Origin of the sequence: Rhizobium sp. WYCCWR 11146 (assembly GCF_013591995.1) — a bacterium.
Taxonomy (GTDB): Bacteria; Pseudomonadota; Alphaproteobacteria; order Rhizobiales; family Rhizobiaceae; genus Rhizobium; species Rhizobium indicum.
Window position 1 is genome coordinate 1 of sequence record NZ_JACCEY010000001.1, and the last position, 57,671, is coordinate 57,671.

Here is a 57,671-nt window from a genome sequence, read left to right on the forward strand (position 1 = left end):
CCCAGTTCAATTCATTCCGGGCCAGGAATTCTGCTGCCTGTATTGTATCCAGGGCACTCGCTGTCTCCCTGAAGTAAGGCAAGGTTTCCCAGAGGGTGCGGTCGCCGACCCATATAGAGCGGAGAGAGCTTCAGTCGAAGAAGCCCGCATCCTCTTCCCTGAGATATGTCCTGGCCGCTTCGGCGTCGATATCGAGGCCCAGCCCTGGCGCTTCCAGTAGGTCCACCATGCTGTCCTTGACGATCTGCGGCGGCAAGCCGATTACCAGATCCTCCCACCAGGTGTCGGAGGCGCTCGGATATTCGAAGGCGATATAATTTGCCGGCAAGGTGGCGCAGACATTGATCAACGCGCCGAGCCCCAGCAGGCCGTTAGCGGTGCCGTGCGGTGCCATCAGGATCGAGTGCATGTAGGCGTGCTCGGCGACCCATTTGAGCTCGGCAATGCCGCCAATGTCGGCTGGATCGGGGCCGATGATGCGTACCGCCTGCGTCTCGATCAGTTCCTTGAAATTGTGCCGCAGGTAGATCTGCTCACCAGTGTGGATTGGCGTCGAGGTGGAGGTTGTCAGCTCCCGATAGGCCTGCGGATTGACCCACGGCACGTAGTCGCCAGTCAGCATATCCTCGAGCCACATCAAATTGTACTTCTCGACCGCGCGAGCGAACTTGATCGCGTCGGGCAGCATCCAGCCCGGGCCGCAGTCGAGCGCCAGGCTGACTTTGTCGCCCAGCACTTCCTTCATCGCGATCACGCAGTCGAGCATGTGATTGAAACCGCGCTCGCTGATCATGCCCTGATCCATGGCACCGTGATAGCCGGCCTTCTTCTGCTTCACGCCGTAGTGGAAGTCCTCGATGGTGTCCTTCATGTTGGAGTGGAACGAGATTCCTTGCTTGACCATGAAAAAGTTCTGCGGCTGCTCCATCATCCATTTGACGTCAGCGGCGTAATCCTCCGGTCGGTCGCCCGTGCGTTTTTGCCGGATCGAGCCGTTGTAGACGCGCACCTTGTCGCGCACCTTACCGCCGAGCAGTTTATAGACGGGCACGCCCGCGGCCTTGCCGGCAATATCCCATAATGCATGCTCGATAGCGCTTACCGCCGCGCCGTACGGCTTGAAAGAGCCGCGTTGGCGGATCTTCAGCATCACTCTCTCGACGTCAGTAGGGTCCTCGCCGATCAGCGCCTCGCGGAAATGCAGCACAAAGGGCTTGAGGTAGGACTTGGTGAATTCGACTTCGCCCAAGCCATAGAGGCCCTCGTCCGTAACGATGCGGACGATCGGGTGTTTGCCGATAACGGCGCAGCGCAGATCGGTGATCTTCATCTTCGTTCCTTTTCGCCTCAGCTCCAGGTGCGATCCCAGGAATACTCATCGTCCCAGTGATCCGTGGGCTGCCAGATGCCGGTGACACCCGGCTGCAGATGCCGCGAGATCACCTCGTCGACGACGTCGTCAATCCCCAGGCCCGGCTTGTCCGGAACAGTGATGAAGCCGTCCTTCACCAACGGCCTGGGAAGGCCCGTGACGATATCGTCCCACCAGTCGACATCGGCGGAATGGTATTCGAGCGCCATGAAATTTTCGGTCGCGGTCGCGACATGTGCCGCGGCCATTGCGGCGATTGGACTTTCTGCCATGTGGATGGCCATGGCTACACCACTGTCCTGCGCCATATCGCCGATCTTCTTGGTCTCGAGGATGCCCCCACTGGTGAGCAGGTCCGGGTGAATAACGGAGACGCCGCCGCTCTTGAGCAGAGGCTCGAAGCCCTCCTTGAGATATATATCCTCGCCAGTGCAGATCGGTATCGTGGTAGCGTCCTGCAGTTGTCGGTATTGCTCGGTATATTGCCATGGGATCACATCCTCGAGCCAGGCTGGCACGTATTTTTCAATGCGCCTGGCAAGGCGAATGCCGTTCTGCATGGAGATATGGCCGATATGGTCGATCGCAAGCGGCACATCCATGCCGATGACCTCACGAACCTCGGCAATGTATTGCTCAAGCAGATCGAGGCCCTTGTCGGAAAAGTGCAGGCCGGTAAACGGGTGCGGGACGTTATGCAAATCGTATGCAGCGTTGCGCATACGCCGCTCTTCAATGGTCTTCAGTGGTCCGCGACTGGGACCGTCGCGGTATCCTTCCAGTGAGCCGGCAGGAAACACGACCGCACCGGGCACATCCGCGATCTGCATCAATCCCAAATCCATCTTGAGGAAGGTGAATCCGAGCTCCATGCGCTGCTTGAGGCGCTTACCGGTCTCCGTACCGCTTGGCACAGTGGCGTCGGTATCGCAGTAGACACGCACTTTATCCCGAAACCGGCCGCCCAGCATCTGGTAGATAGGGACGCCATAGGCCTTGCCGGCAAGATCCCACAACGCGATTTCAACCGCCGATACGCCGCCGCCTTGCCGGCCATGCCCGCCGAACTGCTTGATCCGGCGAAACAGGCGGTCGATGTCGCAAGGGTTTTCGCCAAGCAATCGGCTCTTCAGCATCAGCGCGTAGGTGGCGCTGGCGCCGTCGCGCACCTCGCCAAGCCCGACGATGCCCTGGTTGGTGTAGATCTTGAGCAGCACCGAGGTGAACGGCGCGCCGACAATCTCGGCCACCCGCATGTCGGTGATGCGGAGGGCGGACGGCTTGGAATGCGTGTTCACCCGATTGAGCGCCTCGTCGGCTCCATGTGCCTCTGGCATGGTTTATCCTCGTTCTGATCGGCGGGGCTCGTCGTCGCGCATGCTTGGGCGGCGTAGAGCGGTGATAGCTAGTCCAGCTCTATCTCGTGATTTTGAAGGTAGTCGCGGTTCATTTCGACGCCGAGACCAGGCTTGGGCGTAAGCTTGAGGCTGCCGTTCGAAACATCGAGTGGTTTGTCGATGAGGTGATCGTATTTGCCCAGATTCCACTCCGACGTTTCGAGTTTGTAGAAGTTAGGAACGGTCATCATCACCTGCGCTCCCGCAACCACGTTGATCGGTCCTGCAGCATCATGCGGCGAGACCGGGATGTAGTAGGCTTCGCATAGCGCAGAAATCTTTTTGAGTTCGGTGATGCCGCCGGTCCAGGTGACATCAGGCATGATGTAGTCGGCAAGCCTGTTTTCGAGCACCGGCACGAAATCCCATTTCGTGTGGCCGCGCTCGCCCCACGAGATAGCGGCACTGACCTTCTCACGGACCTGCTTGAGGGCGTTGAGGCTCTCCGGTGGACACGGCTCCTCGAACCAGTCGATCTGACCAGCTTCCTCGAGGCTCCGACAAAGGCGAATGGCGGTGGGAACGTCGAACCGGCCATGCGCATCGATGAGGATGTCGACATCAGAGCCTGCCGTTTCGCGGATCAGAGCCGTGAGTTCGGCGGCTTCGCGCTCATCCTTGCGGGTCATGCTGCCATCGAGGTAGCCGTCCCGCTGTTCGCGGGCCTGTCCATCGGCGGTGCGGCCCTGGTGGGGGAAAGGATCGAACTTGAGCGCAGTGTGACCGGACTCGACGATGTCTCGAATTTCGCGGACCACAGCCTCCTTGCTGGTGAACTTGGCCTGGTTGGGATGGGTGTAGAGCGCAATTTCATCGCGTACCGGTCCACCCAACAGCTCGTAAATTGGCTTGCCCAAAACTTTGCCTCGGATGTCCCAGAGGGCTATGTCGATGGCGCTCACGCATTCGACTGCGGCGCCGCGACTGCCCATATAGGTGAAGCTGCGGAATATCTTGTGCCACAGATACTCGATACGCGCCGGGTCCTCGCCCGTCACAGCGGCACCAATCTGCCGCAGGATCGTGCAGAGGGCGCGATTGGCGAGCCTCGTCGTGGTGGTGATCTCTCCCCAGCCGCTCACCCCCTCGTCGGTCGTCACTTCGACGAACAGAAACTCTCCCCAATAAGAAGCATCGGATCTGATGAGCCACGGCCGAACGCTGGTGATTTTCATCTCAACTGCCTTTATCTGAAGTGGTCGGGATAACGGTATTCCAGGCCCGGTATTCTATCCTGCCCGAGCGGCGTTACGCGCACGCATGTGTTCGAGGATGTGCCGGCCGGAGCCCTCGACGTGGCGTGCAATGAGTTCGGCTGCCTCGTTCGCATTTCCCGCTTTTACATGCGCAATGAGCTCGCGATGCTCGCTAAGGATCGCGGCACGCCGGGCGAGCGTGAAGTTGAACCGCCGGCTCACGGCTCGAAGCACTTCGCGATGCTTCCACCAAAGCTCGGCGGCATGGCGGTTGTAGTGCTTTTGGTACATGACGGTGTGAAAGGCGGTGTCCAGTTCGCTGTGCCTGAACGTGTCGGCGAAGTCGTTCTCTTCAATCAGGCCTTGGATGCGTTCGAGTTCAGCAATGTCCTCGACGGTGGCCATATTCACGAACCATCGCGTCAGTGCCGGCTCGATCAAGACTCCGATCTCATAGATATCGCGAACAAAATCCTGATCTATGGGCCGTACGCGCGCTCCGCGGTTGGGAACGAAGGTGACAAAGCCCTCCCCGCGCAACAGTTGCAGAGCCTCGCGCACGGGGTTGGTCGAAGTGCCGTGGCGCCGGGCGAGATCGGTGACCACAAGCCGTTCATTGGCAGCGAGCCGCCCTTCGATGATGTCTTCCCTGATCAGTTGATAAAGCGAGGCGCCCTCGCTGGAGGCCCCGATAGCGTCGATCCCTGCGGGTGGCTGTGCTTTAAAATCGCTTGTTTCGGCCAAGGCTGCCCCCAATCAATACATATATTGTTCGGATATCACGCGATGTTTCGATAAACAATGTACGATTTATCTTGTTGACAGGCAATCTACGATCTGAAAACGTATGATCAGGTCGAAGGGATACATTGGGTGGAAAATCCCGCGACCGGGAGGAACGACCGCTCGCCTCGACGCAGAGCGGCATGGGAGAACCTGGAGGATACCCTATGACGAGGATTTCACTCGGCTGTGCCGTCCTGCGCGGCACTGTCTCCACTGCTTTGATGGTATCGTTGATGTCCGCGTCTGCGCTGGGTGCGCCGGTCGACTTGAGCAAGTGGTCGCCGGAATATGTGCGCTCCATTGCCGGCACACAGGACTTTGACACGGCGGCCGATTGCGCCAAGGTCACCCCGCTCGACTACAAGGGGCGACTGACTTTCTGGTATCAGGGCGTGTTCGAGGGCGACCCCGACCTCCTGCGCCAGTATTACAAGGATTTCTTCGAGACCTTCCGCAAAACCTATCCAAACATCCAGCTTGAGGACCAAGCCCTCACCTATAACGACCTGCTGGACAAGTTCCGGACCGCGCTTCTTGGCAATGCAGCGCCCATGGCGGTCCGCCTGCAAATCCTGGGGGGCACCGAGTTCGCCGCAAAGGGCTATCTGGAACCGCTTAAACCCGAGGATGTAGGGTATTCGACCGAGGATTTCTGGCCCGGTGCGATGAAGGCCGTGACCTGGGAGGGGGTGACCTACGGCATCCCAACCAATAACGAGACGATGGCGTTCATCTGGAACGCCGACGTCTTCAAGCGTGCAGGCCTCGATCCTGACAAGGCTCCGGCAACCTGGGACGACGTCGTCAAATATTCCAAGCAGATCCACGACAAGCTCGGCATTGCCGGTTACGGCCTCGTGGCGCGCAAGAATGCCGGCAATACGCCATATCGCTTCATGCCGCAGCTGTGGGCCTATGGCGGCGGCGTCTTCGACGAAGCTACCGCCAACCCGACCTATAAGCAGGTCCAACTCGATAGCCCCCAGAGCAAAGCGGCATTGCAAGCCTCCTACGATATGTATGTTCGCGACAAATCGGTTCCGGTTTCAGCGCTCACCAATCAGCAGGCGGATAACCAGCCCCTCTTCCTCGCTGGCCAGCTCGGCATGATGGTCTCGCACCCGTCCGACTACAACGTCATGCTCGACCTGCAGAAAAAGACGACGGGCAGCGACAAGGACAAAGCGCAGACCGTCATCGACAATATGCGCTACGGCCTGATTCCGACTGGCCCCGACGGCAAGCGTGCCGTCGTGTTTGGCGGCTCGAATATTCACATCCTGAAGCCCGAATATGTCGAGGGCGGCAAGGTCGACGAGCCGGCTGCAAAGGCTATCAGCTGCATGTGGGCGAGCCCCGAATGGTCGCTGAAAATGGCCTATGCAGGCTCGAACCCGGGGAACCTTAACGGCTTCAAGACCAAATGGATGAAGGAACGTCTGGACAGTATCAAGTTCCTTGATGTCACGACTTCGATGCTGCCGTACGGCATCCCGTTCCCGGCACTGCCACAGTCCCCCGAGATCATGAACATCATCGTCCCGGACATGCTGCAGAATGCCCTCACCGGTGCCATGACCGTCGATCAGGCAGCGGACGACGCAGCCAAGAAGGTAAAAGACCTGACGGACGGCGGACTCTAGTCCACACCTGCCGATCTGACCGGCTGCGCCTCGATTGCAGCCGGTTTCTTCCGAAGAATAAGGGCAGGGCACAGTGACCATCTTGACTGGGAAGGCCGAGGCGCGCCGAAAACTGCAACCCGAGGGGTCTGGCGTGCTGCGAAAGATTTGGGAGCATCGCGCTGACTACGCGTACGTGCTTCCCGCGATCGCCGTGATGCTCATCGTCATAGCCTATCCGATCTACTACACGATCGAGCTGTCGTTCTTCAACACACCGCCTGGCCTGCAGCTCCGGGACAAGATTTTTATCGGCCTCGACAACTACACCGCTATCCTCACAAGTCCGGTGTTCTGGACAGTCACCTCGAACACTCTGATCTGGACATTTGGATCCACTTTGATCTCATTTGTCCTGGGGTTTGCCTGCGCCCTGGCGCTTCATCGCGACTTTGTCGGCCGCGGTATCCTGCGGGCCATCCTGATCATTCCCTGGGTCATCAGCGCGGTCGCCGCGTCCTATATCTGGAAGTGGATCTACCATTCGGACTTCGGGATCATTGGCGCGGTGCTGGTCGGCCTCGGATTGGCCGACAGGCCGCCGAATTTCATCGACAGCGTCAGCACGGTGCTGCCCTCCCTGATCGTCGTCAATATCTGGCGGGAGTTTCCGTTTGCCATGATCATGATGATGGCTGGCCTGCAGACGGTTCCCGATCAGTTGCTGCGCGCTGCAAAAGTCGACGGAGCCAATGCATGGCAGCGGTTCTGGCACGTCACCTTCCCGCATTTGAGAAACGTCTCGACCGTGACGATCCTTCTGCTGGCCGTGGCCAACTTCAATTCATTCATCATCCCCTGGATCATGACCGGCGGCGGGCCGTCGAACGCATCGCATATCTGGATCACTCACATTTATGAGCTCGCCTTCGGCCGCCAGCGCTGGGGGGTGGCATCGGCCTATTCGGTGCTGCTGTTCCTGATCCTGATGTCGTTCGGCTACTTTTACGTCCGTGCGCTGAGCGGCAACGAGCGGAAGGATGGGAGCGTATGAGCACGATTGCCGAGACTGCTCTTCGCGGTAAGGCCCGTCGCCGTATGCGCATCGACGGATGGCGGTGGGGCGGACGCATCTTCCTCGTGTTCATGATGCTTTACACCGCGTTGCCGATGATCTGGATGCTGATCACCTCGATCAAGTCCGGCTTCGCGGCCATGCAATTCCCGCCGCAATGGTGGCCCGACCAACCCACCCTTGCCAGCTACGAGAAGCTGCTCGATCCGCAAAACAGCGTCGGCCAGGACTTCCTGCGCTTCTTCTGGAACAGCCTTTTCGTCTCCACTGCCACGACCATCCTTTCGGTCATCGTGGCCGTACCTGCGGCCTACGCGTTTTCGCGCTTCACCTTCCCGGGCCGAAACTTTCTGTTCTTCGCCGTCTTGCTTCGCAACATGTTCCCGGCGGTGATCTTTCTCGTGCCGCTCTTCATCCTGATGCGCGCGATCGGGCTGGTGAACACACACGCGTCGCTCGTCCTCACCTACCTGACATTCGGCCTGCCGCTGGCGATCTGGCTCCTCAAGGGCTTCTACGACAACATCCCGGTGCAGCTCGAGCAGGCGGCGCGCATCGACGGCGCGACGCGGTTCCAGGCCTTTGTCCTGATCGTGATGCCGCTCTCGACGCCAGGAATCATCGCAACGGCGATCTATTCCTTTATCGGCGCGTGGAACGAATATATCTACGCCTACACCTTCCTTTCCAAGAACGAGCAGTTGACACTGCCGGTCGGCATCCAGCGCTTCTTCTCGGAAAATACGACGGACTTTCCGGGCCTGATGGCGGCCAGTTTCATGATGAGCGTGCCCGTCGTGGTCCTGTTCCTCGTCCTGCAACGATACTTCGTACGCGCCCTCACGGAAGGCGCAGTCAAGCACTAGAGGAGTTGCCGGTGGCCCACGTGGTCCTCAAAGATCTGGTCAAGACCTATGGCAGCTTCAAAGCTGTCAACAATGTTTCGCTGACGGTCAACGACGGCGAATTCGTTGCGCTCGTCGGCCCTTCAGGCTGCGGCAAGACAACCACGCTCAATCTTGTGGCGGGTCTGATCCCCATCACATCCGGCGACATCGTCATCGGCGACCGGGTGGTCAACGACCTCGACCCCAAGGACCGGGACATCGCAATGGTGTTCCAGAACTACGCGCTCTATCCGCAGAAATCGGTCTACAAAAACCTGGCGTTTCCGCTGCAGATGCGCAAACTGCCAAGGGACGAGATCGACAGGAAGGTCAAGGAAGCAGCGCGCGTGCTCGACATGACGCAGTTGCTCGAGCGCAAGCCACGCGAACTTTCCGGCGGGCAACAGCAGCGCGTGGCGCTCGGCCGTGCCCTCGTTCGCGATCCGGCGGTATTCCTGATGGATGAACCACTCTCCAACCTCGACGCGAAGCTGCGCGTGCAGATGCGCTCAGAGATCAAGCGTTTCCACCAGGACCTCAAGGCGACGATCATCTACGTGACCCACGACCAGCTCGAAGCGGTAACTATGGCCGACAGGATGGCGGTGATGAACGGCGGCTACCTGCAGCAATACGATTCACCGGCGCAGGTCTTCGCCCATCCGGTGAACATGTTCGTCGCCAGCTTCGTCGGCAGCCCGGCGATGAGCCTTGTTCCGCTGGAGGCATCAACGGCAGGCGGCAACACTGTGTTGACCAGCGCGGAGGGCTGGCACTTCGAGCTCTCGCCACACAACGCCCAGAAGGTCGCGAGGGCAACAACCAAGAAAGTCGTGCTCGGCGCACGTCACTCGGCGATCAAGCTGCACAAGAGTGCGGTGCCAGGAAGCATCCCTGCCAAGGCCTATACGGTGGAGCCGACCGGAGACGTCACCTTCGTACAGGCGTTCCTGTCGGGCGCCATCGTCAACGTCAGCGTGCCGCCGACCATTGCCGTTGCGCCCGACGAGCAGATTTGGCTCGAGTTCGACCAGGAGCGGATGCATCTGTTCGACGGCGAAACAGAAATGGCCCTCAAGGCCAACTGAGACCAAGCGGATGCGTGTGAAACGAGGGCGTGGATGACTACGAAGCTTAAAATCACGGCGATCAAGCCCTATCCAGTATGGGTAGGAACGCGCAACCAGATGCTGGTCAAGGTCGAGACCGACAACGGCATCTTCGGCTGGGGCGAGAGCGGTTTGAGCGGTCGCGAGAAGGCAGTGGCCGGCGCGATCGAGCACTATCGCGAGTTTCTCATCGGCCGCGACGCGATGCAGATTGGTCGGATCTGGCAAGAAGTCTATCGTAGCCAATACTTCGAAGGCGGGCGCGTTCTGCAGGCGGCGATTTCCGCCATCGACATTGCCCTTCATGACATCAAGGGCAAGGCGCTGGGGGTGCCGGCCTACGATCTGTTGGGCGGCAAGCAGCGCGACCGCATTCCTACCTTCGCCTCGACCGGTGACGAGGCCGAGGGCGATGTTGCCATCGAACGAGCCCGCGAACTACGCGCACAGGGGTGGCAGGCGATCCGCTTCTTCCCCATCGGGCAAAACAGCAAGGATATCTTTGAGCCGCGCGAATCGATCGGCGCTACAGCAAGCATGCTAAACAAGGCGCGCGAGGCGCTGGGCGACGACGTCGTCCTCGGCATCGACTATCATCATCGGTTGTCGGTGGCAGAGGCAGCGAGCTTCTGTAACAAGCTCGGCCGCGGCGTGCTTGATTTCCTCGAGGAGCCAATACGCGACGAGACACCGGAGGCCTACGAATCCCTGCGCACGATGACCGACATCCCGTTCGCCATCGGCGAGGAGTTTGCCAGCAAGTGGCAGTTCCTGCCCTACATCGAGCGTGGCATCCATCAGTTCAACCGGCTCGATGTCTGCAATGTTGGCGGGCTCACTGAAGCGATGAAGGTGGCTGGCTGGAGCGAGGCACACTATGTGGACCTGATGCCGCACAATCCCCTCGGCCCAGTCTGCACGGCCGCGACCATCCATCTCGCCGCCGCGGTGCCGAATTTCGCCTGGCTCGAGACCAGGGCGCCCGAAGCAAAGCTCGGCTTCGACAATTCCGACTTCTTCCCCGTGCAACCACGGCTCGACGGACCCAACTATCCGGTCAACGATCTGCCGGGGCTCGGCGTCGAGGTCAACGAAGAGGCGGTCAAGGCGGAGAGCTTTCGTTTCTGGGAAGCGCCTCACCTGAAGCGCCGCGACGGTTCTGTCACAAACTGGTAGTTTCATCCACCGGAGCCTAAAATGACGCATATATCCGACATTACGCGACCGCCCAAAGACCTGATCGACGCACTGAATGAAATCGGCGCCGCGACGGTTGCCGGCACGCTTGGCCACATGGGCTTCCGCAATCCGCACATGGTCGGTCCCGTGCCGCAGAACCGCGGGAAGTCGATCGTCGGGCCGGCCCTGACGCTCCAGTTCATGCCGCAGCGGCCGGACCTCTTCACCGAGGGAGAATATGCCGATCCGGAGACGCAGTTGCACCGCCATGTGCTTTATCACGCCCAGGAGGGCGATGTAGTCGTGGTCGACGCGCGCGGCGATATGAGTTCGGGCGTCTTCGGCGATATGATGTCGACCTATTTCAAAGGCAGAGGCGGCGCTGGCATCGTGATCGATGGCTGCATGCGCGATCGGCCCAATGTCGAGAAGCTGGATCTCCCCCTTTGGCTGCGCGGCTGGACGCCCAACTACCATGTGCAGACCAGCATCTACCCCAATGCCGTCAACGTTCCGATTGCCTGCGGCGGTGTCACGGTAATCCCCGGCGACATCATCGTCGCCGACGACGACGGGGTGGTGGTGCTTCCGGTCGCAATGGCCTCGAAGGTAATCGAAGAGTCGCAAAAGCATCACGATTGGGAAGAGTTCTCGCGAGTGAAGCTTATGGAGGGCGGGTCGTTGCAGCGCTACTATCCGTTGCATGACGATGCCCGCGGAGAGTACGAAGAGTGGCGCAAAACAAACCGCTTGGAGAACCGAAGTTAGCCTATTGATTACCCTCGGCGGGCCGCGAACCTTCTGAGGTATCGCCGACGTCTACGCAAAAAATAGGGAGACGAATTTCGCCGCAGCGCGATCAACGGTTTGCTCCCGCCGTCTCCCGCCGTCCTGAGTATTTGCCACGCGAAACTCTGTTTCCAGACAATGTATTCGGTTCCACATTGCACTTTACAACTATATAACATAGTTGCTACGTTACTAGCGATGGTGAAGTGGGCCTGCTGACTGGTTGTTGGGCTGCCCTTAATGAAGGACGCTGCGACGATGTCTGGGATCTATGCCACTTTTTCCGATGATAGTTTTGCGGGCCGAACGGTCCTTATCACGGGCGCCGCGAGCGGGATGGGTCTAGAAACTGCAAGGGTCTTCGCCAGCAAGGGCGCGGAAGTCGTCATGGCCGATCGTGATGAGGCGGGGCTGAAGCGCTACGGTGCGGAGCTGCGCAATGGCGGCGCGGTTGTTCATACCGTGACGGTGGATGTCAGCAATCAGGAGAGCATCGACAAGGCCTTCGATTATTGTGACGCCAATCTCGCGCGTCTCGATAACGTCGTGACGTGTGCGGCGATCATCACAGCCAAGCGTATATTCGAGCAGGATCGGGCGCATTGGCACCGCGTGCTCGATGTCAATCTGCTCGGCACGTTCTTCATCGTGCAGGGCGCAGTCAAACGCATGCTCGACAACCCCGATGGCGGCAACATCGTCTGTATCGCCTCGGATGCCGGCGTGCATGGGGGCGGCGGGCTGATTGCCGATACCGCCTATGCGGCATCGAAGGCCGGGACCTTGTCGATGGTCAAGTCGGTGGCGCGTGAACTTGCGGGCAAGAAGATCCGCATCAACGCGCTGAACCCCGGGCCGACGGATTCCCCGATGCACTCCCATATCGACCAGTCGCTGAAGGACCGCATCGCCGGCAATCTGCCGATGCGGCGCATGGGGCGGCCGGAGGACATGGCGGCGGCAATCATGTTCCTGTGCTCGGATGCAGCCAGCTTTACCTACGGTGCCGCGCTCGATGTCGATGGCGGATCGATGTTCCGCTAGGCCGGGGAGGGGATAAAACTATGCATCAGACAGCTCGCCGTTACGCCTATTCGGCCGATATTCCCGAACTCGATGATGTCGATGTGCTCGTCATCGGGGGCGGACCATCGGGATTATCGGCCGCGGTGGCGGCTGCACGTCTTGGCGTGCGGGTACGCCTTGTGGAGCGCTACGGCTTCCTTGGTGGCAATCTCACGGCGGGCCTCGTCGGCCCCTGCATGACCTCCTATTCGCTCGACGGCAGCCAGCAACTGATCCGCGGCATCTACGAAGAATTCGTTCAGCGGATGATCGCGCTCGGCGGCGCGTTGCATCCGAGTACGATCCCGGCAGGTTCGGCCTATTGCGGCTTCATCGTCTACGGCCACGACAAGGTGACCCCTTTCCAGCCTGAGGCGGCGAAGGTCGCGGCGCAGCGCATGTGCGTCGAGGCGGGCGTGGAATTGTTGCTGCACACCATGGTCGTTGATGCCATCGTCGATGACCATGATGCGGACAATCCCCGGGTGCTCGGTGTTGTTTGCGCCGGCAAGGGTGGGCTGAGGAGCGTTCGTGCCAAGGTCGTCGTCGATTGCTCGGCTGACGGCGATGTCGCCCATTATGCCGGCGTCCATACCCGTCAGGGGCGGGAAAGCGACGGCCTTTCCCAGCCGCAGACGCTGTTCTTCCGCGTGCAGAACGTCGATGACCAGGTGGTGGAGGATTATATTCGCGCGCATCCGCAGGATTTTCGGCCTTTCGCCTCGATCGTCGCCAAGGCGACGGCAGAGGGCCGCTTTCCCGCGCCTCGCCGCGGCATCGGCCTTTACAGGACCATGGAACCGGGCGTCTGGCGCATCAATACCGGCCGCGTGTTGCGCCGCAATGGGGCTGACGCCCTTGAGCTCTCGCTTGCCGAGGTCGAAGGCCGGGAGCAGACCGTGGCGCTGCTCGATTTCTTTCGCGGCAATCTGCCCGGCTTCGAACAGGTGGAACTGCGGGACACGGCAACCCAGATCGGCGTGCGGGAAACCCGACGGATCGACGGCGCCTACGAATTGACGCTGCAAGATTTGCATTCCGGCCGCGCCTTCGAAGATGTCGTGGCGTTGTGCGGCTATCCGCTCGATATTCACGACCCCACAGGCTCGGGCGGTGGTACCGGTGGCGCGGGGCTCGATGCCGCCAATATCTACCAGATACCTTACCGGGTCATGCTGCCGCGCGTTCATGAGGGCCTGTTGGTGTCCGGCCGCGCGGTCTCGGCGACGCATGAGGCGCTCAGCGCCATTCGCGTCATGCCGCCCTGTTTTGCGCTCGGCCAGGCGGCCGGTGTTGCCGCAGCACTTTCGGTCGGCAACAGGGCCAGCCCGCGGCATGTCGACTATGCGGATTTGCGTAGGGAACTTTTGGCCCAGGGTGCCTATCTTGGTTGACGGAAGGAGAAAGCGGGGAAGCGATACCCGCGTTTCTCAAATCAAGCCTTCAGATGAAGGGTCACCAGCACGGTGCATTCGGCGCCATCGGCAAAGTGGGTTGCAACGCGCAGCCAATTGCCGAAGGCGTTGAGCCGGGCCACGGCAACGCCGTCCTGTTCGCCGGGCATGGCGAATTCCGTTCCTTCTCGAACCCAGTGCATGCCGTCAGGCGAGATTTCCACCCAGCCCTTGGGTGCAGCGCCGACGGGGGGCTTCAATGCCCGAATAAAGAACACGGCTTCATGCGCCCAGCCGGCCTCATAGGGTTCGCTCGCGGCGTCGCCGCTCCAGCACTCATTGCGGGTTATCACCGCCGTGATGTTTTCGGGAAGCATCAAAAATCCCCTGAAATACAGATGGAATCGACGTAGAGAAACGCGCGCTTGGCGACATCTGTCTCGGCGAACAGGCAGAAGTTCAGCATGCACCAGAGATTTTTCATCGCCGGAATCCGGATCGACTCGAAGCCGGATACGTCGAAATTCCGGTCGTTGCACTGCAAGCCGGTGGCCTTCATGGAGGCGAGGTCGAAATCGAAACGCATATAGCTCCAGTTCACCTTCGTCGGGATCTCATTGTAGCAGAGCCGTTGTTCACCATCCGGCAGGTCCAGCCAGCCCTCGGGCGCCAGGTGATAGTGGCTTACGGTCTTGTCTTCCCGGCCAATGGCGGTGAAGACCGTGGTCTCACGTTTGTACTGCCATTTCTGCAGGTGCTTGCCGTCGAGTGCATTGAGAAAGCGCAGATGTGGCATAACCCGCTCGCCTTCTCCGTCCCGATCGCCGCATTGCAGGTCGAACAGGAAGCCGATCGAACGCACGTCGGTTTCCGATAGTTTCAGTTCCGTCGCCTCCGGCTTAAACGTGAAAAAAATCTCGAAACGGATCGGCCCGCGCTTGCGGAAGGTGTGACGCTTGATTGCAACGTTCTGGGCACCCGGTTTTGCCTTCGTGGCGATCTTTAGCGCATAGGACGAATCCATGCCGCCGTGGGATCCTGCATCCCAATGTCCGAGCGTTGAGAGCATGGCGCTCGAGTGCTGGGCAAAGCCCGGCAGCATGACGTCGAGGCTGTCCTCGTAATTGCCGACCAACTGTGACCAGCCGCAATGCCCGCGCGAAAAATCGTCAAAGGACAGGATACGCGGCAGAGGATCGAAACGGCTGAGCGCCGGATCCGCGCGAAGCATGCCGAGCCTCATGGCTTCCATCATGTCGGCTGTGGAAGAGGGGGCTGATGTCGTCATTGTGGCGTTGACCTCACTGTATGCGGAGCCGTTTGACGGCTTCCCAATCGATTTCGATGCCGAGACCCGGCCGTGTCGGCACGTCGAGCTGGCCATTCTTCTGGCGCAGGCAGCCTGGCGCCAGATCGGCCAGGTCGCGCTTGAAGGGGCTAAGATCGCATTCGCATTCCATCACCCGGAAATTCGGAAGGGCGGCCGCAAGATGCGCGCTGGCCGTCTCGCAGATAATGCCGGACATGCCGATATGCGGGGCGTAGGCCACATCATGAAGGGCGGCATAGTCGGCCATGCGCCGTGTTTCGGATATGCCGCCGGCACGGGCGACATCTGGCTGCAGGATTGAAAGTGTGCGGTTGGCGACGAGACGCTGCGCCTGATCGGCGGTAAAGTTGCTCTCTCCGGCTGCGAGCGGCACGTCGCAGCGTTTGCGCAGTTCTTGGTAGCCTTGCTCGTTTTCCGGCGCCAGCGGCTCCTCGAACCAGAAGTAACCGTTGGCCGAAAGCGCCCTGCCGACTTCGATCGCCTGGTCCAGATCATAGGCCCAGTTGGCGTCGACACAGAGCTCGATATCGTCGCCTGCGCGCTTGCGCAGCCGTTCGATGCGCCGGCAGGCTTCCTTGACCGGATTGGCCATCTTGACTTTGATGCGCGGGAATCCCTCGCCGATATAACGCTCCAGTTCCCGATCCGCCTCAGCATCGTCGACCCAGTTTACGGCGGCGGCATAGACCTCGATCGTTTCCCGGCCGATGCCGCCAAGCAGCTTGGCGATCGGCATGCCTGCGGCCTTGCCCATGATGTCCCACAGCGCAATGTCGACGCCAGCGATCGCCTCGATCAGCATGCCGCCGGCCCGGCCTGACAGCGAGCGCCGCATGGATTGCCAGAGCGCGCCGATATTGCGTGCGTCCTGTCCGATCAGCCGTGGTTTTAACGAGGTTTCGATCAGTTCCGCATAGGCCTTGGGCGAAAACCGGGCCAGAACCTCACCGACGCCGACGATGCCGGCATCGGTGCGCACCTCGACGAGAAGCATCGAGACCTTGTGATAGGTACCCCAGGACGTGACGGTCGGTTTGGGCAGCGTCTGGCTGAGCGGATGAGCGACGACATCTGAAATGAGGATCGCCGGTCCGGTCGAACGTTGCACTGAATCCATCGGCTCTTTCGTTCCCAATGTTTTACTCGCTGCTCTTGGTTTTGCTCGCTGCTTTGGGGCGTGTCTGTTATTTCTAGCTAGATGTTGGCGACTTGGCAACTGATAAACCTAGTTGCTAAGTTGGAGACTGCATGTTAGCTTTGTGAATATGAGGATCGAAATGACTGAAATTCCCGACAGGAAACCCATTTTCGCCGCCAAGCCGCCGAACCCTTCGCGGTTGGCGGATGGGGTGTCCGATGCGATTGCCGCCGCGCTCTTTGATGGGCGCATCTCGCCTGGCGAGCCGTTGCCGCCCGAAGGGGAGATCGCCAGGGAGTTCGGTGTCTCGAAGCCGATTGCCCGTGAGGCGCTTCGCCAGCTGACGGCAGCCGGGTTGATCTTCACCCAACAAGGCAAGGTTGCCCGCGCCAAGGCGCTTAGCGGCGACTCGATGGACAAAATCTACGGCTACGCGGTGCGTTCCAGTCTCAAGCGGCTGCGCGAAGCCAATGAAATGCGCCGCGTCGTCGAGACGGGAATTGCCCGGCTCGCCGCCGAACGTCGCGATCCGGAAGGTCTGGAGATCATGCGGCAGGGCTTGGCAGGCATGCTGGCTTCCGTGCAGGAGCCTTCCGGCTTTACCGCCGCCGATATCCTGTTTCACCTTGGCCTTGCCGTGACGACTGGCAATTACATGATCCGCGTGCACATGGAGAGCATGCGTTCCGTGCAGCGCGAGGTGTCGGAATTGTTTTCACGTCGCGCCAATCGCAGTGACGCTGACTGGCGGGCAACGATTGACCGGCATCAGGCGATCTACGACGCAATTGCAGTTGGTAATGCCGACCTCGCCGAGCAAAAAATCCGGGAGCATTTCGAAGCTGCCGACATTGCCTCGCTCGAGGTGGCCGACAAGTTGAAAGATGCCGAGCGATGAGCGCCGCGCGCTTCTCACTGAAAGGCCGGCGCGTGCTGGTAACCGGTGCCAGTTCCGGCATCGGCCGGGCTGTTGCGCTTGGCCTTGCGGAGCATGGAGCGGAACTGATCCTGCATCATTTCGGTAATGAGACGGGCGCGAGCGAGGTCGTCCGGGCGACAGGCGGCACAGCGCCGGTACTGGAAGCAGACTTCACCGACGGGCGTGCGACGCGGGCTTTTGCCGATGAAGTGCTCAAAACATACGGCCCGATCGATATCCTCATTGCCAATGCCGCCATCGAACATCGGCGGCCCTGGCAGGAATTGGATGAGGCGCATGTCAACGCCCATGTGGCATCGAATTTCTCGGCGCTACTGACGCTGACGGCAAAGCTGGTTCCACCGATGGCCGAGCGGGGCTGGGGCAGGGTCGTCGCCACAGGCAGTGTCATGGCGGTGCGGCCGCGGGCGGAAACGGTTGTTTATGCGTCGCTCAAGGCGGCGCAGTTGACTGCGATCAGGTCGATTGCACGCGAAACCGGCCATCGCGGCGTCACGCTGAATGTGGTTTCGCCGGGTGCGATCGAGATCGAAGCCAATGCCGCGCGCTACGGCGACCCGGCGTTCCGCGAAGCGGTTGCCGCCAAGATCCCTGTGGGCAGGCCGGGCCAGCCGCAGGACCTGGTTGGGGCGTTTGTTTTTTTGTGCAGCGATGCTGCCAGCTACATTACGGGTGCAAATATCCCAGTCGACGGAGGATGGTCGATCGGAGACGCGCCCGGGAGCCTTCCGCACGCTGCCGGGTGAGCGGCCTGCGGCAAGGTTTTCGAGATCATGCGGCGGAACCATCCGCCGCAGCTTGCAGCCAAACCCCGGGCGAATGCCGTTTGCATTCATTCGGTGAAGGCTGATTGCCCAACGACCAAAAGGGAGGAAACCATGAAGGCCGCATTAGCAGGTATCGCAGCATCCGCGTTGACATTGTGCATATCGACGTCTGCCGTCTTCGCGACGGATCTCCGCATGACGGTCTGGACCGGGAGCGAGGCTCATCTGAAGATGCTGAATGGCATTGCGGAGAGCTTCAAAGCCACACATCCCGACGTCAATGTGAAGTTCGAGACCGTGCCGGTCAACGACTACACGCAGAAACTGACCTTCCAGATCGCCGGCGGCAATGCTCCCGACATAGCCTGGATGATGGAGGATGCCGCGCCGGCTTTCGAAAACGCCAATCTTCTGAAGGATCTCGGCCCGACGCTCAAGGCGGCGGAAGGCTATGATTTCGACGATTTCTCGAAGCCGGCCATGGGCCTCTGGCAGAAGGACGAAACGGTGTACGGCATTCCGTTCTCCACCTCGCCTTTCATGATCTACTACAACAAGGACATGTTCGACAAAGCTGGGCTCGAAGACCCGCTGACGCTTGCCGCCAAGGGCGAATGGAACATGGACAAGTTCCAGGAAGTCTCCAAGAAGCTCGCGCAAGCCAATCCCGGCAAATGGGGCTTCGAGTTCAAGGATGGCGAAGGTTATGCCTCTCGCATGACCCATGCCCTTCTGCCGCCAATCCGCGCCTATGGTGGCGATATCTGGTCGAACAAGGAATGCGGCTTCGACAAGCCCGAAGCGGTCAAGGCGGTCAAGCAGCTGCATGACATGGTCTTCAAGGACAAGTCCATCGTTCCGCCGGGCGAACAGGGCGATTACTTCTCCGGCAATTCGGCGATGACGGTCAACCAGATTTCCCGTGCTTCGAAGATGGCGGAAGCCGGCTTCAAGTGGGGCATCGCACCATTGCCCACCGGCCCCGGTGGTGAGTCACCCGTTATCGGCCAGGCCGGTCTTGTTGTGTTCGCCCAAGGCAAGAATACGGAAATCGCCGCGGAATTCGTAGCGCATATGACCAACAAGGAAAATGTCGCCACCATGGCGCAGTTCTTCCCGCCGGCCCGCAAGAGCGTTCTGCAGGCCGATGCCTTCATCAACGGCAACAAGCTCGTGCCGCCCGAGATGATGAAGAATGTGGCTGCCGCGATAGAAAAGGGCCGGGTGGTCTCGGCCAACGAAAAAGCGCCCCAGATCCTTGCCGCCATGGCGCCTCGCGTCGATGCCCTGTGGAAGCCGGATGCCGATGTCGATGCCGCCATCAAGGGCATCTGCGCGGCAATCCAGCCGCTGCTTTGATCAGAACGAAGATGGCCGATACCGTTCATAACTCCATTCGAACCGGCCATAAGACCTGGCTGACGTTGAAGATGAGAGAGATGATGGAGGCGTGGCTGTTCGTCAGTCCCACCTTCATCGGCTTCCTTCTCTTCTTCCTCGGTCCGCTCTGCGCAGTGGTCTATTATTCAATGACCGAATGGAACCTGCTCAGCCAGCAGGCCACCTTCGTAGGCCTTGCCAATTTTCAGAATGCGCTGCTCGAAAACCCTGACTTTTGGCTTGTGGTACGCAATTCGGTTATTTTCGCGATCGGTCTCGTGCCGCTCAACATGGCGCTCGCGCTCGCCTTGGCGCTCGCCCTTTCCCGGCCGTTCTTCGGGGTCGTGTTCTTTCGCACGGTATTTTTCGCCCCTGTCATCACCTCGGCCATCGCCTGGGCGATCGTATGGAAATTTCTGCTGCAGGGGGAAGGCGGTTTCATCAACCAGGTGCTGGCGCTGGTCGGGATCACCGGTCCAAACTGGCTGCGTGAACCGAGCTGGGCCATGGCGGCGGTCATCGTCACCCGCGTCATCAAGATGGTCGGCCTCAACATGATCCTCTACATTGCGGCGCTGCAGGCGATCCCGCGGGACTATGAAGAGGCAGCGCGCTTGGAGGGCGCCTCACGCCGGCAGATCTTCAGCATGATCACCTGGCCGTTGCTGGCGCCGACCACGCTCGTCATCATGGTCATCACGACAATCGGCTCTTTCAAGGTCTTCGATCACATATACCAGATGACCGGCGGCGGCCCGGAAAACGGCACGCTGGTGCTTGCCTTCTACATTTACCAGCAGGGCTTCAAGTTCTTCAATGTCGGCTATGCCTCGGCGCTCGCGATGATCATGTTCGTGATGATCATGGCGCTGACCCTGGTACAGGTGATGCTGCGGAGAAAGGGATCGGAGTGACCCAGCGCCAAGTCCAGATCCTCTACCGCACGTGCTGGACGATCGCACTCTTGATCGCCGCCATTCCTTTTGTTTTCCCATTCGTTTGGATGGTGTCTGCGGGCTTCAAGAGCGTGACCGAGATATTCGGCGCGCCGACGCTTATTCCGCGCGTCTGGCGCTGGCAGAATTTCGTCGAAGTGTTCACATACCAGCCGTTCGCGCGGCAGTATTTCAACTCGCTTTACATCGCGATCGTGGTGACGGCGCTCACCCTCGTCATCTCGTCCCTGGCCGGCTATGCGCTGGCGCGCATGCGGTTTGCCGGTGCCGGGCTGCTGATGCTTTTTCTGATCTCGGCGCTCATGGTGCCGGAGGAGGTGACGATCATTCCGAACTTCTTCCTGATGCGTTGGTTTGGATTGGTGGATACTCACTGGCCGCTGATCCTGCTGCCCACCTTCGGCCCTCATGGGGTGATGGCAACGTTCCTGATGCGCCAGTATTTCCTGGCCCTGCCCAAGGAACTGGAAGAAGCCGGCAAGATGGACGGGCTCTCACGCTTCGGCGTTTGGTGGAAGATAGCGCTGCCGATGGCGCGTCCGGCCCTGGCTGCGGTTTCCATCATCACCTTTCTGTTCTCGTGGAACCTGTTCCTGGAGCCGCTAATCTTTCTGAGCTCGCTCGACATGTTCACGCTGCCTTTGGCCTTGTCGAACTTCAACGACAGCTACGGCTTACCGCTGTGGAACCTCCAGCTTGCCGCTACCAGCCTTGCCGTGGTGCCGATCCTGATCGTCTATCTGATCGCCCAGCGGCAGATCATCGAAAGTTTTGCGCTATCGGGCGTGAAGGGATGAGGAATTTTCGTTCATGAGCAGTGTATCGCTTAAAGGCATCGAGAAACGCTTCGGCGCCGTCGAGGTCATCCGCGGCGTCGATCTCAGGATCGATCCGGGCGAGTTCGTCGTATTCGTCGGTCCGTCAGGCTGTGGCAAGTCCACCTTGCTGCGGCTGATTTCGGGGCTGGAATATCTCAGCGGCGGCGAACTTGCGATCGGCGGCCGGGTGGTCAACGAAGTGCCGGCTTCGAGGCGCGGCGTGGCCATGGTCTTCCAATCCTATGCCCTCTATCCGCATCTGACCGTCCGGGACAATATGGGTTTCGGCCTGAAGGTCCGCAAAGTCCCGGCACAGGAGCGTCAGAAGCGCGTCGATGAAGCAAGCGCCACGCTGAAGCTCGAAGCATTGCTCGATCGCTACCCCCGCGAGCTTTCCGGCGGTCAGCGGCAGCGCGTCGCTATCGGCCGGGCCATCGTCGGAAATCCTGATGTCTTCCTTTTCGACGAACCGCTGTCGAACCTCGATGCAGAATTGCGCGTGCACATGCGCTCTGAAATCGCCGCACTGCATAAGCGGCTCTCCACGACGATGATCTATGTAACGCACGACCAGATCGAAGCGATGACGCTCGCTGACAAGATCGTGGTTCTGCGCGACGGCCGTGTCGAGCAGGTCGGCTCCCCTCGGGAACTATACGAGCGGCCGGCAAATACCTTCGTGGCGCAATTCATCGGAAGCCCAAAAATGAATCTGCTCCCAGCAGATATCGCGCCTTTGCTGACAGGCGCAACGGCAGCGGATGCCGCCGCCGAGACCATCGGGATAAGGCCGGAGCATCTGACGGTCGTTGAGCCTCGAGACGGGACGCTGCGCGGAACCGTCGGGCTTTGTGAATATACTGGGGCGGTAACACTGCTTCACGTCAAGCTGCCGGCTGGGCATGATTGCCTCGTCCTGCACGACGGTGGTGACATGAAGGCGGGAATCCAAATAGGGCTCACCGCCGATGGCTCGAAGGTGCACTTTTTCAATGGCAACGGGCAAACAATAAAGCGGACTGAACAAGGCCGGACTGCTTGAACGTACGGCCGCTCCTGGCGAGGGCGCGAGCCGCAGAAATCTCTTAAGAGCGGGTTCGTCTACTCGCCCTGCCGCAAGTTGCGAAGTCGGTCGAAAAGGACGGCGAGCACGATTGCCCCACCGATAAAGCAGCCCTGCCAGAACGCGTTGATGCCAAGCAGGCCAAGACTGTTGCGGATGATTTCGATGAGTGCGGCGCCGACCAAGGCTCCAAAGGCGGTGCCGACGCCGCCGGCCAGATTGGCGCCGCCGATAACCGCAGCGGCAATGACCTGAAGTTCCATCCCGGCGCCGATATTTGTGGTGACGGCGCCGAGCCAACCGGTTTGAATGATGCCGGCAACCCCCGCCGAGAGGGCAGAAATCATATAGACGATGACCTTGATCCTCGGCACGGGAACGCCTGTCAGTGTCGCGGCGTGCTCATTGCCGCCGATCGCAAAGACATAGCGGCCGAACTTGGTCCAGCGCAGCACGAAACCGGTAATAAGTGCCAGCACGACCATGTAAAGCACTGGATTGGCGATGCCAAAAACCCAGGCGCCGCCACCCAGCGCCAATAGTTTGTCGTGATCAGGTCCGAACTCAAAAACCACAGTGTTGTTGGATGCAACCATCGCAAGGCTGCGCGCAATCGACAGCATCCCGAGCGTGACGACGAAAGGTGGGAAGCCGAGATAGGCAATCAAGACGCCGTTGAAAGCTCCGACCAACAGAGCCGTACCGATCGAGGCGGCGATGCCGACTTCAATACTGTATCCCGCATGCATGACGACCGCCAGCACCATGCTGCACAGGCAAAGTACGGAGCCAACGGACAAATCAATGCCGCCGGTGATGATGACCAGCGTCATGCCCAGCGCGATAATTGCGACGAAGGTGACGTTGCGGGTGATGTTGTAGATGTTCTTCGCCGTCGCAAAGGAGTCCGTTGCCATCGACAGAAAAATGCAGGCTAGAATGACTGCAATCAGCACCCAGAATGTCTGGCCGCTCATGATCGTTGCAAGCCAGCTCCGTTGCTTCTGTCCGATCGTTTGGTCAAGTGTAATCGCCATCGTCGACCTTCTTCCTTCCTGTTGCAACGGATAGCATCGATCACACCTGTTCGATGGCGCCGGTAATCAGTCCCGTCACTTCCTCCGGCGAACTTGCCGCAATCTGCTTGTCGGCTACTTTTCTGCCTCGCCGCATCACGATCACACGGTCGGCGACCGAAAAGACGTCGGGCATGCGGTGGCTGATCAGGACAACGACAATGCCCCGGTCCCGCAATTGGCGGATAAGATTCAGAACCTCAGCGACCTGGCGCACGGAAATGGCTGCGGTCGGCTCGTCCATCAATACGATTTTCGCTTCAGACAGCATCGTGCGGCCGATCGCGACCGCTTGGCGCTGGCCACCTGACATTTGCTTGACGAGATCGCGCGCCCGCGTCTCGGATTTGAGCTCGCGAAATATCTCGCCGGCGCGCTTGTACATGGCCTTGTGGTCGAGGATGCGAAGAGGCCATACGCCGCGGCGCAATTCTCGTCCGAGGAACACGTTCGCTGCCGCCGTCAGATTGTTGCAGAGCGCCAAGTCCTGGTGAACGATCTCAATGCCATGCTGGCGCGCTTCCTTCGGCCGATGAAGCACGAGATCGGCGCCGTCGAGGCGCATGGTTCCATGGCTCGGCCGGAAGTTGCCGGCAATCATCTTCACCAGGGTGGACTTGCCAGCGCCGTTATCGCCCATCAGGCCGACAACCTGCCCGGCTTCGAGCGAAAACGAAACATCGTTGACTGCCTGGATGGCACCGAAATGTTTGGAAATATTGCTGAGCTCAAGAACCGCCACCAGCCTCCTCGCCTCCCAAAACCTGCGGGCTATCCATCGCACCGCACCCTGCATGTCTTCGATGCAAGGCTCCGGCGAATTCGCTTTTCCAATACCCTCCCAGGAAAAGCGATTGGGAGCATTTACGCAAAACCCTGCGACAGCGTCAACTCATTGTCCCGGCCATTGACCTTATTGTCGCAAAAATCTGTTTTGTCAGACAAATATCATTTGACGAAAGTGGCGCCCGGATATTAGCTATCAATGGGGGAGAAAGAGCATGCTGATCCTTGTGACCGGTGCTACGGGCAAGGTCGGGCGGCGCTTCATTGCTGGGCTGCTTGACGATCCGAGATTTTCCAAAGCCCGTATTCGTGCGCTTTGTCATAATCGTTTGTACGAGGCGACCGACCGTGTCGATGTCTTCCAAGGCTCGATCGCCGATCGCGATGTCGTGGCAAAGGCGCTGGATGACGTTACCCATGTCGTGCATCTCGCCACATGCAAGGAAACGCCTGAAGACATCATGGATGTCACGGTCAAAGGTCTCTTTTGGCTGCTCGAGGAGTTCCGTACGAGCGTCACCGCACGCCAGTTCATCCTGATCGGTGGTGATGCGGGTGTGGGACATTTCCACTATCGCCACGACGGCCCGATCACCGAGAACGCCCGCCATTGTGCCTATCCGGGAAGCTATGCGCTCTCCAAAGTCCTGGAAGAGGTCATGCTGGAGCAGTTTGGCATTCAGTATGGCCTCAATGGCTGTTGTCTGCGCGCGCCCTGGATCATGGAAAAGGACGATTTCAAGTATTCGCTGTCTTTTGGAGACGACGTCTTTGGCGGTCCGGACTGGAAGACGCTCGTTCCGGAAGACGCGGCGCGTCGTTATGCGGCGATGGGTACGGTGCCGCTGCTGCTCGATGCTGACGGTCGTGCGTTGAAACGCAACTTCGTTCATGTCGACGACCTTGTTTCGGCAATACTGGCAGCGATCGACAACCCGCGGGCGGAGCGGCAGCTCTTCAATATCTGCATGGATCGCCCCGTCGACTATGCTGAAGTCGCCGCCTATCTCTTGCGCACGCGCAATTTCGGCTCTGTCGACATACCGAGCCGCTTCCATTCCAATTGGATGGACAACAGCAAGGCCAAATACCTGCTGGATTGGCAGCCAAACTACGATCTCGAAATGCTTATCAACTCGGCCTGGCAATACGAGCGTTCAAAGGAGGAGCCTCGCATCGTCTGGTATCCGGGTTGATTTCGTATGGCGGGCACGCGGTGTCCGTCTGTTTCAAGGGAGGAAACTATGAGGAAGGCATTACTACTTACAGCCGCAGTTTTAGCACTGACCGCCGGGCAGGCCTTGGCCAAGAAGCAACTCGTCATCGTCGTCAAGGGCCTCGACAATCCGTTCTTCGAAGCAATCAATCAAGGTTGCCAGAAATGGAACAAGGAGAACCCCACGGCGGAATACGAATGCTTCTACACCGGTCCGGCATCGACATCCGATGAAGCCGGCGAAGCGCAGATCGTTCAGGATATGTTGGGCAAGGCAGACACGGCTGCAATCGCAATCTCGCCGTCAAATGCAAAGCTCATTGCCCAGACCCTGAAGACGGCCAATCCGACGGTTCCGGTGATGACGCTTGATGCCGATCTTGCCGCCGAGGATGCAGCGTTGCGCAAGACCTATCTCGGCACCGACAACTATCTGATGGGCGCCCGCATCGGCGAATACATCAAGAAGGGCAAGCCGAAGGGCGGCAAGATCTGCACGATCGAAGGCAATCCGGGAGCGGACAATATTCTACGCCGCGCACAAGGAATGCGCGACACGCTTACTGGCCAGAAAGGCTTGACCGAGCTGAAAGGCGAGGGTGGCTGGACCGAGGTCGCCGGTTGCCCGGTGTTCACCAATGACGACGGTGCCAAGGGCGTTCAGGCAATGACCGATATCCTCGCGGCCAATCCCGATTTGGACGCATTCGGCATTATGGGTGGCTGGCCATTGTTCGGTGCACCGCAACCCTATCGCGACCTGTTCAAGCCGCTGGCCGACAAGATCGCCAGCAACGATTTCGTCATTGGTGCCGCCGACACGATCGGCGACGAGGTCGCCATTGCGAAGGAAGGACTGGTGACGGCGCTCGTTGGCCAACGACCGTTCGAGATGGGCTACAAGGCACCGTCGGTGATGATGGATCTGATTGCCGGCAAGCCGGTTGAAGATCCGGTCTTCACCGGGCTCGATGAGTGCACAAAGGATACAGTCGACACCTGCATTCAAAAGTAGGTTCACGGTTTGGCGCACCCGGTTCAAGGGTGCGCCGACTGTCCTTAAGAGACGGATCGAGAGATCCGCTGGGCTTGACGCGCCCTGAATTCCGCGCTTTGTGCCGGCGTCAATCGCAGGCGACTTCCTCGTTATTACGATTGTTTTGATCATACGTGCAGACAGTCGAAAGAATGCTGAGGCAGTAGAAATAAATGCCTGACAAAAAATCGGGAAAGCCAACGGCTGCGGTCGAGGTGGTGACGGTTGACCGCTCGGCCACCATAAGGCGCCCAAATTCTCCCCGCATGACTGGGGCGAGTGTTCATGTGTCTTTAGCAGGCGAGATCGGTCTGCGAATCGTGCGCGGCGACTATCCGCCGGGCACGATTCTGCCAAATGAGGCAAAATGGTCGGAAGTCTTTGACGTCAGCCGATCGGCGGTGCGCGAAGCGATCAAGATGCTGATGGCCAAGGGCCTGCTTTCTTCTCGCCCCAAAATCGGCAGTTGGGTCGAACCCAGGGAGCGTTGGAACCTGCTGGATCGAGATGTCTTGGGCTGGTACGCCGCATCTCCCGATCGCGAGTCGTTTCTGAGGGCCGTGCAAGAACTCAGACATATGATCGAGCCGGAAGCGACGGCACTTGCTGCGGAGCGCCGGACTGAGGAGCAGATGGATGAGATCAGTCAGGCCCTGCATGACATGGATCAGGCGACATCGCTCCAACAGCGAACAGAATCCGATACGCGATTTCACATCGCGATCTTGCGCGCCTCGGGAAATGATCTGCTGGTACCGCTCGGCGTCTTGATCGAATCGGCGCTGAACCACCTCTTCGCCCATGTGACGCGGGAGGAAGACAATTTGCGGTACGCGCTGAAACTTCATGAAAATATTGAGAAAAGCATTCGACTGCAGCGACCGAACATGGCGCGCAACGCAGTCCGCAAGGCGCTGGCAAATACCGACGAAATCATCGCCCGGTGGTCACGATAGATTTTTGCATCCTGTCCGGCTGGCGCGTTGCCGATAGCTTGATGCAGGGGAATTCAACCTCCTACAGTCCTCGATGCCTACCCAAAACCCGCGGCTTGTGCTACTTTCCTTGGCAACCTTCGGGAGCTGGGCCATGCGTGGGCTGCTTGCATCGATGGCGTTGATTTTCACAGCGACGGTGGCCGCTGCGGGGAGCCCCTTGTTCGATGCCGTTGCCACTGGAAACATCGCCGTCGTCGAGCAGGTTCTGGCTACCGGTGCCGAAGTCGACAGCCGGACACGCGATCAGGCAACACCTCTCATCAATGCCGCGCTCGGAGCCCAGCTCGCCATAGCCGAATTGCTGATCGGCAAAGGCGCCGATGTCATGGCTCGGAATTCAGGCGGCTTTACGCCGCTTCATGCCGCGGCCTTTTCCGGCAGCTTGCCGATCAGCAAACTGCTTCTCCACCATGGCGCGACGCTCGACGACGCGGCCAATAAAGCGGGCGTGACACCGCTGATGGTCGCCGGTGAGGAAAACCACGTCGCTCTCGCCACGTTTCTTCTCGCTGAGGGGGCTGACGTCGGTCGTGCGGAGGTTCACGGCTACACGCCAATCACGCGAGCGATCTGGAAGGGCAACTCGGACATCGTGCGACTGTTCAAGCGGCATGGTGCGCCTTGCCCTCCGGCCAGCCGCATCGGCGAGAAAGAATACGCGAAGTGCATGGAAATCCACGATTGAATAGGAGGCACAGATGCATGCAGGGACCAGAAGCGGTGCGCGAGGAATTGGTCGCTCTGTGGCGGTGTTCGTTGTGGCTTTGGCAGCTGTCGGTGGATCGCGGGCTTTCGCCGACGACTCGGTTAACACGGGGTACTTCGGCGGGGTGGCAATCATGGGATATGACCCCGTCGCCTATTTCACCGAAGGCAAAGCGGTGAAGGGCTCCGAGGAATTCTCCCACGAATGGCTGGGGACGCCGTGGCTTTTTGCCAATGCTAAACACCGTGAAATGTTCATCAGCGAGCCGATCAAATATGCGCCTCAGTATGGCGGCTACTGCGCGGGCGAGGTGGCTCTCGGATCGGTGACGATCAACGTCGATCCAGAGGCATTCAAGATCATCGACGGCAAGCTTTACCTGATCTACGACAAGGGATCGGCGGAAGGGTTTGCCGCTCATGTGGCCGAAGCAGTACCGAAAGCCGATAGAAACTGGCCGAAGGTCGCAGCCGATCTCGAACGGGATCGGTATCACTGATCGCGGGTGGAGCGCGGCTATTTGACGGGCGAAAAATAGAAGACCTTGGTGGAGTTCACGTAAGCATAGCTGGTTTCAGCGGGCGAGTTTGCAGGTCTGTAGACCGGTCCGCAATCGGCTCGTCCAAAAGCGTTTTCGCTTTGCTCGCAGAGCATGTCGCCATTGACGAAAACCGTTCCGGTGATCATCTGCGTCGCCGAGCGGAAGGCCGCCTTGCCGTCACGTTCGATTTGCATGAGTGCAGGGCTTCCCGAGGGTTCGGTCTTGCCCCGGAGGAGTTTGCCCATGACGGCGCTTGCGATTTCGTCACCGTGCAGCCGTTCCTGCTCATTGCCCTTGAAACCGAACGGCCATTCCGGCAGGCCGGCCTCGCGTAGGGCATCGAGGATAAACGCCAAATCCTGCTCGTTGCGGAAATGGGCATTGCTGATATGCCAGCCCGCCAGGGAATCGCGCCCAGCCAGAAAGCGAAGTCCTTCGGCGACAGTCGCACGGGCGGCGTCGAGGCGACCGGCACGGGCATAGGCCATAGCGAGTGGGGTAACGAAATCGCCGTTTCCCGGAGAACCATCGCGCGCGCGTTCGAAGCTGTCGATGGCCTTCGTGTAGTCGCGCTGCAAATAAAACACCAGGCCAGCCGTGTATCGATTGATGGCGGAGAGATTCGGATCGTGCCTGAGCGCCGTCTCGACGGCCGCGCCGGCCTCGGCATGATTACCGGAGAACAGTTGAACGTATGCCAACGCCATATGAGCTTCGGCATCGGCAGACCCAAGCGACACTGCCTGCTGCGCCGAGGCAACCGCCTGCTCGTAGCGGCGGTCCACGACTTGCATGACGGCAAGAACGGCGTATGGCGATGAAAGAACCGGGTCGAGCGCCAGCGCGCGACTTGCCTTCTCGTAGGCCCTTTTTCGCGCCAACGCGCTCTGGAGAACGTCATCGTAGGCGCTTCGCCAGACATAAGCGGTCGCGTGCGCGTCGGCTGCGAAGGCCTCTGCAAAACCGGGGTCGAGCGCCTCCGCCTTGTCAAAGAGCGCCAGTGCCTCGAGCAGCCGGGAACGGCGGCCGGTGCGTGTCGCCTGCTCGGCACGAAGGTAGTAGTCGTAGGCCTCGAGATTGGCGGTCGGCGGACGGGTAATCCGTTCCGCCTCGGATTGAGTGAGTTTCAAGCCGAGCGCTTCGGCGATCTGCCGACTGAGCTCATCCTGCACAGCCATGACATCTGCCGCGGCGCGGTTAAATCGATTGGCCCACAAGTGGTCGCCGCTTGCGGCATCGCTCAATTGCGCATTGACGCGGATTTGATCGCCGATCCGTTGCACGCTGCCCTCAACGACAAAACGCACGCCGAGATCGCGTCCGATGTCGGCCAAAACGAGGGGCTTGCCTTTGTATGCAAACACCGAATTATGACCGATGACGTCAAGGTCCGAAAGCATGGTCAGATCGGCAATCAGGCTGTCGGTAATGCCATCGGTGAAATAATCCTGGCCGGCGTCGCTACTCAAATTGGCGAAAGGAAGCACCGCGACAGATGGACGTTGGGGCACAAACGGCCATTGCCATGCGAAGACAATCGCAGTGGCCGCGATCAACAGCGCTGCAAGCGTGGCCAGGATGATCGCCCGGCGGCGCGGCCGACGGGAGGCAACGACCTTGCCTGCCTCAGAGGGATCTAACAGAACACGATAGACGCGAACCGGATCGGCTATGTTCTTCAGTTGCTGCTCGCCGAGAGAGGAAAAACCGACTTCAGCCTTGTGTACCGTGTGATCGAATGCGGTGCCGGATATGCAAATCCCGCCGGGCTGGGCAAGGCTCTCCAGCCGCGCCGCTATGTTGACGCCGTCTCCATGAATGTCCTCTCCTTCGACAATGACATCGCCGAGATTGACGCCGATGCGAAAAAGCATCCGCTGCTCGGGCCGCAGGGCCGCATTGCGTTCCGCCTTCTGTTGCTGGATTTTGACGGCGCAACGCAAAGCATCCACCACGCTATGGAACTCAACCAGGATCCCGTCACCCATGGTCTTGATCAGGCGGCCGTGGTGCGTGGCGATTTTCGGTTCGAAGAGCTCGTGGAGGTCGGTGTGGAAGCGGATACGCGTTCCCTCTTCGTCGATCTCGCTCAGGCGGCTGTAACCGACCACATCCGCAATCAGGACTGCTGCAAGACGGCGCTCCATAACAGCTCTTTCCGGGTGTCCGCTCCCCTACCTATATCTTACAGCAGGTGCCGTGCCGTTGCCATTAAAGTTGCCCAAAGCGGCATCACGTTTGCCGGTCAAAAGCTCCAGTGGAGAGGGCGTGATCTGAGAGGCTTGTCGCGCGTCCGCCCATAGAATGCGCTGTCGCCCGTATCGGCTCGATGGCAGTTTCCATCAGCATGGACCAAGATCTGCCACGGTAAGTCCTGCCTTACGTAGTCCTTCCACGCGGCGGTTAAAGTCCTCGGGGTGTCGGAATGGAAGAACCCGCCGGCGGCGCTCGACAGAAAAATCAGGATTGATCCTGAGTGCCTTTTTCCAGGCCTGCCGGCTCTCCTCCGGCCGGTCGAGGTGCCCATAGCATGAGGCAAGCAGGGCGTAGGCGGTCTCCGACTGGGAGTTTTGTTGGAGCCGCTGCTCGATGGCTGCAATCGCTTGTTCATACTCGCCGAGAGAAAAGTGCGCATCGGCGCGAAATTGGAAGAGAATTTCCGGATGGTGCGGGTCAAACCGCATCGATGCATCGAGTGTTTCCAGGGCGCCGGCGGGATCGCCGGAGAATATCTGGATATGGGCCATCAGCAACAGGAGCTCGGCGGAGTTGGGCTGTAGCGCGAGGCCCTGCTGCACCTCCGCCTGCGCCCGGTCCAGTTCCCGGTTCCACATGCAAGCCATGCCCAGTGCGAAGCGGCCGTTGGGCTGTTCCTCGGCCATTTCCACGGCCTGCTGCGCGAGATCCATCCCGATCCGCAGCGAGCCTTCCGGATCGGTGCTCCAGGCGTTGACGTAGTCCAGCACGTGGGTGAAGGAAATGAGTGCCTGGGCGGCCGCATATTGCGGATCGATGGCAATGGCGTCGGCCGCCAGGCTGCGCGCGGCTCTGTTTCCGGTTCGGGTGTGGGCCGACGCCTGCTCGCGGCCACGTAACAACAACTCGTAAGCGTCGACATTGAGTGCGCGCCCTTGGGCCAATCGATCCTGGTCGCCATGCGTGAGGTTCAGCCTGAGCGCCGCCACGATCTCCTGCGTCAATTCATCCTGAACCGCAAAAATGTCGGTGAGGTCGCGATCGAAGCGGCTGGCCCAGATATGTCCGCCGTTGCTGGCGTCGATCAATTGGGCCGTGACACGCACGCGGTTGCCAGCCTTGCGAACGCTGCCCTCGAGGACATAGCGGACGCCGAGCGCCTTGGCCATCTCAGGCACGGAGGCTGTTACATTCTTGTAGACGAAGGATGAGTTGCGGGCGATCACGTGCAATTCGGACAGCTTCGAGAGATCGGTGATGATGTCCTCGCTGATACCGTCGGAGAAATACTCCTGTTCGGCATCGCCGCTCATGTTGTTGAACGCCAGTACGGCGATGGACGGCTTGTCGGGAACGGCCGGAACTGACGGCATGTCGATTGCGGGCCGCACCTGTGGTACCGGGTTCGGCCGCGGAGTTCCGATCTGAAGCGAATAGACCTGCATCGGTTCAGCGATATTCTTGAGCTCAATTTTGCCGAGATCGGTGACGGCAAGATCGAGCCGCGCTTTCACCTGGCGGTAGGCGTCTTCGGAAAGACAGATGGCGCCGGGCTTGGCAATTCCCTCCAACCGCGCGGCGATATTGACGCCGTCGCCCATCAAGTCGCCGTCGTTCTCCTCGACCACATCTCCCAGATGGATCCCCACCCGGAACTCGATGCGATTCTCGGGCGACACGCCGGTATTGCGCTCGACCATGGCGGTCTGCACTTCGATAGCACAGCGCACGGCGTCCACGACGCTGCGAAACTCGATGAGGCTTCCGTCACCGGTACGCTTGACGACCCGGCCATTGTGCACGGCAATGGTCGGATCGACCAGGTCGCTGCGCAGCGTTCTCAGCCGCGCCAGGATGCGATCCTCGTCCGCACCGGCGAGGCGGCTGTAGCCGACCACATCTGCGACCAGGATCGCCGCCAGTTTTCGCGTCACGCTCGTCAGTCCCAATTCCTCGTCGGACCAAAATAACACAGTGTGACCGGCAACGCCGCCAAATCCGATTGCCTTCGCTAAGAAGCGGTCCGGTGGCCGGCTGCTTGGACTTCAAGATAGTCGGTGAAGCTTACGCGATATCCGCGGCTAAGCTCCGTCTTTCAGAGAGAAGGCAAGGACGTAGTCGCCGACGTCTTTCGAATAGGGTGCGCCGCCAACCGATATCAGGACATATTGCTTGCCTGTTTTCGGTGAGACGTAGGTCATGGGTGTTGCGCTCGAGCCGACCGGCAGGGGGTATCTCCAGAGCTCGGCACCGTTCTCAGCGTCATAGGCACGGATATAATAGTCCTGGAAGCCGGCGAAGAAGACGACGCCGCCGGCGGTCGCAGACGTGCCGGCGTAGCTCGGCAGTCCCATCGGCATAGGCAGCTTGGTTTTGATCTTGAACGGCCCGAGTTCTTCGGCTGTCCCGGCCGGAACCTGCCATGCGATCTTGCGCGTCTTCAGATCCACTGCAGTGACGGTGCCGAAGGGCGGTTGCGTGCAGGGAACGCGGAGCCTCGATGTCCACATCTCGGTGGCCATGGCGTAAGGCGTCCCGCGCTGCGGGGCGGAGGGGCCGTGAGCAGTCGTGGTGAGGGCAAAGTCGACATACTCCTCGCGTGGGATGAGTGCAAAGAGACTGGGGACGCGGATATCGTTCATGAAGACCCTGTTGTTGGGCAGATCGACCGATACGCTTCCCCAATTGAGGCCACCCAGATTTCCCGGCTGCTGGATTGCATATTGCGTGCCGATCGGGGTGAAATCGCCGTCATAGCGCATCTTGCGGAAGGCGATGCGGCATGCCAGCTGATCGAACATCGTCAGGCCCCAGGCCGTCTGCTCCGTCACGCGCTCCGCACCGATTGTCGGCATGCCGACGGAGTAGGGCTGCGTCGGGGAGAGTTTCTCTTCGGGCACGCCGCCTTGCTGCGGCACCGGCTTCTCCTGAACTTCGGCAAGCGGTGTGCCGGTTCGGCGGTCGAGGAGAAAAAGCTGCCCGCGTTTGGTGGTCTGCAGCAGAGCAGGCACAGCGGCGCCATTGCCGTCAGGCAGGTCGACCAGGACCGGTTGGGCCGGCAGATCATAGTCCCAGATGTCGTGATGCACGGTCTGGAATTTCCATTTCTCCCGACCCGTCGTCACATCGAGCGCCACCAATGTCGCATTGTATTGATCGGCGAAGGAAGGGCGATTGACACCGTAATAATCCGGCGTGGTATTGCCGAGCGGTGCATATATGAGGCCAAGCTTGTCGTCGAATGCGGCCGTCGTCCACATGTTGGGCGTGGCCCGCGTATAAGTCTGGCCCTCCGGCGGAAGTTTGGTGATCTCCGGATTGCCGAGATCCCATGCCCATTCGAGCTCGCCGGTGACGACGTTGAACGCACGGATGACGCCAGAGGGTTCGCCGACCTCCTGATTGTCCGTGACCCAGCCTCCGACGACGATCAGGTTGCGGGCAATCAGCGGCGCCGATGTCTGGAAATAATAGCCCGTCTTGACTTCGCCCATGCCCTGGGAAAGCTGCACGGTGCCATTGTCTCCGAAGTCCTTGCAGGGCGCGCCGGTCTTGCTGTCGATCTCCAGGAGACGGGCATCGATCGTCGTCTGCACCAGGCGCTCGTTGCAAAGACCATCGGCGGACTGGGCTTCCGTTGGCATCTTGTAGTAACCGAGGCCGCGGCAGCGTTGCCAATAAGGCGCCGTCGCCTTGGGATCGAAAGTCCAGCGGGGTTTGCCGGTATCTGCATCGAGCGCTGCGATCACATCTGTCGGCGTGCAGGTGTAGACCGTATCGCCGATCTGCAGAGGCGTGTTCTGATCGGCGCCATCGCCTTTTCCGGTGCGATATGTCCAGGCGAGATCGAGCTTGGAAACATTGCCGCGGTTGATCTGATCGAATGGGGAATAACGATCTCCTGCCGTGGTGCGGCCATAGGATGTCCAGTCGGAGGGAGAGTTGTCACCCTTGGCGGTTTTATAGGCGGTGATGTCGGCGGAGGGGTGGATGATCCCATGCGGCACGAAGCTGAGACCGAAACCCGCGACAAAGATGAGAGCGGTCACCACGGCGCCGGCATAAAAGAGCTTCCGGTTGGCGGCCGGGGAAAGCGATGGTGCAAAGAGAAGGGCAAAGCCCGCCAGCGCGATGGGGGACATCAAGCGGGCAAACAGCGCCCAGAAATTGAGACCCGACTCCCATAGCGCCCAGGGAAGGGTGAAAACGGCGACAAGCAGGACAATTAGCCCGCCTGGCGTCTTCCGGCGCCACAGCAGAAGCGCGGCAACCAGATAGGCAAGCCCGACGATCGCGTAATAGGGCGAGCCGCCGAGGCGCAGCAGCCAGGCGCCGCCTCCGATCAACCCCAATCCGATGAGGGCGAGAACAATACAGAACAGGGTGGCCAGAAATTTCATAGTCTCCTCATCCAATCCGCCGCCCGATCACCTGGATTCCAACTCCGACCGTCGCATGGCCCTCGGGAAGCACAGGGCCATGGGTTGATGGTCAGAGACGTGTCTTCGGGAGAGGGCTGCTCTCTCGTTCAATTTTTAACTGATGTACCTGTGGTCACTGACACGCGGCCCCGACCCGGCAATGATGCCGCCGCCGCTCTGCGGCAACGGCTTGCCATTCCAAATCGAGTCAATACTTCTGAAAGGGGCACAGATGGTTCTCGGCGAAAAGCTTGATCTAGCGAACGGGCGACCGACAGGATTCGACTATATGCGATTACTGTTAGCCTTTTCAGTGCTTTGGATACACACGGCCCGCGTCACCTATGGCGACGACCTGTTTCTTTGGGAGTCGTCATTCCGTCCTTTTATCAAATCAGTGCTGCCCATGTTCTTTGTCCTGAGCGGGTTCCTGGTGGCTGGCAGTCTTGAACGATCGAAGACATTGATCTCGTTTCTCGGTAATCGATTTATCCGGATCTACCCAGCTCTCGCGGTAGAGGTATTGTTGGCTGCCTTTATACTCGGAGCGATCTACACTGAGTATGACCTGCGTGACTATTTCACCGATCCTCAGTTCTTTACATATCTGATGAATGTCACGGGGCACATTCACTTCAATCTCCCCGGGGTATTCCTGGATAATCCTGACGCCGCAATGGTGAACGGGCAGCTCTGGACGGTGCCCTTCGAGCTTGAGTGCTATGCCGTGATCGCCGTTCTCTTCCTGCTCGGCGTGGTCAGGCGGCGGGTGATTGCTCTTATCGCCACGCCGGCATTGATCATAGCCTTCGGTATTGCAAGATATTGGAAACATGAAAGCGATTGGGCAACCATGCCGACGACCGCGTCTGGCAATCTGCTCATTTGTGCTTTTCTGGTGGGGGTGACCTTCTATCTCTACAAGGACAAGGTTCTTTGGGATATCCGAATTTTCCTCGCCTCTGTGGCAATGATATTGTGGGCCTACTGGTTCACCTCCTTTGGGGACTTCATTGCCATTCCGGCTATGGGATATGTCACGGTCTTCCTTGGTCTTACCTCGCCCCGCAAGCTTGGCGTCCTGCGTGGGGCCGACTACTCCTACGGCGTCTTCCTCTATGGCTATCCGATCCAACAGGCGTTCGTAGCGCTCGGTCCCTGGGCGCATAACTGGTGGTTGAACGGCATCGTCTGCAGCATTGTTGCCGCTGGCTTTGCCGCCTTCTCGTGGAGATTCATCGAAAAGCCGGCGTTGAAATTGAGGAAACAAGTCACCTGGCTGGAAAACCTCAGTCTCCAACGCGGCGCAAAACGGCAACTGGCCGGCGCGGTCTCGAAATAGGTTTGTCGATACCGGCCTCGATGCCGGCGATTCCATCGCAGGTGCTTAACCGGCAAGGACATCAGCAGGGCTCGCTATAGCGGTGGGCCTTGTTTCGTTATTGCGTGCCGATCACCTCGGATAAATATCCGGGTCCATCGCAGGGGCCGAGTTTTCCGTAGGCTGCTGCGCACGTAAGCCTATGGCCAAATTCATCTTTTCAGAAACAACAAATGAACATTCAGTTCGGCGAGAGAACGCCGTAGCTGCATTGCTCGCTCCTGTATAAGCCTCCAATACCTAGATCTTTCTGACTGCAACATCCAAGGATTTCTTGGGTTTAATCGGCAGAACGGCCCTGCTGGATGAATAGTCGAATATTCTCCGGCATTGTTCCGTCGACTTGTTGGGCGCTATTAGCAATATTTTAACCGTAATAGGTAAAATACTTTGATCGGACTTCGTTTCGACTTTGGGTTTTGTCATGTCATCGAGGGCTGACGGTGGCTTGAAGGAGGTGTGAAGAGAGGATCAGAATAATGCTGAAGAGCACGCTCGTCGTGGTTGTCGTCTCTATCGCCGCCGGAGCGACCATTCGCGCCTCGGCCTTTGCAATCTTTGCATTTCTGGTGGTCACGGCCTTGGGCGGCGTGATCATGCTGAAAGGTTCCTCCTTGACGGAGGCGGTCGTCTCTTGCGTCGAAGTGCTTGTATTGATGGAGATATGCTATCTGGCGGGTCTATTCGCTTTCTCCTTGTGGCATATTCAAAAGCGCCGGAAAAAGAACTCGATTGCTGAGCGCTCCCATGTCACGGGCAAGCGTCCTCATGGGTGATGACGTGACCGAGGCGGCAGGATGCTCGGTTGCGCCATGCCAGGGTGTCTAAAGCGCGTCGCAGTATTTTAGGTTCGCTTGCCGCGCCTTGGTCTTTGGTTTGCGCACATCTTTATCGAAAAACCGCAACACAGTTTTACGCGACCTGCTTTAGGAATCGACTTTGGGCAGCAACGCGTGCCGGGAAAGCAGCGCCGACAGCGTTTTTGCCATGATCACGAAATCCAGCCTGAGCGTCCATTTGGACAAATATTCGACGTCGAGGGAAATTCCATTCCGATAGCTGACGTCGTTGTGCCTGCTGGTTTGCCAATGGCCAGTCAGGCCGGGACGGAAGGCCATGTAGGCATAGGCATGTTCACCGTAACGCGGCAGCTCTTCTTTGGTAATGGCGCGAGGCCCGACGAGGCTCATTTGACCCAGCAACACGTTGATCAATTGCGGAAGCTTGTCGAGGCTCGATCGCCTCAAAATATCGCCGACGACCGTGACGTGCGCGTCGGTCGTTGCGTTGGATCCTGTCGTCCGAAACTTGAGGCAACCAAACTCTTTTCCCTTATAACCGATCTTGCGATGAGAATTGAAAACAGGGCCCCAATCACTTAGCGTGACGATGACTGCTGCCGACAGAAGGAGCGGCGACAGAAAGAATAAGAAACTTGCCGCAATGATGATGTCCAATGCGCGCTTCAGAATTCTGCTGATCAGACGGGGTTGTGACGAATTGAATGGACGCCTTTCCTGTCGAGCCGTGGCGAAATCCCGCCAAGGTCCGGTTGGGTTGATGCCCTGATTTTTTCCCGCCACCTGCGTCTCCGTTAGACGAATTCCAGAAATCACAGCCAAAGCTTTGTTTTAATGCAAGTTTGATGTCTGTGACCGAGGTCATAATCATGAGTAAATTCTTTATACTCCAAAGAAATTCTTGCATATATTAAAATATTACCTTTGATTTTAACTATATAATAGAAATGTTATTTAGTTTTATTTTAAAATGCGGCGTTGTTGTTATACTTGTCGGATGTATTCTTGGGACGCGCAATTGTCATAAATTGTATAAAAAGCATCATGCAGCCTCAAAGATTTGTTTGCGATAGAATTCAATATGAATTTTATGATATATAAACATGAGGATCAGTCATAATTATGTATAGTTTTAACACGAAGTTTTTATTTTATTATTGTTTGACTTTCTAATTTAACCTATTACGAATGTCGCTCAAGATAATAAATCGATTAGTCTGCGTGGAGTTGTGCGTATGGACGGGGCGATCAGCACCAGAGACAACAGACCTAGAGGAAACGCAGCGCGAACAAGCGAAGCGGTTACTTGCGGGTCTGCAGGTATTGTTTACGACGGCCGGGCGGATTTGGATCACGAGTTCCCGTTTTGCCGCTCGAGTGTTCGAAAGTTTCGCCGCGGTGAGATTATTGCCGGCGCCGGCGTCGTCCTCGACATGTTCGCCCGGGTACAGCGCGGAATGGTGAGCGCAAGCACCCCGCTTGCCGATGGGCGAGAGTTCATCGTGGAAATCGTTCCGAAAGGCGGCTTGATCGGCGAATTGGAGGTGCTCCGCAAGCAGTCTCTCAGCCTGGAATATCGGGCCTCGTCGGATTGCGAACTTCATTACTTCGACGGTCGGTTGCTGCGGGACCTGTGTGCGAACGATCCGCAATTTCAGGTGAAGATCCTGTCGAAGGCGCTGGCGCGTGTTTCCGAACTCGAACTGCGGATCATTTCCAATGCCGGATCGAGTCTAAGGCAGAGACTTGCAAGAACTCTGCTGCGTCTTTCTGCCCTCTACAGAATGGATGCGCAAAATAGCGGCGACGAGCTGATCATCTCCCAGCATGAGCTGGCCGCGACACTGCCGGCGTCGCGTGAAAAGGTCAACCAATGCCTGCGGCGCTTGCGCGAGAGCAAAGTGGTCGACGGGACACAGGGCAAAATCCGCATTCTCAATCGGAAGGCGCTGGAGGCTTATGCCGAGGGGGCGGGTCTCGCCTGAGGCGCGCCGCGATAAAAAGCGGAACGGCAGAAAGCCTCGACAAAACCCGCCGCCGGCGGGTTTTGTGTTTGATGACAGTGCGAGTTGATAGTCAGACGAAGCAGGCTGAAAGATCGGGTTGGCGTGTTGGCTCTTGTCTTCATGCGCGTCGTCCCAAAATCGCTGCGCATTTTGGCGTGGCATGCTTAGAGCGATTCAGCTTTTCATGGAAACGCAGAACCGCTCTAACTTTTTGTTTTATGCAATTCCGGACGGAAAACCGCTTCGCACTTTTCCTGGAATTGCTCTAGACGCCGCTCTCGGAAGCATTCTTCCAGTATTTCCAGCCTTCACCCTGTATGAGCCCGTGATCGGACAGGTCCTTCCAGCTTCTGTAGGTGCCCGTATCGTCGTAGACAAAGTCATCCATGTCCTTGCCTGAGGAGTATACGGTATATTCTTCCGTATGTTGGGACCGGTGTGCCGCATCGGCGACCTTGTGCACGAAGGTCGACAGGAACTTGAAATGCAGAAGGGCGCCGGATACGCCGAGCGCTCCGCGCATGTCGCCCAAATTCAGGGAGAGCGGCCAGACCTGGTGCGATGATTTGAGAAACAGACGTTCACCCGCCACATAGACGAGGGGTATCTTGTTGAGCGCGGGGCCGTCCCAGAGCCGGTCGTGGAAATAGACGCGCCCGCGAACGCCGCCCTTGATCCATATCGTCCAGTTGCGTTTGTCGAAATGCGCCACATAGCCGGAGCGGTCGAAGAGATTGCAGACCTCGAGCGGGTTGCGACCGGGTTCGCATATGTTTTCGAGAACGGGATGCGGGCTGTACATGTCGATCATGACCGAGCGGAGGGAATGGCCGCCCATGGAATCGATATAGGAAGTCAATTGATCGATCGGCCGTGTGTCGCAATGCGGATAGACCAGGAACTCGTCTGCATCGACATACAGGACCCACTTCTCCCGGCAGTGGCGGTTGATGACTTCGTTGATCCAGTCGTTTCCGAACCTCGCCGCCTTGTAGGAACCATGAGCCGAAAGAAGGGAGACATCGTCGAAGCCGGACAGCAACTCGGCCGTGCCGTCGGTCGAGCCGTTGTCGATACAGATGAAGTGCTCGAAACCGAGATCGCGATAATACTGAAGGAAGAAGGCCAACCGGTGCCCCTCGTCACGGATGACGCAGATGACGACGTGGCGCGCCTGCTTGAGCCCGTTGCGCAGCAGGTCATAGCGAACCTGCCGAGCCTTGAGCGACCGGCGCAGACGGGCTTTCACGTAATGCGAGATACTGGCGGCGGAAGCCCTATAACTCATATTCTGTCCTGAAGATTATCCATTCCTGGAATGAATGGATGAATACCTTGCGCTTCCGTCTGCAAATCCACGGCTCGACCGGCGACGCTGAGTTCAGTCACGCCGACATTCAAGTCGGACCAACAATACACCATCATACGGCGTAGTCGCCAACCAGCAGGCTCTGGACCCTGGGATTAGGCCCTTCTTTCTCAACTGCGTGCTCGATGCGCGCCCGTATCGACCGGTATTTATACAGCATCTTCCGATCGAAGGTTATTCCGCGATACAGCGCGTTGTAAATCGGATGTGCTTTGCGCAGGTCGACGTACACTTGGCTTTCCTTATCGGTCCAGGGAAAGAAAGTTCCATGCCATGGCTTCGGATGCGCCATATAATGGACGATCGACAAGGAGGACATGTTCACCAGATGAAGGAATTGTTTGGGAAAGTTCCAGCGGTTCGATACCAGGATGAGTGATGAACCGCAGACATAATTCAATGCACCCTGATCATGTTTGCCCTCGCAGGCCTCGGGATTTCTAGCGAAAAGCTCGAGCGCCTCCTGCCCGATCCAGCCGTTTCGATGGAATTTCAGGACGCCTGCGTTGAAATAGTGGCTGTCCTTTCCGGTGTCGAGGAAGTCATGGATCGCCGTGTAATCGCGCGCCGCGAAAAACCTGCCTTCGGGCACAGTGGCACTTTCGAACGCACCGAGATCGCTGACGATCTGCGTATCCCCATCGAGGTAGATGATCTGGGTATAGTTGGAAGGCAGGATCTCGCAAAGGACCAGCTTGGCCATTGTGCTGACGCTGATGCGTCCTTGGAAATGCGAACTATCGAGCTTGCCGAGCGAGTCCTGCAGCGCTTCGGTCGCATCGGTCAATATGACCCCACTCCTTGCGAGCAGGGCTTTCAGCTCTTCGAAATTGTCGAGATGTTCCGACATCAGAACGCAGACATCGGTCGCAGGGCTTGCGAATTTCCGAGCCTGAAGCGCCGAGAGAATGGTCGGAAATGAATACTCGACATCCGTGACGTAGACGACGCACTGGTTGTTCATGTCATCACCTTTCCGATTGTGCGCAATACAAGTGAATCGGTATTGTCTTTGCGAGGCGAGGGACCAGTTGTGAATTGAGCCGACGGGTCTGTCATATGAAGGCCCTGTTCGGTATATATAGGCCAGCATCCAGCGCGCTGGTGTTGAATCGGTGTCTGGCTGCCGGCGGATTTTGTATGTTTCATTGTTGAGATATTCACCATGAAGAGTGCCTTGCCTGTCATAAGGCTATGTTTCGACATGTTGTTTCGCGGTACGGCGATTGGTGCCGGGACCCTTGTCGGAATGCGGAGGGAAGGGGGATTGTCATGTTGATCACCACACTCGGGGCAGCCGTGATTTCGATCGCTGCCGGGGCTTCCATCCGCGCCTGGGCTTTCGCGATTTTTGCAATCCTGGTGGCAATCGGCTTCGGCGGCGTCGCTTTCGCCGACGGGTCTTCCGTGATCGCGGCCATGCTCTCCGGTATCGCCATCCTCGTGCTCATGGAAATCGGCTATCTGGCAGGCGTGTTCCTGTCGGGGCTTTTGCGGCGCAATGCCAAGCTGCGCGAAAACAATTCCGTTGCAGATAGCGTCGCGACCACCAGCGAGCGGCCGCAAGGCTGATGTCGACATAAAACCCGCAGCATAGCCTTCTGCGACGGGCCTCGCAGGACGGTGTTTGTCGGATGGACGGCTTTTACAGGCGATCCTTGAAAGATGCAGTGCGGTCGGCCGGCTTCGGCCCAATGCGGGCACGCCGATGCCTCGACGAGATTGCCATCCCGCGCCGTGGCGGAGTTCCAAAGCGGGCGTCATCGTGTTGAAAACATCGGCGCTCTCATCAGAGATGTCGATGTCTCCAGCGGGGTTCGATTGGCGAGCGATCGGGTCGCGCGCCGGGGAGAGGTATTGGTTGCCAGGCAGCCGGCCGCCAGACCTGCTGTGGTGCTGAACAGCAAGCCGAGATCCGTGCCGCTCCCCGATATCGCCGCCGAGGCGACCTGCGCGATGGATGCCATAACCGCAGCGTTTCCGATCGCCTGCGTCTCCCGATCGCCTGACATGTGCCGGCCGGAGGCCCTTGCAAGGCTGTACAGGAAGGCGGCGAAGAGAAGAGTGCCGGTCAATCCGACATTGGAGAGCAACGCAGCGATAAAACTCGAGGCCCGAACCGTGCCGAGCCCGGCGCCGAAGGTGGCGGTATCGACGAATGCGATCAATGCCAGTGTATTCCAGGCGGTGCGCTCTTCACCGGATTGCGATTGGAGCTTGTCCGACAAGGTGGTGCTCATCAGGCCGGCGAGGGAATTCCACGCATCGGGGACAAGGCTGAGTGCGACGATGGCGCAGGGAATCAAAAACAGCGTGATCACCAGGAAAGTCACATGCGGGGTCTTGGCGGGGCCGCTGATCAGTCGTTTCAGGCAAAACAGAACGAACATGCAGACAACGAAAATGCCGGCAATATAAGCGGTTGTCGATGTGCAGAGGACGATCGTCGGGCCGATGAAAAGCGTTGCAAGTCCTGCCATACGGCTTTGGACGCGCTCCAGCCAGAGCAGAAGCGTGAAGGAAAAATAGGCTAATGCGACTGCGCCATAAGTGCTCGCTTCGGGGAACGGGCCGACGATGCGTTTGAAGCCGCTGATCGTCTCGGCCGTATGCATCGTATAGTTCGCGTTTCTGATGACATCGAGCAGGTAGGACTGGTCGGTCAGGAATGTTCCGATATCAATCAATGCCAGGGTAAAACATGCGATCGAGGCAACGATTAACTGCAGTGCGATGAAACGGGCATAGCCGAGCCTGGCAAGCCCCGAGACGACGGCAAAGCAGGCGAGGTCGCCGAGCAGATAGACAGACTGGCTGAGATTGGACGAACCCGGCGACAGGGGAGCGGCCACCGTCGACATCATGCCGGTGGTGTCTCGTGCAGAGGAGTAAACGAGGGTCGCGCCTGCAAAGATGCGCGGCAAAAAGAAAGATGATGCCACGGAAAACAGGATGTAGGCGGCAAACCAGAAACCGGGACCCGGATAGGCCATGCTGGCGAGCGTTGCCTGTGTTTGAGCCGGGCGCAGCAGGGCGGCTACCACGAGAAAAAGCACGAGAAGATGGCTTGGCTGGATGCTGCTGCCGCCGAGCGCGGGCAATTGCAGAGCCGCTGCCGCTCCGAGCAGCGTCGACAGGCAAAGGGTCGTGATCGCAAAACGCGCCCCGTTGACCATGCTGAGCAGGCCAAGCAGCAGAACGATGAAGCCGATCGGTTCTATCGACATGCTTCAGATCCCGATCCGGACGGAGCGGCGGAGGCATCGGGTTTGCCGAAAACCGGCATCCGCCTTCCGACGCATTGCCCGAGGCGAAAGCCGCCAGCTGTCGTTAGTGGTCACGACCGCCCCCTAATTCGATCCCGTCTGGGATATCCAGCCGGGAGCCGTCTGATTATCGCCTGCTACATCCGACAGCGGGACTGCCGAGCTTTGCTGCTGTGGCACGGACTGCAGTTGCAGCGGAGGCGACGTCGTCTGGAGGTCCGTGTCGATGCCGATTTCGACGACATCGTGCGGCCGCAAGGCGGTCGTCTCGTCCGCCTCGATGTTGCGATAAGTGCCATCGTCGTTGCGGCGCACGATCCTGTAGTTCTTTTGCGTTCTGCCAAGACCCGGCGTGTCCATATTCATCTGAGCGAGTTGAGCACTGTACCCAGCCTGTTCGCCCAGAAGCTGGGCCACCTGGATGTCGATTGCCGCCCTGCCGATCGCGAGATTGACCTGGTTGAGCAGTTCCTGGTTTTCGCTGTTCTGCCGGTTGACGATATTGATCTTCGAGCGATCGGCTTCGCTGAGCCCCTGGCGAGCCGTGGTCAGGGCGACCTCGAGATCGATCAGGGTGCCTTGTGCATCCGCAACGCCGCGGTCGACCGTGACCTGCCGGGAATTGCTGACCAGACCCTTGCTCACCAGGCTGTTGACATTATCCAGTTCCTTTTGCGCAAGGTCGATCTGCCGCTTTTGCGAATTGATCTTGGCCTCGAGTGATTGGACCTGCTGGCCGTAGAGACGGGCGAGGTCGCTCGCCGCTTCGATCTGGCTTTCGATATCGACGCGTCGCAGCCGCATCAGGTTCAATTCCTGCGCCTTCAGCTTGTCCACATCGGGTGTTCCGGCGAGTTCGGCAGGGATATCGAAACTCTGTTCGCCGGTGATCTCGGCGCGCAACCGCGCCTGGCGCATCAGAAGATCGCGCCGGTTGAGAATGGCCGTTCGGTAGGCGCCGGCAGCCTGGATCCGGTCCCGCTCGAAGACGGTATTCTCCTCGCGCTCCCTAAGGAAGCCGCCGGCGATGCTGACGGCCTTCATGACCGTCATATCGGCCTCAAAAGCATAGCGCCCGGGGGTCTGCACGGTCCCGGTTACGAAGATCGGCGCATGTTGGGCAATTTCCACGGCGATGAACGGCTTTCCCGGCAGTTCGGCCTTTTCGGAGAGCGCGGTGGCGATCGCATCGGAAACCTGCTCCGTCGTCTTGCCGATCGCCTGCACCTGGCCGGCGATCGGAATCGCCAGATTACCGGCATCGTCGACCGTATATGTTCCGCCGAGGGCTTCCCAGCTGGCATACCGGGAATCCGACGATCGCCATTCGACGACACGCAGTCTGACCTGATCTTCCGGCACGAGGGTATAGTTTTCCGCATGGGCGACACTCCAGCCGGTCACGCCGGAAAATACCAGCAAGGCAAGGGCGATGGAGATGAGGCGACCGGACAAGGATGTGCGCTGCATTGTCTGCTATCTCCGTTTCGTTGCGATCGACGGCGAAGGCATTTCGCGCGGCGCGGGATTGCCGAATTCCAGGATGCGGGACGGAGAGACGCGGCCGACAAGAAGGTCGGAAAGCGCCAGCAAATTGCCGTTCAAGCGTCCCCATCGGTCGATCAAGCGGTCATTGAATAATAGGCCCCGTGTATTCGCCAGGATGTTGCGGCCGATCTGTGCGACAGCACGGCCCTTCGACATCGTGCCCTTCCGGACTAGGTAGACAGGATTGGCAACTTGCGAATAGCCGAGCCTTCGGCCGGGCTGGCGCCCGGATCGGACGCCGAGATGCACGCCGCGAGCGCCTTCGACACGCACGGACCTGCCGTAGCGGGCGATGGACCGGCTGAAATCGACATCTTCGAGCCAGCCGTAGAGCGGCAGTTTTTCATCAAAGGCCAGCGCGTGCTCGACAACGGGTGAAAGGCGAACCGCCATGTTGCATCCGTAGGCGTTATAGACCTCTGTCACCTGCTCGGCTCCTTCGCCCGCAGTTTCAAGAACCTTCAGGGCCTTTGACATGCTGAGGCCGCCATCGAGGATGCCGTCGGCCAGGACTTCGCCAGTGGCGATCGCCACGTCGGGGTTTGCTGCAAAAACCGCCGCCATCCGCGGCAGGAAGGTCGCGGCGGGAATGAAGTCGTCATCCAGGAAGATCAGAATATCCGTATCGGCGGCGGCGGCATGGATGATCCTGTTGCGCTGGGAGGTCAGGCCACGGCTGCCGACGATGACTTCCACATCGAGGCGGTCGGCGAGGCCGGCGGCGTCGTCGATCACGGGCACGCAGACGATCAGCCGCTCGGCCTGGTCCGGCAGGGCGGTGAGATAATCGACGGTCTCCTTGAGTATCGAGGGGCGGCCTGCCGAAGCAATCCCCACGGCCATTCGCAATGGGCGGCGCGCGGGGCCCGCCATGGCTTCAGCGCCGCAAGGAACAGGCGCCGGTCCGATCGGGCTGTCCTGCCTGGTTGCTTCTGCCGAAGGTGAAGTCATGACTCTATTCTTTTCGGTGCATGGTTGATGACCGCGCCGAGGATCTCCGCGCCGATATTCCGCAGGGTCTCGATGACGTGCATGGTATCGTCGATCGAGGTATGCCCGTGCGAGGTGACCACGAGGACACCGTCCAGTTCCGGCGCGATCGCATTGGCATCCGGCGAAGCAGAGAATGCGGAAATGTCGACGAATATGGCGTCGAACTCCTTTTTCAGGTCGGCGAAGCTCAACTGCGTGCGGCGGGAACTGAGGCGAATGGCCGGCGTCACCGCTTCGACTTTGCCGAGGGGTAGGAATTTCAGCGTCGGGGTGAGGGGCAATGCCGCCGTCTGGATCAGTTCGCCATTGTCGAGAACATCGACGAGGCCTGTGGAACTATGGGGCGCAATCGATTTGCTGAGCGACGATTTCTGCGCAGCGGCATCGATCAGCAGCGTCTGCGCTCCTGATATCGACGAGAGCACCGCAAGTTCGCATGCTATGGTCGATGCCCCGCTGCCGGGATTGACGGCGACGATTCCAATGACGACCCGGCGTTTGCGCCGAAGACCAACGACTGTCGCGCTCAGTTCCGCCATGCCTGGAATAACAGGATAGGCGGCTGCGGTGCCGCTGCTGCCGGTACCGGCGGCGAGGAAACGCGCAGAGTGACCATTGCGGGTCCTCGATGTCGCCAGCAAAGTGACAAAGGGCAGCCCAGCGGCTTCCGCGATCTGATGGGGTCGGACGATCCGGCGATCGCCGGCGTGCCTTATCATGGCGAGTGCGAAGCCGACGCCAAGACCAACCGCCGCCGCAAAGGCGATGATGAGCGTACTGCGTGGTCTGGCTTTCGAAAGAGGCAGGGTGGCCCGAGAGACGATCGTGGCATCCGACACCGGATAGGTGATGCGCTGCCTGGCTTCGGTCAGCTGATTCAAGGTATTTTCATAGAGGGTGCGGCGGGCGTCAGTCGCGCTCTGCAGCTCCGCAAGCTTGAACTGATCGCGCGGATTGCTCGTGAAGCTGGCCAGGGCACTGGCAGCTTCGGCCAGTCCGCGCTGCTGCTCGCTTACGAATCTGGTCAGCCATTCGCTGTATTGCCGGGACGCATTGGCCTTCATCGCGATATTCTTCTGGATATACTGCCTGGCCAGCGTGTCGGCGATGTCGACGGCCTGCTGCGGGGTCGACGCCGCAGCCGATATCTCGATGATCGTCGAACTCCCGATCCGGCGTACTCCCATCATGTTCAGCAGCGTGGCGACCGCCCGATCATGGATCCGCCCGTCCTCGATCTGCTGTTGCGGCTGTGTGTCACGCGGTCCTGGGCCTGCCGCTTCCTGCGATGCCGTATCCGGTTCGGAAGAAGCGCCCATCAACCAGTTCTTTGCCCTATCCTGCAGCGAAGGCGTCTGATCGACAAAGTCAGGATCGGTATCGAGACCAAGTGCCGTTACCGTTCCACCGACGACATCGCTGGATTTGGCGATCTCCAACTGTCCCTCGATGAACGCGTCTTCCGCGAAAGCCCTCTGTGCTTCGGAGCCGCTGACCTGGGGGACGATCACAAGTTGCGTGTTGGCAACGAACGTCGGTTCGGCGGTCAGCACGTAGCTCCCTGCCAATACGAGGAAAGCGAAGGTCGTCGCCGCAATCCACAGCCAGCGCATTTTGAGAAAGAAGAGCATATCCCGCAAGGTGAGCGGCGAATTCCCGCCGGTGGGTGCGGCAGGCAAAGATATCGGAGAAACACCGCTGAAGATCGTGCTTGAGGTCATGTCGTCCTAATCCAAAATGGCGAGATCACGGAGTAACCAGGTGGTGGCAGCTTGGAGGGACGGGGGAGTAGCGTGTCTTCCGATTCCAGGCATGATCGGCGGCTCTCCCCATGAATGCTCAATACGAGCCGCGCTGCGAAAACAGAGCGGGAATGGTCTTGGCAATGATGATGAAGTCCCGGCCGAGCGACCAGTTGTTGAGATAGTGAACGTCGAGGGAAACCCGGTACTCGTAACTGACATCATTGCGCCCGCTGGTCTGCCAGTGACCGGTCAGGCCCGGGCGGACGGCCATGTAGGCCCATATATGCTCGCCGTAGCGCGGCAATTCCTCGGCCGTGATCGGCCGGGGGCCGACAAGGCTCATGTTGCCACGCACGATATTGATCAGTTGGGGAAGCTCGTCGATGCTCGACCGCCTGAGGATATCACCGACGGCCGTGATCCTCGGATCGTCCTTCAGCTTGCGTGTCTCTTCCCATTCGCTTCGCGCAGCCGGGTTGTTTTGCAGCAATTCGGCAAGCTGAGCACTTGCGTTGGTCTTCATCGTGCGAAACTTGAGGCATCCGAACGGTGCTCCGCCGACGCCGATGCGCGTATGGGAATAGAAAACCGGGCCGCGGTCGCTCATCTTCACGATCATTGCGACGATCAACAGAAGCGGCGAAAGCAGGATCAGCGCCGTGACGGCGATGACAAGGTCTAGCGCGCGCTTCGACGATCTGCCTGCCGCACGAGGCCGGGACGAATGAAGATCGGCGCCTTTCGCGGACCGTCCGACACGCGACCAAGCCTCGAAACTATGTGCTTCCCATGTCATGGGTGGTCTCCAAAATATTCCGATTAAGAACCGTTCAAAGTTTGCTGCGCCGCACTCTGGTTGTCTGTTACCAAGGTCATAATCCTTAACAAATTCTTTATGCTACTAACGGGCAATCGAGAATTCGGAATACACTTTGATGGCCTTATTTTCATTTAAAACGACAATCTAATCTAATTCATGGTGATTATCTGCTGACGCCTATTTATCAGTTTTGATGTCATCACTTTGATTATTGCCGCTTTTTATTCAGTAAGCCATTTTAATAGGCAGTCATCTTCGATCGCGTGGCTGTTTTTTGGCTCCTCTGAGATTTTTTGTCCTTTTTACGGTGTATATTTTGTTTTGAAGTTAAATGTATACTTTATCTTTACGTCATATCTCCGTGATGTTATTTGACTCTCATATTAAGACAATATAAATGATGCAGTGCAGCATTGCCTATGGTTATCGAGTGGAGTTATGCGCATGGATGGGGCGACACACGCATCAGATCGCAGGGCCGGCATCGGCAAGGCGGCGATATCGGCTAACGGCGGCATTCATCTGAACAGCCGCATCGTCATCGACGACGAATTCCTTTCCTGCCGGTCGAGCGTCCGGCGTTTCCGGCGCGGCGAGATCATCGCCGGGGCCGGCGTCCTCGTCGATACGTTCGCGCGCGTTCATTCGGGGGTGGTCAGCGCAAGCACGATGCTGCCCGACGGCAGGGAATTCATCGTCGAGATCATTCCGAAATCCGGCCTCATCGGCGAGCTCGAGGTTCTGCGCAGGCAGACGTTGAGCCTCGAATACCGTGCCGGTTCCGCCTGCGAGCTGCATTTCTTCGAAGGCCGGCTGCTGCGCGACATGTATGCCAGCGATCCCTCCTTTCGCGAAAAGGTCTTCTCCAGGGCACTGGCGCGTATTTCAGAGCTTGAACTCCGGATCATTGCGAATGCGGCGTCGAGCCTGCAGTCGAGGCTGGCCAGCACGCTGCTGCGGCTCTCCACTGTTTATGGAAAAGATACGGCAAACAGCGGTGACGAACTGATCATCTCGCAAAATGATCTGGCCGCGACGCTGCCGGCGTCCCGCGAGAAGGTCAATCAATGCCTGCGGCGTCTGCGGGAAGGCAAGATCATCGACGGGGGCCAGGGCAAGATCCGCATCCTCAACCGCAAGGCGCTCGAGGCCTGTGCCAACGGCGCAGTTTCGGTGAAGTGATGCGCCCGTCGCTTCCCGAGGCCCTCCGATCCGCCGCAAACGTCGGCCGGTTTCCCGGCCCCGGCACGACAAAGATCGATCGCGTGGTCATCATCGACGACTATTCGGTCGCCAGAGGCGGTGCGACGGCGCTGGCGGTGCTGTCCGCCAAGCTTTTTCGGGGCCTCGACATCCCCGTGACCTATATTTGCGGAGATGACGCCGCCAATGCGGAACTCGTCGCACTCGGGGTCTTGATGGTCGGGCTGAACAGCCGCGATCTGCTCAGTGCCGAGCGTGCGAAGGCTTTCGTGACCGGCATTCACAATGGCGCCGCCGTCCGTATGGTCGCGAACTGGATTGCCGCAAACGACACCGCCAATACCGTCTACCATGTGCATGGCTGGCACCAGATCCTGTCTCCGGCGATTTTCAGGGCGTTGATGCCGGTCGCCAGACGATGTGTGGTGCACGCGCATGATTTCTTCACGGCCTGCCCCAACGGCGCCTTCTTCGACTATCAGGCGCAGGAAGTCTGCCTTCGACGCCCGCTCGGCGGAGGCTGCATTGCGACGGCCTGCGACAAGAGAAGTTATTCGCACAAATTGTGGCGGGTTGCCCGCGGCTCCAATATCCTCCGACGGCTGAAGGATCAGGCCGATTTCGGCCGGATCATCCTGCTGCATGAGAAGATGGCAAGCTTCCTCGTTGGCGCCGGATATCGGCCCGAACGCCTGACGACGATCCGCAATCCCGTCGCTCCGCTCTCCATCAAACGCATCGAGGCGGAGGCGAACGAGGAGTTCGTCTTCATCGGGCGGCTGGACGAAGAGAAGGGCATAGAGGACGCGGTGGCCGCCACACGCAAAGCCGGCGTCAGGCTCTGCGTGATCGGGGACGGGCCGCTGATGCCGCTGGTTGCGGCTTCGGGAGATCACGTCAGGGCCGTCGGCTGGCAGTCGCATGCGGAGATCGGCCCGACCATCCGCAAGGCGCGTGCACTGTTGATGCCGTCTCGCTATCCCGAGCCATTCGGCCTCGTCGCTATCGAAGCGGCCAGGAGCGGTCTGCCGGTCATCATGTCGCGCAGCGCCTTTCTTGCCGAAGAAATGCAAAGAGCCGGCATGGCGATCGCCTGCGATACGGCTGACGAAAGCGCCTTTGCCGATACTTTGACGCGATTTAGCCAAATGCCGAGGCACGAGGTCCGCGCCATGAGCGAGCGGGCTTTCCGGCTGTCGCCGGATCTTGCGTCGACACACGAGGAATGGCGTGACGCGCTTCTTTCCGAATACCACAGCCTGATTTCGACGAATGCGGTTCCCGACCTGACAGACGGTGTGGCGATACAAGGAGTATTGAGTTGACCCTTAAGGCAACAACCTCTCTTCCCGACGCGAGGGCATTTCTCGGCGATGCGCCTGTCATGGCGAAAAGACGTGTCACTGATGCCGGAAGCGTGGGCGATACCAAGCAGCTTCGCGTCGCCATCGTGCATTATTGGCTCGTCTCGATGCGCGGTGGCGAGAAGGTCGTCGAAGAGCTGTGCCGCATGTTTCCGCAGGCTGACATCTTCACCCTCGTCTGCAACCGGGATCGCATCAGCGATTTTCTGAAGACGCGGAACATTCGCACATCCTTCCTGCAGAAGATCCCCGGTGCAAAGCGGCATTATACCAAGATGTTGCCGCTGATGCCCTTCGCGCTCGAGCAGTTCGATCTGCAGGATTACGACCTCGTGCTGTCGAGCGAATCCGGACCTGCCAAGGGCATCATCACGCGCGCTGACGCCCTGCATGTCTGCTACTGCCATTCGCCGATGCGCTACATCTGGGATCAGTTCCATGTCTACCGCCATGGCCTGCCCTGGGTGGGTCGCGCAATGATGTCGATCACCGCACCCATGTTGCGCGCCTGGGACGTGACGACCTCCTCGCGGGTCGATGTGTTCGTTGCCAATTCCGATTATGTCGCAAGCCGCATCCGCCGCTTCTACGACCGCGAATCCATCGTCATCCATCCGCCGGTGGCGACCGACGATTTTGCGGTGGGGAAGGGGAAGGGCGAATTCTATCTCTATGCAGGACAGCTGACCACCTACAAGCGGCCGGATATCGCCGTTCGCGCCTGCACCGAGGCCGGCAGAAAACTGGTCGTGATCGGCGAGGGCGATCAATTGGCCTATCTGAAGTCGATCGCCGGACCGACCGTCCAGTTCCTCGGCCATCAGCCCTTCAACGTTCTGCGCGACCACCTGTCTCGATGCCGTGCCCTGTTGTTTCCGGGCACGGAGGATTTCGGCATCCTACCGGTGGAAGCCATGGCATCAGGACGGCCGGTCCTGGCTTTCGACGCCGGCGGCGCCAGGGAAACCGTTTCCTCGCCGCAGGTTGGTTTTCGCTTCGCGCAGCAGACCACGGAAGCTCTGTTGGAAACGATGGCGGCGTTCGAAGAGGTGGAGGACGATATCGATCCGCATGCCATCCGCGCGCACTCGCTGAAATTCTCTTCCGCCGTCTTCCGCGACCGTCTGTCCAGCCTGATCGAGCAGCAACTGACCAACCATGGCGACCGATCCGCCGAGGTCTTCAGAAGACGGCCAGGCTGAGGGCAAGGAACGGAGCTGCCCGTCTTGCCGCTGCGACCGAAACTGTCGACGAGGAATAGAAAATAGATCATGTCAAGCGTATCTCAGAGGACGGCGACGGCGAGTATCTGGACCATCAGCGGAAAGTTTCTGGCGCGACTGCTCGATTTCGTCAGCCTCCTGATCCTCGCAAGGCTTTTGAGCCCAGCGGATTTCGGCCTTGTCGCCATCGCGACCTCGGTTCTGGTTATCGTCGAGACAATCCTGGACCTGCCGCTGACGCAGGCCCTGATGCGCCAACCGTCGCCTTCAGACGATATGTTTGCCACCGCCCTTACCCTCAGCCTGTTTCGAGGCCTGGCCATCAGCATGCTGATGATGATCATCTCCTGGCCGATGGCTCTGATCTATGACGATCCCCGGCTTTTCTCCCTTGTCGCCGTGCTCTCGATTGCGCCTGCCATGCGCAGCGTGATCAGCCCGCGCATGGTTCTGTTCATGCAGCGGTTCGATTTCAAACGCGAATTCGCACTCGATCTCATCACCAAGGGGTCGACACTGCTGTTCGGTGTCGGGGTGGCGGTCGCGACCGGCAGCTATTGGGGACTGGCGATCGGCGCGGTTGCAGGGCCAACCGCCGCGGCGATCACCTCCTATGTCTTTGCGCCGATGCGACCGAGGTTCAGCCTTTCCGAGTGGAAGCACTTTCAGGACATGATCAGCTGGAACACCGTCTCGCAGGTGCTGAGTTCGATCAACTGGCAACTGGACCGGCTGCTTTTGCCGCGCTTTACGGGCTTGTCGACTTTCGGCGCCTTCAGCGTCGCCGACAATATCGCGGGTATTCCATACCAGACCTTCGTCGGGCCATTGTTGCGTCCGCTGATGGCGGCATTCTCGACCGTCGATGACCGTCGTAATCTGATCGCTGCCTATCTGAAGGCGACGAACGCGATCACCTTCGTGGCCGCGCCCATCCTCATCGCGCTCGCTTTGCTTGCCGAGCCGGCCGTGCGGATCATCGTCGGCGAGAAATGGGCATCCGCCGCGCCGATTTTGCAATGGCTGTGCATCGGCAGTCTGCTCGGTCTTCCAACGAACATGATGCCGCCATTGGCTATGGTCCTGAACAAAACCCGTTATCTCGCTCTCCGGATGTTTGCCGAGTTCGCCGTCAGGGTTCCGGTCACCATCCTGGGCATTGTCTATTTTCAGGTGGCAGGAGCACTGGGCGCGCGGATCGTGGCGGTGCTTGTCGCCTATGCCGCATCGCTGATCATCACGCGGCGGCTGATCGGCGCGACGTTTGCCGCTCAATTGCACGCCTTTTTAAGGCCTCTGGCCGCGAGCGTGCCGATGATCGCTTTCCTGCTGTGGATGGAGCCGATGCTCGCCGCCATGCCTGTCGGCCTCAACCTGATCGTCAGCCTGGCGCTTTGCGGCGGGGCGGCAGTGGCGATCTTCTGGGCCTTCGCGCTGCTCGTGTGGCAAATTGTCGGAAGGCCCGACGGCATCGAGACCATCGTCGTCCAAAGGCTGATGCCGCGGCGAAACGGAGTTCTCATCTCATGATCGAGACAAGTGCAGCCCAACGATTGGTTTGGCGTTTTCGGAGGAGCAGAATGCGTTACGGGATATCTTCTAAGGCCCTGGGTTTGCTTATCGTTCTTGGTCTGGGGGCGTTGCCCGGCCAACCCAGCGTGGCTCAGGAACCACTCAATATCAATGCGTACCAGCTGACGTTCGAGGAGAGTTTCGACAGTCTCGACGTCTCGGCCTGGGGAGAGAAAAGCTCCCGCTGGATCGCCCATACGCCCTGGAACGGCGATTTCGGTGACGCCCGCTTCACAGATCCGGCCCCCGGCTTTCCATTTACCACCGATCAGGGAATTCTGAAGATCGAAGCGCGCAAGGAGGCCGATGGAACATGGCGCTCGGGCCTGCTGTCGTCGGTGAACCCGAAAGGCGAAGGATTCTCGCAGCAATTCGGTTATTTCGAAGCACGGATGAAGCTGCCGCCGGGCAAGGGCGTCTGGCCAGCCTTCTGGCTTATCGGGCTCGACCGGTCGAAATACACCGCCGAGATCGACGTCCTGGAATATTATGGACGCGCGCCCTACGAATTCAGCATGGGCTTTCATATCTGGCGTCAGAGCCAAGGCGGCCAGAACACGACCGGCGGCCATTGGCAAACCGTCCAGGACGGAATTCTGAACAGCGAATATCACACCTACGGCGTCGATATCCAAGCCGACAAGACGAGCTTCTACCTCGACCGTCAGTTCATCTGGAGCTTCGACACGCCGAAGGAATTCCACATGCCGTTCTATCCGCTGGTGAACCTGGCACTCGGCTCGGGTTGGCCGATCGATGAAACGCCGAATCCTTCCATTCTGCTCGTCGACTATATTCACGTCTACCAGCGCAAGCCTACTGACGCGGCGAATTGAACAACTGTCGGGGATAGCGTTCCGTCGCTAAAGCGCGTCGCGATCTTTCAGATTCGCTCCTCGCGCTTTAGGTCCTTGTTTTTACGCATGTCTTTGTCGCAAAACCGCTGCACACTTTTGCGCGACATGCTCTAGAACAGGATGATTTTAGGCCGGGTCGGCCTAAAATCTGAATCCTGTTCTACATTATATAGTGAGAGCATGATGTCGTCCGAAAACCGATCACACTTTTCGGCATCATGCTCTAGCGGCCGCAGCTGAGACCGGTTTCCGGGTCGAAGAGATGCATCGCCTCCTCGTCGAAAAAGAGGGTGAGTTTCTCGTTGTCGCGGATCGGTGTGCGTGGCGGCAGGCAGGCCATCAGGCGCTGATTTCCGACAAGGGCGGTGACGACGAGTTCCGGGCCGGTCAGCTCTGCGACCTCAAGGCTTGCCTCGATCGACAGCCCTGTGCCGTCCGTGCGAAGTGCCTCGGGGCGGATGCCGAGGATAAGGTCGCGGCCATTGCCGGCCGTCTGTCGGAAACGAGCGGGCAGGGGCAGGATCGCATCGGAGCCTGAAAGCGCCAGGCCACCGTCGCGCGCCGTTGCCTTCAGCAGGTTCATCGGCGGCGCGCCGACGAAGGTCGCGACATAGAGCGTTGCCGGATGGTTGTAGATCTCCTCCGGCGTGCCCAACTGCTCGATGCGGCCGTCGCGCATGACGGCGATGCGGCTTGCCAGGGTCATCGCCTCGATCTGGTCATGGGTGACGTAGACGACCGTGGTCTTCAGCATCTGATGCAGCCGCTTGATCTCGGTGCGCATTTCCATGCGCAGCTTGGCGTCAAGGTTGGAGAGCGGCTCGTCGAAGAGGAATACCTCAGGCTTGCGCACCAACGCTCGGCCGATTGCGACGCGCTGGCGCTGACCGCCGGAAAGCTGGCTCGGCTTGCGGTCGAGGAGGTTTTCGATCTGCAGGAGCTTGGCGGCATCGTGTACGGCCCTGTCGCGCTCGGGTGCTGCCACCTTGCGCATTTCCAGGCCGAAACCGATGTTCCGGTGCACCGTCAGATTGGGATAGAGCGCGTAGGATTGAAAAACCATGGCGATGTCGCGGTCCTTCGGATGCACGCCGAGCACTGAGCGGCTGCCGATCCTGACATCGCCGCTCGTCGCCTCGGCAAGGCCGGCGATGATGTTCAGCAGCGTGGACTTGCCGCAGCCGGAGGAGCCGAGCAGCACCAGGAACTCGCCGCTTTCCAGCGAGATGTCGATGCCTTTCAGCGTCTCGACGTCGCCATAGGTCTTGCGGATGTTTTGAATTTCGAGCGCGCTCATCGCACGGGCTCCTGAAGAGATGTCGGGCCGCCATAGTTGCGGGGAAGAGTCGAGATGGCACGCGAGGCAACCTCGGTTCCAGCCTTCAGGCAGGAAACCAGCGGCCCACCGCTTGCGAGCGCGCCGAGAAAGGCGGCGTTGAAGACATCGCCGGCGCCGATCGTATCGACGACTTCGACAACGGGTGCTGCCACCGAAACCAAGCTGCCGTCCGGCCCGATCGCGAGAGCGCCGTCCGGGCCGCGTTTGACGACGATAATCGCACCCGCCGGCATATGCGACCTGATGTGACGCGCGGCCTCGATCGGATCGGCGATGCCGGCAAGTGTCGTCGATTCGACCTCGTTCAGCAGCGCGATGCCGCTGCGAGAGAGCCAGGCGCGTGTCGACGCGCAATTCTCGTCCGTCCAGCCGTCGAGCGGCCAGCCGGTATCGAGCGCGACGGTGATGTCATGACTGTCGGCCCAGTCGAAGAATTTGCCGTATTCTTCTGTCAGATCGTCGGTCAGGAACGAGCCGCAGAGAAGCGCGTAGCCGCCCTGCAGTCTTGCGCCTTCGATGGCAGCGAAGACGTCTGCCAGGCTGAAGCGCGGCAGGTGGCCCCTCGTCGTGAAGAAGGTGCGCTCGCCGTCCGGATGGGTGATGCCGACGGAGAGCGTCGTTTTCTCAGGGCGTACCGGCCACTTGTCGGAACGGTGGCCGAAGGCTTCGCTTAGCCAGCGGCCGAACTGATCACTGCCGATATTGGCGGCGATCTCGAATTCGACGCCGAGCGCTTGCCAGGCGAGCGCGCTGTTGCCGGCGGCTCCGCCGACGCGCAACTCGTCATGGTCGACGATGATTTCCGTCCCGGCCTTCGGCCAGGGGGTGGCCGGGCCAAGGATCAGGTCGACATTGACGTTGCCGATGACTGCAAGCGGCCGCATTCATTCGCTCCGGGTGATTTTGGTGGATCGAACCGGCGTTCCCGCATTCTCCACGCGGGCAT

Annotated in this window: 51 protein-coding genes (1 of these 51 running past the window's edge); 28 read left to right on the top strand and 23 right to left on the bottom strand. The window is 59.2% G+C overall.

All coding sequences use genetic code 11. The annotated features are described in order from the left end of the window. Positions 1-130: 130 nt before the first annotated feature. The 4 genes from HX899_RS00005 to HX899_RS00020 all read right to left on the bottom strand — a co-directional run bounded on the left by HX899_RS00005 (position 131) and on the right by HX899_RS00020 (position 4,709). Entirely contained in the window at positions 131-1,330 is a 1,200-nt protein-coding gene (locus HX899_RS00005; protein WP_181291372.1) for a mandelate racemase/muconate lactonizing enzyme family protein, read from the bottom strand. Positions 1,331-1,347: 17 nt separating this feature from the next. Then, entirely contained in the window at positions 1,348-2,709 is a 1,362-nt protein-coding gene (locus tag HX899_RS00010; protein WP_181291373.1) for a mandelate racemase/muconate lactonizing enzyme family protein, read from the bottom strand. 68 nt (positions 2,710-2,777) lie between these two features. Then, complete coding sequence (locus HX899_RS00015; RefSeq protein ID WP_181291374.1) at positions 2,778-3,944, bottom strand: mandelate racemase/muconate lactonizing enzyme family protein; 1,167 nt, start codon at positions 3,942-3,944, stop codon at positions 2,778-2,780. A gap of 54 nt (positions 3,945-3,998) precedes the next feature. Continuing rightward, on the bottom strand, positions 3,999-4,709 hold the full coding sequence (locus HX899_RS00020) for a GntR family transcriptional regulator (RefSeq protein WP_138330096.1): 711 nt from the start codon (positions 4,707-4,709) through the stop codon (positions 3,999-4,001). 206 nt (positions 4,710-4,915) lie between these two features. On the opposite strand from HX899_RS00020, the gene HX899_RS00025 reads away from it, so the two are divergent. From HX899_RS00025 to HX899_RS00060, 8 genes are all read left to right on the top strand, one after another. Then, on the top strand, positions 4,916-6,394 hold the full coding sequence (locus tag HX899_RS00025) for a sugar ABC transporter substrate-binding protein (RefSeq protein WP_138330097.1): 1,479 nt from the start codon (positions 4,916-4,918) through the stop codon (positions 6,392-6,394). 73 nt (positions 6,395-6,467) lie between these two features. Then, a complete protein-coding gene (locus tag HX899_RS00030; protein ID WP_181291375.1) occupies positions 6,468-7,427 on the top strand; it encodes a carbohydrate ABC transporter permease in 960 nt (319 codons plus the stop codon). Beyond that, positions 7,424-8,314 carry a carbohydrate ABC transporter permease gene (locus HX899_RS00035; RefSeq protein ID WP_138330101.1) on the top strand — a complete coding sequence of 297 codons (891 nt, stop codon included), beginning with the start codon at positions 7,424-7,426 and terminating at the stop codon, positions 8,312-8,314. Before HX899_RS00030 ends, HX899_RS00035 begins: the two co-directional genes overlap by 4 nt. 11 nt (positions 8,315-8,325) lie before the next feature. Next, on the top strand, positions 8,326-9,423 hold the full coding sequence (locus HX899_RS00040) for an ABC transporter ATP-binding protein (RefSeq protein ID WP_138330103.1): 1,098 nt from the start codon (positions 8,326-8,328) through the stop codon (positions 9,421-9,423). A gap of 33 nt (positions 9,424-9,456) precedes the next feature. Then, entirely contained in the window at positions 9,457-10,620 is a 1,164-nt protein-coding gene (locus HX899_RS00045; RefSeq protein ID WP_181291376.1) for a mandelate racemase/muconate lactonizing enzyme family protein, read from the top strand. Between the two features lie 21 nt (positions 10,621-10,641). Continuing rightward, a complete protein-coding gene (locus tag HX899_RS00050; protein ID WP_181291377.1) occupies positions 10,642-11,391 on the top strand; it encodes a ribonuclease activity regulator RraA in 750 nt (249 codons plus the stop codon). Positions 11,392-11,652: 261 nt separating this feature from the next. After that, the gene (locus tag HX899_RS00055) at positions 11,653-12,456 is read left to right on the top strand and encodes an SDR family NAD(P)-dependent oxidoreductase (RefSeq protein ID WP_181291378.1); all 804 of its coding nucleotides are present in this window, start codon (positions 11,653-11,655) and stop codon (positions 12,454-12,456) included. Positions 12,457-12,476: 20 nt separating this feature from the next. Further along, positions 12,477-13,871: an FAD-dependent oxidoreductase gene (locus HX899_RS00060; RefSeq protein ID WP_181291379.1), complete on the top strand. Its 1,395-nt coding sequence runs from the start codon at positions 12,477-12,479 to the stop codon at positions 13,869-13,871. Positions 13,872-13,912: 41 nt separating this feature from the next. On the opposite strand, the gene HX899_RS00065 is transcribed toward HX899_RS00060, so the two are convergent. The 3 genes from HX899_RS00065 to HX899_RS00075 are packed head-to-tail and all read right to left on the bottom strand — an operon-like array spanning position 13,913 to position 16,318. Then, the gene (locus HX899_RS00065; protein ID WP_138330113.1) at positions 13,913-14,248 is read right to left on the bottom strand and encodes a hypothetical protein; all 336 of its coding nucleotides are present in this window, start codon (positions 14,246-14,248) and stop codon (positions 13,913-13,915) included. Further along, positions 14,248-15,114 carry a DUF6772 family protein gene (locus HX899_RS00070; RefSeq protein ID WP_181291442.1) on the bottom strand — a complete coding sequence of 289 codons (867 nt, stop codon included), beginning with the start codon at positions 15,112-15,114 and terminating at the stop codon, positions 14,248-14,250. The genes HX899_RS00065 and HX899_RS00070 overlap by 1 nt, the downstream gene beginning before the upstream one ends. A gap of 58 nt (positions 15,115-15,172) precedes the next feature. Beyond that, entirely contained in the window at positions 15,173-16,318 is a 1,146-nt protein-coding gene (locus HX899_RS00075) for a mandelate racemase/muconate lactonizing enzyme family protein (protein WP_181291380.1), read from the bottom strand. A 160-nt stretch (positions 16,319-16,478) separates the two neighbouring features. On the opposite strand from HX899_RS00075, the gene HX899_RS00080 reads away from it, so the two are divergent. From HX899_RS00080 to HX899_RS00105, 6 genes are all read left to right on the top strand, one after another. Further along, the gene (locus HX899_RS00080; protein WP_138330117.1) at positions 16,479-17,237 is read left to right on the top strand and encodes a FadR/GntR family transcriptional regulator; all 759 of its coding nucleotides are present in this window, start codon (positions 16,479-16,481) and stop codon (positions 17,235-17,237) included. After that, a complete protein-coding gene (locus HX899_RS00085) occupies positions 17,234-18,025 on the top strand; it encodes an SDR family NAD(P)-dependent oxidoreductase (RefSeq protein WP_138330119.1) in 792 nt (263 codons plus the stop codon). The genes HX899_RS00080 and HX899_RS00085 overlap by 4 nt, the downstream gene beginning before the upstream one ends. Before the next feature lie 132 nt (positions 18,026-18,157). Further along, positions 18,158-19,405: a sugar ABC transporter substrate-binding protein gene (locus HX899_RS00090; protein ID WP_138330121.1), complete on the top strand. Its 1,248-nt coding sequence runs from the start codon at positions 18,158-18,160 to the stop codon at positions 19,403-19,405. Between the two features lie 11 nt (positions 19,406-19,416). Continuing rightward, positions 19,417-20,340 (top strand): carbohydrate ABC transporter permease, encoded by a 924-nt coding sequence (locus HX899_RS00095; RefSeq protein WP_138330122.1) that lies wholly within the window; start codon positions 19,417-19,419, stop codon positions 20,338-20,340. After that, a complete protein-coding gene (locus tag HX899_RS00100) occupies positions 20,337-21,179 on the top strand; it encodes a carbohydrate ABC transporter permease (protein WP_138330124.1) in 843 nt (280 codons plus the stop codon). Before HX899_RS00095 ends, HX899_RS00100 begins: the two co-directional genes overlap by 4 nt. A 13-nt stretch (positions 21,180-21,192) precedes the next feature. Continuing rightward, positions 21,193-22,242 carry an ABC transporter ATP-binding protein gene (locus tag HX899_RS00105; RefSeq protein WP_181291381.1) on the top strand — a complete coding sequence of 350 codons (1,050 nt, stop codon included), beginning with the start codon at positions 21,193-21,195 and terminating at the stop codon, positions 22,240-22,242. Between the two features lie 59 nt (positions 22,243-22,301). On the opposite strand, the gene HX899_RS00110 is transcribed toward HX899_RS00105, so the two are convergent. Continuing rightward, positions 22,302-23,300: an ABC transporter permease gene (locus HX899_RS00110; protein ID WP_017961842.1), complete on the bottom strand. Its 999-nt coding sequence runs from the start codon at positions 23,298-23,300 to the stop codon at positions 22,302-22,304. A gap of 40 nt (positions 23,301-23,340) precedes the next feature. Further along, positions 23,341-24,081 (bottom strand): ATP-binding cassette domain-containing protein, encoded by a 741-nt coding sequence (locus HX899_RS00115; protein WP_012758785.1) that lies wholly within the window; start codon positions 24,079-24,081, stop codon positions 23,341-23,343. A 259-nt stretch (positions 24,082-24,340) separates the two neighbouring features. Between HX899_RS00115 and HX899_RS00120 the strand changes: the two genes are divergently transcribed. From HX899_RS00120 to HX899_RS00140, 5 genes are all read left to right on the top strand, one after another. Then, complete coding sequence (locus tag HX899_RS00120) at positions 24,341-25,321, top strand: NAD(P)-dependent oxidoreductase (RefSeq protein WP_180195119.1); 981 nt, start codon at positions 24,341-24,343, stop codon at positions 25,319-25,321. A gap of 48 nt (positions 25,322-25,369) precedes the next feature. Then, positions 25,370-26,356 (top strand): substrate-binding domain-containing protein, encoded by a 987-nt coding sequence (locus HX899_RS00125; RefSeq protein WP_012758783.1) that lies wholly within the window; start codon positions 25,370-25,372, stop codon positions 26,354-26,356. 194 nt (positions 26,357-26,550) lie between these two features. Continuing rightward, complete coding sequence (locus HX899_RS00130) at positions 26,551-27,333, top strand: FadR/GntR family transcriptional regulator (RefSeq protein ID WP_181291382.1); 783 nt, start codon at positions 26,551-26,553, stop codon at positions 27,331-27,333. Positions 27,334-27,466: 133 nt separating this feature from the next. After that, positions 27,467-28,060: an ankyrin repeat domain-containing protein gene (locus tag HX899_RS00135; RefSeq protein WP_181291383.1), complete on the top strand. Its 594-nt coding sequence runs from the start codon at positions 27,467-27,469 to the stop codon at positions 28,058-28,060. A 13-nt stretch (positions 28,061-28,073) separates the two neighbouring features. After that, complete coding sequence (locus HX899_RS00140) at positions 28,074-28,580, top strand: YHS domain-containing (seleno)protein (RefSeq protein ID WP_181291384.1); 507 nt, start codon at positions 28,074-28,076, stop codon at positions 28,578-28,580. 17 nt (positions 28,581-28,597) lie between these two features. On the opposite strand, the gene HX899_RS00145 is transcribed toward HX899_RS00140, so the two are convergent. The 3 genes from HX899_RS00145 to HX899_RS00155 form a co-directional block, all read right to left on the bottom strand. Beyond that, entirely contained in the window at positions 28,598-30,769 is a 2,172-nt protein-coding gene (locus HX899_RS00145) for an adenylate/guanylate cyclase domain-containing protein (RefSeq protein WP_181291385.1), read from the bottom strand. 195 nt (positions 30,770-30,964) lie between these two features. After that, positions 30,965-32,752, bottom strand: coding sequence for an adenylate/guanylate cyclase domain-containing protein (locus HX899_RS00150; RefSeq protein ID WP_181291386.1), 1,788 nt, complete (start codon positions 32,750-32,752; stop codon positions 30,965-30,967). A gap of 147 nt (positions 32,753-32,899) precedes the next feature. Next, positions 32,900-35,218 (bottom strand): membrane-bound PQQ-dependent dehydrogenase, glucose/quinate/shikimate family, encoded by a 2,319-nt coding sequence (locus HX899_RS00155; protein WP_181291387.1) that lies wholly within the window; start codon positions 35,216-35,218, stop codon positions 32,900-32,902. Between the two features lie 253 nt (positions 35,219-35,471). On the opposite strand from HX899_RS00155, the gene HX899_RS00160 reads away from it, so the two are divergent. Together HX899_RS00160 and HX899_RS00165 are read left to right on the top strand one after the other, a co-directional pair. After that, positions 35,472-36,581 (top strand): acyltransferase, encoded by a 1,110-nt coding sequence (locus tag HX899_RS00160; protein ID WP_246697040.1) that lies wholly within the window; start codon positions 35,472-35,474, stop codon positions 36,579-36,581. 518 nt (positions 36,582-37,099) lie between these two features. Beyond that, on the top strand, positions 37,100-37,396 hold the full coding sequence (locus HX899_RS00165; protein WP_180195114.1) for a hypothetical protein: 297 nt from the start codon (positions 37,100-37,102) through the stop codon (positions 37,394-37,396). A gap of 150 nt (positions 37,397-37,546) precedes the next feature. Here the strand turns inward: HX899_RS00165 and HX899_RS00170 are convergent, their stop codons facing one another. Beyond that, on the bottom strand, positions 37,547-38,203 hold the full coding sequence (locus HX899_RS00170) for a sugar transferase (RefSeq protein ID WP_181291389.1): 657 nt from the start codon (positions 38,201-38,203) through the stop codon (positions 37,547-37,549). A gap of 452 nt (positions 38,204-38,655) precedes the next feature. Here HX899_RS00170 and HX899_RS00175 point away from each other — a divergent pair, with 452 nt between their 5' ends. Beyond that, positions 38,656-39,405 carry a Crp/Fnr family transcriptional regulator gene (locus HX899_RS00175; protein WP_138386747.1) on the top strand — a complete coding sequence of 250 codons (750 nt, stop codon included), beginning with the start codon at positions 38,656-38,658 and terminating at the stop codon, positions 39,403-39,405. Between the two features lie 286 nt (positions 39,406-39,691). On the opposite strand, the gene HX899_RS00180 is transcribed toward HX899_RS00175, so the two are convergent. Together HX899_RS00180 and HX899_RS00185 are read right to left on the bottom strand one after the other, a co-directional pair. Continuing rightward, positions 39,692-40,714 carry a glycosyltransferase family 2 protein gene (locus tag HX899_RS00180; protein WP_171598569.1) on the bottom strand — a complete coding sequence of 341 codons (1,023 nt, stop codon included), beginning with the start codon at positions 40,712-40,714 and terminating at the stop codon, positions 39,692-39,694. Positions 40,715-40,847: 133 nt separating this feature from the next. Continuing rightward, complete coding sequence (locus HX899_RS00185; RefSeq protein ID WP_138386749.1) at positions 40,848-41,759, bottom strand: glycosyltransferase; 912 nt, start codon at positions 41,757-41,759, stop codon at positions 40,848-40,850. Between the two features lie 308 nt (positions 41,760-42,067). On the opposite strand from HX899_RS00185, the gene HX899_RS00190 reads away from it, so the two are divergent. Next, a complete protein-coding gene (locus HX899_RS00190; protein WP_138386750.1) occupies positions 42,068-42,367 on the top strand; it encodes a hypothetical protein in 300 nt (99 codons plus the stop codon). A 188-nt stretch (positions 42,368-42,555) separates the two neighbouring features. Here HX899_RS00190 and HX899_RS00195 read toward each other — a convergent pair whose 3' ends face one another. The 5 genes from HX899_RS00195 to HX899_RS00215 all read right to left on the bottom strand — a co-directional run bounded on the left by HX899_RS00195 (position 42,556) and on the right by HX899_RS00215 (position 49,143). Further along, positions 42,556-44,022 (bottom strand): hypothetical protein, encoded by a 1,467-nt coding sequence (locus HX899_RS00195; RefSeq protein ID WP_181291390.1) that lies wholly within the window; start codon positions 44,020-44,022, stop codon positions 42,556-42,558. Positions 44,023-44,145: 123 nt separating this feature from the next. Next, entirely contained in the window at positions 44,146-45,531 is a 1,386-nt protein-coding gene (locus HX899_RS00200; protein ID WP_181291391.1) for a polysaccharide biosynthesis/export family protein, read from the bottom strand. Positions 45,532-45,537: 6 nt separating this feature from the next. Next, a complete protein-coding gene (locus HX899_RS00205; protein ID WP_181291392.1) occupies positions 45,538-46,560 on the bottom strand; it encodes a glycosyltransferase family 2 protein in 1,023 nt (340 codons plus the stop codon). Next, positions 46,557-48,323, bottom strand: coding sequence for a GNVR domain-containing protein (locus HX899_RS00210; RefSeq protein WP_181291393.1), 1,767 nt, complete (start codon positions 48,321-48,323; stop codon positions 46,557-46,559). The genes HX899_RS00205 and HX899_RS00210 overlap by 4 nt, the downstream gene beginning before the upstream one ends. Before the next feature lie 118 nt (positions 48,324-48,441). Continuing rightward, a complete protein-coding gene (locus tag HX899_RS00215; RefSeq protein ID WP_181291394.1) occupies positions 48,442-49,143 on the bottom strand; it encodes a sugar transferase in 702 nt (233 codons plus the stop codon). 468 nt (positions 49,144-49,611) lie between these two features. On the opposite strand from HX899_RS00215, the gene HX899_RS00220 reads away from it, so the two are divergent. The 5 genes from HX899_RS00220 (at position 49,612) to HX899_RS00240 (ending at position 55,365) form a co-directional block, all read left to right on the top strand. After that, a complete protein-coding gene (locus HX899_RS00220; protein WP_181291395.1) occupies positions 49,612-50,349 on the top strand; it encodes a Crp/Fnr family transcriptional regulator in 738 nt (245 codons plus the stop codon). After that, positions 50,346-51,695, top strand: coding sequence for a glycosyltransferase family 4 protein (locus HX899_RS00225; protein WP_181291396.1), 1,350 nt, complete (start codon positions 50,346-50,348; stop codon positions 51,693-51,695). Before HX899_RS00220 ends, HX899_RS00225 begins: the two co-directional genes overlap by 4 nt. After that, positions 51,692-52,936, top strand: a complete 1,245-nt coding sequence (locus HX899_RS00230) for a glycosyltransferase family 4 protein (RefSeq protein ID WP_171598561.1) — start codon at positions 51,692-51,694, stop codon at positions 52,934-52,936. Before HX899_RS00225 ends, HX899_RS00230 begins: the two co-directional genes overlap by 4 nt. A gap of 69 nt (positions 52,937-53,005) precedes the next feature. Continuing rightward, positions 53,006-54,487, top strand: a complete 1,482-nt coding sequence (locus HX899_RS00235) for a lipopolysaccharide biosynthesis protein (RefSeq protein WP_181291397.1) — start codon at positions 53,006-53,008, stop codon at positions 54,485-54,487. 50 nt (positions 54,488-54,537) lie between these two features. Further along, positions 54,538-55,365, top strand: a complete 828-nt coding sequence (locus HX899_RS00240; RefSeq protein ID WP_171598592.1) for a glycoside hydrolase family 16 protein — start codon at positions 54,538-54,540, stop codon at positions 55,363-55,365. A 244-nt stretch (positions 55,366-55,609) separates the two neighbouring features. On the opposite strand, the gene HX899_RS00245 is transcribed toward HX899_RS00240, so the two are convergent. The 3 genes in view from HX899_RS00245 to HX899_RS00255 are tightly spaced (each overlapping or abutting the next) and all read right to left on the bottom strand, a layout consistent with a single transcriptional unit that may run on beyond the window. Further along, a complete protein-coding gene (locus HX899_RS00245; protein ID WP_181291398.1) occupies positions 55,610-56,683 on the bottom strand; it encodes an ABC transporter ATP-binding protein in 1,074 nt (357 codons plus the stop codon). Then, positions 56,680-57,609, bottom strand: coding sequence for a PfkB family carbohydrate kinase (locus tag HX899_RS00250; protein ID WP_181291399.1), 930 nt, complete (start codon positions 57,607-57,609; stop codon positions 56,680-56,682). The genes HX899_RS00245 and HX899_RS00250 overlap by 4 nt, the downstream gene beginning before the upstream one ends. Next, on the bottom strand, positions 57,610-57,671 hold the 3' portion of the coding sequence (locus HX899_RS00255; protein WP_181291400.1) for an SIS domain-containing protein. 961 nt of this gene lie beyond the right edge of the window; only the last 62 of its 1,023 coding nucleotides appear in the window; the start codon falls outside the window, past its right edge; the stop codon is at positions 57,610-57,612.

Excerpts from the sequence above, each read along its gene's own strand:
- HX899_RS00135 (WP_181291383.1), top strand. The coding sequence starts at position 27,467 with ATGCGTGGGCTGCTTGCATCGATGGCGTTGATTTTCACAGCGACGGTG.
- HX899_RS00165 (WP_180195114.1), top strand. The coding sequence starts at position 37,100 with ATGCTGAAGAGCACGCTCGTCGTGGTTGTCGTCTCTATCGCCGCCGGA.
- HX899_RS00245 (WP_181291398.1), bottom strand. The coding sequence starts at position 56,683 with ATGAGCGCGCTCGAAATTCAAAACATCCGCAAGACCTATGGCGACGTC.
- HX899_RS00180 (WP_171598569.1), bottom strand. The coding sequence starts at position 40,714 with ATGAGTTATAGGGCTTCCGCCGCCAGTATCTCGCATTACGTGAAAGCC.
- HX899_RS00125 (WP_012758783.1), top strand. The coding sequence starts at position 25,370 with ATGAGGAAGGCATTACTACTTACAGCCGCAGTTTTAGCACTGACCGCC.
- HX899_RS00060 (WP_181291379.1), top strand. The coding sequence starts at position 12,477 with ATGCATCAGACAGCTCGCCGTTACGCCTATTCGGCCGATATTCCCGAA.
- HX899_RS00235 (WP_181291397.1), top strand. The coding sequence starts at position 53,006 with ATGTCAAGCGTATCTCAGAGGACGGCGACGGCGAGTATCTGGACCATC.
- HX899_RS00200 (WP_181291391.1), bottom strand. The coding sequence starts at position 45,531 with ATGCAGCGCACATCCTTGTCCGGTCGCCTCATCTCCATCGCCCTTGCC.
- HX899_RS00010 (WP_181291373.1), bottom strand. The coding sequence starts at position 2,709 with ATGCCAGAGGCACATGGAGCCGACGAGGCGCTCAATCGGGTGAACACG.
- HX899_RS00185 (WP_138386749.1), bottom strand. The coding sequence starts at position 41,759 with ATGAACAACCAGTGCGTCGTCTACGTCACGGATGTCGAGTATTCATTT.
- HX899_RS00110 (WP_017961842.1), bottom strand. The coding sequence starts at position 23,300 with ATGGCGATTACACTTGACCAAACGATCGGACAGAAGCAACGGAGCTGG.
- HX899_RS00090 (WP_138330121.1), top strand. The coding sequence starts at position 18,158 with ATGAAGGCCGCATTAGCAGGTATCGCAGCATCCGCGTTGACATTGTGC.
- HX899_RS00130 (WP_181291382.1), top strand. The coding sequence starts at position 26,551 with ATGCCTGACAAAAAATCGGGAAAGCCAACGGCTGCGGTCGAGGTGGTG.
- HX899_RS00080 (WP_138330117.1), top strand. The coding sequence starts at position 16,479 with ATGACTGAAATTCCCGACAGGAAACCCATTTTCGCCGCCAAGCCGCCG.
- HX899_RS00175 (WP_138386747.1), top strand. The coding sequence starts at position 38,656 with ATGGACGGGGCGATCAGCACCAGAGACAACAGACCTAGAGGAAACGCA.
- HX899_RS00210 (WP_181291393.1), bottom strand. The coding sequence starts at position 48,323 with ATGACCTCAAGCACGATCTTCAGCGGTGTTTCTCCGATATCTTTGCCT.
- HX899_RS00075 (WP_181291380.1), bottom strand. The coding sequence starts at position 16,318 with ATGGATTCAGTGCAACGTTCGACCGGACCGGCGATCCTCATTTCAGAT.
- HX899_RS00215 (WP_181291394.1), bottom strand. The coding sequence starts at position 49,143 with ATGACATGGGAAGCACATAGTTTCGAGGCTTGGTCGCGTGTCGGACGG.
- HX899_RS00065 (WP_138330113.1), bottom strand. The coding sequence starts at position 14,248 with ATGCTTCCCGAAAACATCACGGCGGTGATAACCCGCAATGAGTGCTGG.
- HX899_RS00035 (WP_138330101.1), top strand. The coding sequence starts at position 7,424 with ATGAGCACGATTGCCGAGACTGCTCTTCGCGGTAAGGCCCGTCGCCGT.
- HX899_RS00085 (WP_138330119.1), top strand. The coding sequence starts at position 17,234 with ATGAGCGCCGCGCGCTTCTCACTGAAAGGCCGGCGCGTGCTGGTAACC.
- HX899_RS00015 (WP_181291374.1), bottom strand. The coding sequence starts at position 3,944 with ATGAAAATCACCAGCGTTCGGCCGTGGCTCATCAGATCCGATGCTTCT.
- HX899_RS00145 (WP_181291385.1), bottom strand. The coding sequence starts at position 30,769 with ATGGAGCGCCGTCTTGCAGCAGTCCTGATTGCGGATGTGGTCGGTTAC.
- HX899_RS00005 (WP_181291372.1), bottom strand. The coding sequence starts at position 1,330 with ATGAAGATCACCGATCTGCGCTGCGCCGTTATCGGCAAACACCCGATC.
- HX899_RS00240 (WP_171598592.1), top strand. The coding sequence starts at position 54,538 with ATGCGTTACGGGATATCTTCTAAGGCCCTGGGTTTGCTTATCGTTCTT.
- HX899_RS00195 (WP_181291390.1), bottom strand. The coding sequence starts at position 44,022 with ATGTCGATAGAACCGATCGGCTTCATCGTTCTGCTGCTTGGCCTGCTC.
- HX899_RS00055 (WP_181291378.1), top strand. The coding sequence starts at position 11,653 with ATGAAGGACGCTGCGACGATGTCTGGGATCTATGCCACTTTTTCCGAT.
- HX899_RS00025 (WP_138330097.1), top strand. The coding sequence starts at position 4,916 with ATGACGAGGATTTCACTCGGCTGTGCCGTCCTGCGCGGCACTGTCTCC.
- HX899_RS00155 (WP_181291387.1), bottom strand. The coding sequence starts at position 35,218 with ATGAAATTTCTGGCCACCCTGTTCTGTATTGTTCTCGCCCTCATCGGA.
- HX899_RS00105 (WP_181291381.1), top strand. The coding sequence starts at position 21,193 with ATGAGCAGTGTATCGCTTAAAGGCATCGAGAAACGCTTCGGCGCCGTC.
- HX899_RS00250 (WP_181291399.1), bottom strand. The coding sequence starts at position 57,609 with ATGCGGCCGCTTGCAGTCATCGGCAACGTCAATGTCGACCTGATCCTT.
- HX899_RS00160 (WP_246697040.1), top strand. The coding sequence starts at position 35,472 with ATGGTTCTCGGCGAAAAGCTTGATCTAGCGAACGGGCGACCGACAGGA.
- HX899_RS00140 (WP_181291384.1), top strand. The coding sequence starts at position 28,074 with ATGCATGCAGGGACCAGAAGCGGTGCGCGAGGAATTGGTCGCTCTGTG.
- HX899_RS00190 (WP_138386750.1), top strand. The coding sequence starts at position 42,068 with ATGTTGATCACCACACTCGGGGCAGCCGTGATTTCGATCGCTGCCGGG.
- HX899_RS00045 (WP_181291376.1), top strand. The coding sequence starts at position 9,457 with ATGACTACGAAGCTTAAAATCACGGCGATCAAGCCCTATCCAGTATGG.
- HX899_RS00120 (WP_180195119.1), top strand. The coding sequence starts at position 24,341 with ATGCTGATCCTTGTGACCGGTGCTACGGGCAAGGTCGGGCGGCGCTTC.
- HX899_RS00050 (WP_181291377.1), top strand. The coding sequence starts at position 10,642 with ATGACGCATATATCCGACATTACGCGACCGCCCAAAGACCTGATCGAC.
- HX899_RS00205 (WP_181291392.1), bottom strand. The coding sequence starts at position 46,560 with ATGACTTCACCTTCGGCAGAAGCAACCAGGCAGGACAGCCCGATCGGA.
- HX899_RS00220 (WP_181291395.1), top strand. The coding sequence starts at position 49,612 with ATGGATGGGGCGACACACGCATCAGATCGCAGGGCCGGCATCGGCAAG.
- HX899_RS00070 (WP_181291442.1), bottom strand. The coding sequence starts at position 15,114 with ATGAGGCTCGGCATGCTTCGCGCGGATCCGGCGCTCAGCCGTTTCGAT.
- HX899_RS00095 (WP_138330122.1), top strand. The coding sequence starts at position 19,417 with ATGGCCGATACCGTTCATAACTCCATTCGAACCGGCCATAAGACCTGG.